Annotated in this window: 37 protein-coding genes, 5 pseudogenes and 1 riboswitch (1 of these 43 running past the window's edge); of the genes and pseudogenes, 8 read left to right on the top strand and 34 right to left on the bottom strand. The window is 47.1% G+C overall.

The annotated features are described in order from the left end of the window. Positions 1–1,131 carry the 5' portion of a sensor histidine kinase gene (locus MBEAL2_RS07680; protein ID WP_047151747.1) on the bottom strand. 276 nt of this gene lie to the left of the window's left edge, so only the first 1,131 of its 1,407 coding nucleotides appear in the window; the start codon lies at positions 1,129–1,131; the stop codon falls past the left edge of the window. Between the two features lie 3 nt (positions 1,132–1,134). Then, positions 1,135–2,331 (bottom strand): tetratricopeptide repeat protein, encoded by a 1,197-nt coding sequence (locus tag MBEAL2_RS07675; RefSeq protein WP_047151746.1) that lies wholly within the window; start codon positions 2,329–2,331, stop codon positions 1,135–1,137. A gap of 189 nt (positions 2,332–2,520) precedes the next feature. On the opposite strand from MBEAL2_RS07675, the gene MBEAL2_RS07670 reads away from it, so the two are divergent. Further along, entirely contained in the window at positions 2,521–3,192 is a 672-nt protein-coding gene (locus MBEAL2_RS07670; RefSeq protein WP_047151745.1) for a hypothetical protein, read from the top strand. A 106-nt stretch (positions 3,193–3,298) separates the two neighbouring features. On the opposite strand, the gene MBEAL2_RS07665 is transcribed toward MBEAL2_RS07670, so the two are convergent. Then, a complete protein-coding gene (locus MBEAL2_RS07665) occupies positions 3,299–3,508 on the bottom strand; it encodes an alpha/beta-type small acid-soluble spore protein (RefSeq protein ID WP_047151744.1) in 210 nt (69 codons plus the stop codon). A 340-nt stretch (positions 3,509–3,848) separates the two neighbouring features. Between MBEAL2_RS07665 and MBEAL2_RS07660 the strand changes: the two genes are divergently transcribed. The 4 genes from MBEAL2_RS07660 (at position 3,849) to MBEAL2_RS07650 (ending at position 5,205) form a co-directional block, all read left to right on the top strand. Beyond that, positions 3,849–4,280 carry an SRPBCC family protein gene (locus MBEAL2_RS07660; RefSeq protein WP_047151743.1) on the top strand — a complete coding sequence of 144 codons (432 nt, stop codon included), beginning with the start codon at positions 3,849–3,851 and terminating at the stop codon, positions 4,278–4,280. Continuing rightward, positions 4,280–4,606: an ArsR/SmtB family transcription factor gene (locus tag MBEAL2_RS07655; RefSeq protein WP_047151742.1), complete on the top strand. Its 327-nt coding sequence runs from the start codon at positions 4,280–4,282 to the stop codon at positions 4,604–4,606. Before MBEAL2_RS07660 ends, MBEAL2_RS07655 begins: the two co-directional genes overlap by 1 nt. Before the next feature lie 80 nt (positions 4,607–4,686). Further along, positions 4,687–4,827: a hypothetical protein gene (locus tag MBEAL2_RS31670; RefSeq protein ID WP_161798185.1), complete on the top strand. Its 141-nt coding sequence runs from the start codon at positions 4,687–4,689 to the stop codon at positions 4,825–4,827. 120 nt (positions 4,828–4,947) lie between these two features. After that, complete coding sequence (locus MBEAL2_RS07650; RefSeq protein WP_047151741.1) at positions 4,948–5,205, top strand: hypothetical protein; 258 nt, start codon at positions 4,948–4,950, stop codon at positions 5,203–5,205. Positions 5,206–5,295: 90 nt separating this feature from the next. Here MBEAL2_RS07650 and MBEAL2_RS32705 read toward each other — a convergent pair whose 3' ends face one another. The 10 genes and pseudogenes from MBEAL2_RS32705 to MBEAL2_RS07605 form a co-directional block, all read right to left on the bottom strand. Next, positions 5,296–5,595 carry a 4'-phosphopantetheinyl transferase superfamily protein gene (locus tag MBEAL2_RS32705; protein ID WP_052947552.1) on the bottom strand — a complete coding sequence of 100 codons (300 nt, stop codon included), beginning with the start codon at positions 5,593–5,595 and terminating at the stop codon, positions 5,296–5,298. Then, positions 5,595–5,966: a 4'-phosphopantetheinyl transferase family protein gene (locus MBEAL2_RS32700; RefSeq protein WP_236692715.1), complete on the bottom strand. Its 372-nt coding sequence runs from the start codon at positions 5,964–5,966 to the stop codon at positions 5,595–5,597. The genes MBEAL2_RS32705 and MBEAL2_RS32700 overlap by 1 nt, the downstream gene beginning before the upstream one ends. 20 nt (positions 5,967–5,986) lie before the next feature. Then, positions 5,987–6,730 (bottom strand): thioesterase II family protein, encoded by a 744-nt coding sequence (locus MBEAL2_RS07640; protein ID WP_047151740.1) that lies wholly within the window; start codon positions 6,728–6,730, stop codon positions 5,987–5,989. Then, the gene (locus tag MBEAL2_RS07635; protein WP_047151739.1) at positions 6,727–10,593 is read right to left on the bottom strand and encodes a non-ribosomal peptide synthetase; all 3,867 of its coding nucleotides are present in this window, start codon (positions 10,591–10,593) and stop codon (positions 6,727–6,729) included. The genes MBEAL2_RS07640 and MBEAL2_RS07635 overlap by 4 nt, the downstream gene beginning before the upstream one ends. Positions 10,594–10,659: 66 nt before the next feature. Next, a pseudogene (locus MBEAL2_RS07630) lies at positions 10,660–21,493 on the bottom strand (non-ribosomal peptide synthetase). A 29-nt stretch (positions 21,494–21,522) separates the two neighbouring features. Further along, positions 21,523–32,324, bottom strand: a pseudogene (locus MBEAL2_RS07625) (non-ribosomal peptide synthetase). A gap of 75 nt (positions 32,325–32,399) precedes the next feature. Next, positions 32,400–32,495, bottom strand: a riboswitch (cyclic di-GMP riboswitch). 723 nt (positions 32,496–33,218) lie between these two features. Further along, a complete protein-coding gene (locus MBEAL2_RS07620; protein ID WP_236692714.1) occupies positions 33,219–34,058 on the bottom strand; it encodes an MFS transporter in 840 nt (279 codons plus the stop codon). After that, positions 34,021–34,392 (bottom strand): FAD-binding protein, encoded by a 372-nt coding sequence (locus MBEAL2_RS07615; protein ID WP_047151738.1) that lies wholly within the window; start codon positions 34,390–34,392, stop codon positions 34,021–34,023. Before MBEAL2_RS07615 ends, MBEAL2_RS07620 begins: the two co-directional genes overlap by 38 nt. Positions 34,393–34,945: 553 nt before the next feature. Continuing rightward, positions 34,946–35,446 (bottom strand): DinB family protein, encoded by a 501-nt coding sequence (locus tag MBEAL2_RS07610; protein ID WP_047151858.1) that lies wholly within the window; start codon positions 35,444–35,446, stop codon positions 34,946–34,948. 77 nt (positions 35,447–35,523) lie between these two features. Then, the gene (locus MBEAL2_RS07605) at positions 35,524–36,129 is read right to left on the bottom strand and encodes a TetR/AcrR family transcriptional regulator (RefSeq protein ID WP_047151737.1); all 606 of its coding nucleotides are present in this window, start codon (positions 36,127–36,129) and stop codon (positions 35,524–35,526) included. 157 nt (positions 36,130–36,286) lie between these two features. On the opposite strand from MBEAL2_RS07605, the gene MBEAL2_RS07600 reads away from it, so the two are divergent. Further along, on the top strand, positions 36,287–36,514 hold the full coding sequence (locus MBEAL2_RS07600; protein WP_047151736.1) for a hypothetical protein: 228 nt from the start codon (positions 36,287–36,289) through the stop codon (positions 36,512–36,514). 101 nt (positions 36,515–36,615) lie between these two features. On the opposite strand, the pseudogene MBEAL2_RS07595 reads toward MBEAL2_RS07600, so the two are convergent. The 15 genes and pseudogenes from MBEAL2_RS07595 to MBEAL2_RS07530 form a co-directional block, all read right to left on the bottom strand. Continuing rightward, positions 36,616–36,996: pseudogene (locus MBEAL2_RS07595) on the bottom strand (class I adenylate-forming enzyme family protein); the annotation flags it as partial. Further along, positions 36,983–37,564, bottom strand: a complete 582-nt coding sequence (locus tag MBEAL2_RS07590; protein WP_047151734.1) for a TetR/AcrR family transcriptional regulator — start codon at positions 37,562–37,564, stop codon at positions 36,983–36,985. The gene MBEAL2_RS07590 and the pseudogene MBEAL2_RS07595, both read right to left, overlap by 14 nt. A gap of 125 nt (positions 37,565–37,689) precedes the next feature. After that, the gene (locus tag MBEAL2_RS07585) at positions 37,690–39,369 is read right to left on the bottom strand and encodes a long-chain fatty acid--CoA ligase (RefSeq protein WP_047151733.1); all 1,680 of its coding nucleotides are present in this window, start codon (positions 39,367–39,369) and stop codon (positions 37,690–37,692) included. A gap of 119 nt (positions 39,370–39,488) precedes the next feature. Further along, positions 39,489–40,268 (bottom strand): enoyl-CoA hydratase/isomerase family protein, encoded by a 780-nt coding sequence (locus MBEAL2_RS07580; RefSeq protein WP_082129837.1) that lies wholly within the window; start codon positions 40,266–40,268, stop codon positions 39,489–39,491. Between the two features lie 33 nt (positions 40,269–40,301). After that, positions 40,302–41,084 (bottom strand): SDR family NAD(P)-dependent oxidoreductase, encoded by a 783-nt coding sequence (locus tag MBEAL2_RS07575; protein WP_047151731.1) that lies wholly within the window; start codon positions 41,082–41,084, stop codon positions 40,302–40,304. 12 nt (positions 41,085–41,096) lie between these two features. After that, a complete protein-coding gene (locus MBEAL2_RS07570) occupies positions 41,097–42,869 on the bottom strand; it encodes an acyl-CoA dehydrogenase FadE (RefSeq protein ID WP_047151730.1) in 1,773 nt (590 codons plus the stop codon). Continuing rightward, complete coding sequence (locus MBEAL2_RS07565; protein ID WP_047151729.1) at positions 42,862–43,608, bottom strand: 2-phosphosulfolactate phosphatase; 747 nt, start codon at positions 43,606–43,608, stop codon at positions 42,862–42,864. Before MBEAL2_RS07565 ends, MBEAL2_RS07570 begins: the two co-directional genes overlap by 8 nt. A 12-nt stretch (positions 43,609–43,620) precedes the next feature. Further along, positions 43,621–44,703, bottom strand: coding sequence for a phosphotransferase family protein (locus tag MBEAL2_RS07560; RefSeq protein ID WP_047151728.1), 1,083 nt, complete (start codon positions 44,701–44,703; stop codon positions 43,621–43,623). Positions 44,704–44,735: 32 nt separating this feature from the next. Beyond that, positions 44,736–45,515 carry an enoyl-CoA hydratase gene (locus MBEAL2_RS07555; protein WP_047151727.1) on the bottom strand — a complete coding sequence of 260 codons (780 nt, stop codon included), beginning with the start codon at positions 45,513–45,515 and terminating at the stop codon, positions 44,736–44,738. Further along, complete coding sequence (locus tag MBEAL2_RS07550; RefSeq protein WP_047151726.1) at positions 45,515–46,402, bottom strand: 3-hydroxyacyl-CoA dehydrogenase family protein; 888 nt, start codon at positions 46,400–46,402, stop codon at positions 45,515–45,517. The genes MBEAL2_RS07555 and MBEAL2_RS07550 overlap by 1 nt, the downstream gene beginning before the upstream one ends. 27 nt (positions 46,403–46,429) lie before the next feature. Further along, positions 46,430–47,878: a long-chain-fatty-acid--CoA ligase gene (locus MBEAL2_RS07545; protein ID WP_082129836.1), complete on the bottom strand. Its 1,449-nt coding sequence runs from the start codon at positions 47,876–47,878 to the stop codon at positions 46,430–46,432. Positions 47,879–47,937: 59 nt separating this feature from the next. After that, positions 47,938–48,054: pseudogene (locus MBEAL2_RS30065) on the bottom strand (SDR family oxidoreductase); the annotation flags it as partial. A 48-nt stretch (positions 48,055–48,102) separates the two neighbouring features. Next, positions 48,103–49,272 carry a thiolase family protein gene (locus MBEAL2_RS07540; RefSeq protein ID WP_047151725.1) on the bottom strand — a complete coding sequence of 390 codons (1,170 nt, stop codon included), beginning with the start codon at positions 49,270–49,272 and terminating at the stop codon, positions 48,103–48,105. Between the two features lie 36 nt (positions 49,273–49,308). Then, positions 49,309–50,085, bottom strand: coding sequence for an SDR family oxidoreductase (locus MBEAL2_RS07535; RefSeq protein ID WP_047151724.1), 777 nt, complete (start codon positions 50,083–50,085; stop codon positions 49,309–49,311). 21 nt (positions 50,086–50,106) lie between these two features. Continuing rightward, entirely contained in the window at positions 50,107–51,333 is a 1,227-nt protein-coding gene (locus MBEAL2_RS07530) for an acyl-CoA dehydrogenase family protein (protein WP_047151723.1), read from the bottom strand. 241 nt (positions 51,334–51,574) lie between these two features. Here MBEAL2_RS07530 and MBEAL2_RS32695 point away from each other — a divergent pair. Then, a pseudogene (locus MBEAL2_RS32695) lies at positions 51,575–52,144 on the top strand (IS110 family transposase); the annotation flags it as partial. 106 nt (positions 52,145–52,250) lie between these two features. On the opposite strand, the gene MBEAL2_RS07520 reads toward MBEAL2_RS32695, so the two are convergent. The 4 genes from MBEAL2_RS07520 to MBEAL2_RS07505 form a co-directional block, all read right to left on the bottom strand. Further along, positions 52,251–52,742, bottom strand: coding sequence for a lysozyme family protein (locus tag MBEAL2_RS07520; protein ID WP_052947548.1), 492 nt, complete (start codon positions 52,740–52,742; stop codon positions 52,251–52,253). Positions 52,743–52,772: 30 nt separating this feature from the next. Then, positions 52,773–53,288 (bottom strand): signal peptidase I, encoded by a 516-nt coding sequence (gene lepB / locus MBEAL2_RS07515; protein WP_047151722.1) that lies wholly within the window; start codon positions 53,286–53,288, stop codon positions 52,773–52,775. Positions 53,289–53,477: 189 nt separating this feature from the next. Then, positions 53,478–54,149, bottom strand: coding sequence for a PspA/IM30 family protein (locus MBEAL2_RS07510; RefSeq protein WP_047151721.1), 672 nt, complete (start codon positions 54,147–54,149; stop codon positions 53,478–53,480). A gap of 1 nt (position 54,150) precedes the next feature. After that, positions 54,151–54,624, bottom strand: a complete 474-nt coding sequence (locus MBEAL2_RS07505) for a hypothetical protein (protein WP_047151720.1) — start codon at positions 54,622–54,624, stop codon at positions 54,151–54,153. Positions 54,625–54,838: 214 nt separating this feature from the next. Between MBEAL2_RS07505 and MBEAL2_RS07500 the strand changes: the two genes are divergently transcribed. Beyond that, complete coding sequence (locus MBEAL2_RS07500; protein WP_052947547.1) at positions 54,839–55,564, top strand: hypothetical protein; 726 nt, start codon at positions 54,839–54,841, stop codon at positions 55,562–55,564. 366 nt (positions 55,565–55,930) lie between these two features. Here MBEAL2_RS07500 and MBEAL2_RS07495 read toward each other — a convergent pair whose 3' ends face one another. Further along, positions 55,931–56,110: an aspartyl-phosphate phosphatase Spo0E family protein gene (locus MBEAL2_RS07495; protein ID WP_047151719.1), complete on the bottom strand. Its 180-nt coding sequence runs from the start codon at positions 56,108–56,110 to the stop codon at positions 55,931–55,933. Between the two features lie 734 nt (positions 56,111–56,844). Continuing rightward, positions 56,845–57,671 (bottom strand): transposase (locus tag MBEAL2_RS28995; RefSeq protein ID WP_052947546.1); only part of this gene is annotated, 827 nt, incomplete at its 5' end.

Here is a 57,671-nt window from a genome sequence, read left to right as displayed (position 1 = left end):
CCGGTCCGTAAACTTCAGCGCGTTATCAAGCAGATTAATCAGAACCTGCCTGAGGCGTCCCTGGTCAGCAACCATCTCAACGTTCCCCGTGTCTTCATCCATTTCCAGTTCCAATAAAATCCCAAGCCGGCCGGCCCTGGGCGCCATGAGCCGGACAACATTCGATAACAGCCTGCCTAATAAAAAGGGGGCCCGTGACAGACTTACACGGTGTGCCGACAGACGGGAAAAGTCAAGCAACTCCTCAACAAGCCCACTCAGCCGGTCTGTTTCTGTTTCGATAATATGCAGCCCCTCATGCGTTTCATTCTCTTCATCAAGCGGATCGGTTTGAAGAGTTATGGCCCAGCCTTTGATTGAGGTAAGCGGTGTGCGGAGCTCGTGTGAAATAGACGAAATAAATTCGTTCTTCAGCCTGTCATGCCGGCTTATCTCTTCAGCCATATGGTTCAGTGTATCGGCCAGCCGCCCCACCTCATCCTCGTACCTTTTTCGCGCGCGCACAGACAACTGTCCGCGCGCCATCGTTTCTGCAGCTGCCGTCACTTCAGCCAGCGGGGCTGTAATCGTTCGGGACAGCAGGATGCTGGCCGCTAACACGGCAGCCAGCAGTGCCGCACCTGTACCGATGAACAGAAGGTAGATACGGAATAACGTTTGTTCAGTAGGGGCAAGGGATGAAATAACCCGAACCGCCCCGCGCACACTTGCACCTGCCAGGATGGGGCGGGATATCGCCATAATCCGATCGTTCGTATATTCCGCAGGACCTGTATACCTTCCCGGCTGGCCAGCAAGGGCTTCTACTGCATCAGGCGATTTCTCATTGCGGCCCAGCGTCAATCCGGCAGAGTCTTCCACAACCTTTCCTTTTTCATCAAGCACCTGAATTTGCGACGAAATAAACGGAATGTTATAAATGAGCTCGGTTGAGCGCTGGCGCAGAGATCCATCGTATAAATAGTTAGCAAAAATACCCGCAGCCACATTCGCCTGCTGTTCCAGCATGGCTTCCAGCTGAGCATAATAGTAATGGCGCACACCCAGACAGAGAAGGATTTCAATGATGAGGACAGTACTGGCGATAAGCAGACCGTAACTCATCAGAATACGCATACGAATCGTTTTCATGTCTCACTTTAAAGCGGGCAGATCGTGTAATGCGCGCTTACTTTTTTCCAACCAGCGCTGCTGCCCCTCCCTTTCATATGGATCAACCGTCTTCGCAGCAAATTGCAGAACCCGATTATAATAAAGCCGGGCCTTTGCATCATCCCCCTGTTTTTGCGCAATCTCCCCCATATAATAGGACGCCATTGTAGCGGGAAGAATAGCCAACTGGCCGCTTCCCGGCACGGGGTGCTTATCTGCGAGAGGCTGTATATTCCTTTCCGCTTCTTTGAACGCTCCTGTTCCTATCAGGGCAATTCCACGAACGAGCGCAAGATTATCCATATAGGACTGCTCACCCGGGCTGATTTCTTTCGGCGGGCATCTGCGCTTCGCCTCATCATATACATCAAGCGCCTTCTGGTATTCCCCGGCTTTTACATAGGCATCGGCGAGATAATAATAACGAATGGGGCTATTGTAAGCTGCATCCTTCGCTCCGTCCATGCTATCCAGTAAGCCTTTGTAGTAGGAAGCGACTTTTTTAAAATAATAAGGATAGACATCTTCTGCCGGCACCAAGCGCCCGTTTTCATAGCGAAGAACGTCAACAATGTACAGGGAGCCTGTATCTTTTAACCAGACCCCCAATTCGCTTTTCCCGTCCTTTTTCCCGATTTTATCAGGCATATCCTCAATCTCCAGACGATTATATACCGCATCGGCAAGCGGGGTGAGTGTTTGATTTTTCCAGGCGTAAGCCACAAGCGATTCACCGGCTGAGGCACCGACAAAATAACTCACCAGGAGTTCTCTCCTCCCGTCGCCTGTCAAATCTGTTTGCGTAAATGAATACACACTGCACGCTTCCCCGGTGTGCTCAAATACTTTTTTCCATTGCGCATCGTGCTTCTTTAATACAAACAAACCGCCATTATAGCCGCTCGTTTTGGCTGCAATTGTACAAAGAAGCTCCTGCACACCATCCCCATCTATATCAAGCCTATTAACAGCCGGCAAGTTCTCCTGATGCTGTCCGGCAATCAGACGGTAGCCCGCCGGAACGAATGATTGGGCGATTTGCTGAATATCTGTGTCACCGGAAGTGTTAACCTTTGCCGGAGGAGCTGCAACTAAAACATTCGGCGATGGAAAGAAGGTACATCCGGACAAGGCCAGGCAAAGGGCAGTCACTGTACTTCGTACTATGGTTCGGCTCATCGTTCTTTCTCCTCTCTACTCTACCTATATCATAACGGAAACGGCATCCTAAACAGTTACAAAAAGATTACAGACGGAAAAATAGGAGTGATGTAACTTTTCCGTAACCACTTTTAACCGAGTGTTAACTTCTTTTCATCCACAGGAGCGTATAGTAAAACTAAATTCTACAGGGAAGAGGAATTCATAATGAAGACGAAATGGAAAATTGCAATGGGTTCTATGATTGGATCTTTTATCATCGCAGGGTCTGCCCTTGCGGCACCCAATATAAACTTATTTATCAACGGAATGCCCTTTATTTCCAGCCAGCTTGAATTAAAAGTTGAGAATGGAAAAGTATGGGCTCCAATCGATCGCATCGCAGAGGAATTTAAAGGGAAGGCAACGTATGATGCAAACAAAAATGAAGTACGCGTAACCCTTCCGGAAGCCGCTAATTTACAGCATCAAGTTTTACGATTTGAAGATGCTCTCCTGGCAGACACGGCAAAAGATGCGTTAAATACATGGGTAAAAGGCGTGCAGACCCGCAACGGTTCTTTACAATATGCCGTATTCTCACCCCAGTTACGGGCTAAGACCCTAAAGGAATTTAATGAAAGCTACTGGGTGACAGGTGGTTCCAGTCCCCATATGGGCACGATAGAAAAATTACATGCTAAAGAAATAAATAAACAAACGATCGAATTTAGCTTTGATTATAACCTGCAGGCCCAGGGGAAAAGCATTGGAAAAGGGAAAGCGGTCATGAGAGTGCAAAAAATTCCCACCGAGCGCGGGGAAGGCTGGTTCATTACAAACATTAAGCTAAAAAATCCGGATGACTTAGGGATAATGATTGGCGTACAAAAACTATAAATGTAAACAAGCAGCCAGTCAAACGAGAATGGCTGCTTTTAATTTATTAGAAAAAGGGTGCGCAATCGCACCCCTTTTTCCATTATATGCGGTTTGAAATGTTTGATTAACGAACTGTTGTTCCGCCGATCTGGGACTCAGCCAATGTAATCATACGCTTTACCATTTCTCCTCCAACGGAACCGTTGAGACGGGAAACCTGGTCAGCGCCGAGCTGGATACCGAACTCTGTCGCGATTTCATACTTGAATTGTTCCAATCCCTGTCTAGCTTGAGGAACAAGAAGCTTGTTACGACCTCCACTACGTCCTGACATTCTTTTGACCTCCTTTTTTGAGGATTAGCTACAAGGTTTTTTGGCCTTGTAATTGTAGTTTTATATAAGGGGCACCATCCTATGCATGGAATTTCAAGGAAAATAGTGGATAAGAAAAAGGATGAGATCCATGGACCTCACCCTTTCCCTTATCTTACGGTTCTGTAGGTGGAGAAATGGTAAAACTGTCACCCCGTTAGCATTTCCAGCATCCCTTCGATTATACAACAAGCACAAAGAGGAGAAGAATAAATAATATTGACATGAAACCAAATGGTTTTATATAATTCAAAATGAAACTAAATGGTTTTATATTCTAACGAAAAAGAGGAGAATGATGATGAAGGAAAATAACCAAACTACACTACAGGATATTAAGCAGACCGTCGTCTATAATGCCCCCATTCAAAAAGTATGGGATGCAGTATCTACTTCAGAAGGTATCGCCTCCTGGTTCATGCCTAATGATTTTCAGCCAAAAATAGGCCATGAGTTCCATTTGCAATCACCATTCGGTGCGTCTCCCTGCAAAGTAACTGAATTGGATCCGCCAAATCGGCTTTCTTTTACCTGGGATGAAGATGGCTGGATTGTTACATTTATCTTAAAAGAATTAGATGATAAGACTGAGTTTACCCTTATTCATGGAGGATGGAAGAATCCTGATGATGTCCTTGCGAAAGCGAACGAGAAAAGCTCAATTATCCGCGACCGAATGGATCATGGCTGGGCAGCGATTAATGAACGCCTGCGAAAGGTTGTTGAGAACTAGTGTCAGCAGCAGCACAAAAGCATGATGTATTTCAAGCTATTGCTGATCCAACCCGCCGGGAGGTACTTAGATTGCTTGCCGAAAAAGAACTGCCTATTTCGGAAATAACCAGCCATTTTCCCATGAGCCGGACAGCCATTGCCAAGCATCTTCATATACTTTCAGAAGCAGAACTAGTGAGCGGACGAAAGGTAGGAAGGGAAAAACGTTACCGGCTGCAGCCTGAACCCTTAACAGAACTAAAACAATGGCTTTCTTATTATGAACAGTTTTGGAATAACAAGTTATCCATACTTAAACATATTGTTGAAAACCAGGAGGAATAATTAGGTACTTGTCCGTTTCACTTTCAGCTTTATTTGCATGAAATATAGTATATTCCATGCAAATAAATGAGGTGAATGGTATGGTTGCCAATCTAATTCAATTTGTTCAAGACATACTGCAAAGTGTGGTTGATTTTGTTAGCTCACTCCTTACAATAACGGGTGATGTCCTGCAAGAAGTCGCTGATGCTTTCATTCATTTCCTGCAAACGCTCATATAAAGCATCTTTTGGGACAAGTAAGGAAGAGACTGGCGTTCTTTTATCAGAGTATATGTGTTATAATTAAAATTCCTGCATAGACAGGAACCATATTGCTACTTGTAAAGGAGCTGGTTTTCCATGGATAACGTTCAAGGTAAATTCGAACTCGTTAACGGTAGTGGGAAAATAGCCGTTAAGAATGGAGAATTTTTGCCGTTGATGACGGGTAAAGCAATTGAGCTATTTCACCCGGAATTTGGATGGATTCAAGCCATTTATGCGGGCAACGGGGAAGCGATTCACTCTCGTGGAACGTACCAGTTGGAACCTGGAGAGACCGTTAAGGTTCATGAGTCTCCCTACGCCTTTGCAAGAGAATATACAGATGATTACTAAAAATGAAAAGCCCTATCCCAGGGCTTTTTCTTTTACATAGATCAACAGTAGAGCACCACTTCCCTCCAGATGTCCCGGAGCCCGGCCTTTTTATTCTTTCGGTGTTGTTATGCTAAAATCATCAATCCTTTTCAAAATCATTTGCTCCGGAAAATCACCTGTTGCCGAACAAATCGCCATTTTATAATTCGGGTCCACATTCAGTTGTTTAACAAAACAAGGGATATCTTTATCCGTCACTTGAACAGGAATGGTAGGATTTGCTTCTACCTTAATCGAAAAGGAATTGAGCGGGAAAGACATTCCTTTCCCGCCTTGTTTAACAAAACTCTCTTTTAATGTCCATAAATCATAGAAGGAAGAAGTGCGTTCTGCCTCTTCTTTGTCCATCAGCCATTGGTATTCTTCTGTTGAAAAAAATACTTTGCGATGTCAAAACTGACCGGCTTGATTTCTTCAATGTCAATACCGACAGGTTCGCAATCTACAGCACATACAATCCAACGTCCCGAGTGGGCAATGTTAAAATGAAACGAGGGAATTCCTACCGCATAAGGCTTACCGTATGGCCCAGTTGTGATAACAATTTGATCATTTGTAATATTAAACTTGTTGCGAATGATAGTTCTAATCAAAATTTCCCCAATTAACCCGCGATTGGCATCCTCCAACTTCCTAAACTTTTTGACTTTTGCCCATTTTTCTTCCGATACGCTGTACAGCATTCGTGCCAATTCATCGATTCGCAGCCAACGCTCCATATATACTCCATAGATTTCCGTCACGCTTTAATCAATTCTTTCTCCGCCGTTTCCATCGTTAAAATCAACTGAATGGTTTCTGCTACTTTTTCAATCTCTGACAGAAGAAACATGTGCCCCCCTTGGAAGGTATGAAACCGGACCTGATTCACCCATTTCTTCCAACCATAAGCCTCTTTCATACATGCCCCATCCTTTTCTCCATTAAAAATATGGACCGGTGACTGAAGCTGGGTGTAATCCGTATGCTCGAATGTTTCCAGGGCCTTAAAATCAGCTTTAAATGCCGGCAGAAAATACTCGAGCACTTCTCTCGCTTTCACAAGTTCGGATGGAACTCCGCCAATACGAATCACATAATCAAGGAAGGCCCCGTCATCCAAATGGGTTACAGCTTTACGCCTTATATCAGGAGGCTGGATCGCAGAGATGATAAGCGCTTCAGGGAAAACCCCTTGTTGTTCGAGCTTTTGGGCCAATCGATAGACTACCAATCCGCCCATACTGTGTCCAAATAAAACAAAGGGCTTGCCCAGTTTTGGAATCAATGCCTGTAAATAGATTTCTACGAGACTCTCTAAGCTTTCCACTAAAGGCATCCGATTGGTTCCATGACCAGGAGGTTCAACAACAAGTAAATCACAGTAATCTTGTAAATAAGAATGCAGCGGACGAAAGGATGCGGAATACCCCCCTGCAAATGGAAAGCAAATCAATTGAATGTCGTTTGACGAAAGTCCTAGTGTTTGAATGAGTTGGCTCATTTTTTTATCAGCCCTCCCTGTAAAATATAGCCGATTAGCTTGGCATTCGAATCGACAAACCGACCCTGCAGCATCTCATCGTGTTTGCCGTATCCTTGATGTTCCTGGTAGGATGCTGTGGTTGCTTCCTGCCACGAAGACATCCACTGCGGCAGTGAGAAATCCGTATCCGAGCGGATAAAATGAATCTGTGCACCAATTTGACCTGTATTGATAAGTTCGACGAAATAAGTGTAGTAAGCGCTCATCTTGCGGACAATGCCCTCGTGGATGGACTCGATTTGAAGATATGGATTGTCTTTATTAACCTCCATGAGCATATCAACGTCATGCTCCACCGAACGTCCCTCCAACTGGCTGACGCCGGTTTTTTTGTACGAATCGACCATGATAACCCTATCCACAGACCGTCCCCATGTTTCCAGCGTTTTGGCAACTTCAAACGCTAGGCCGCATCCCGCAGAATATCCAAGCAAGACAAAAGGGCCTTCCGGCTGGATGTCAAGAATCATCTTCGCGTAGCTCTGTATGCGATCTTCCTCTTCAATAAAATCAAAGGCATATAACGCATATTCCGGCAACTGTTTCGCCAGGTCGCCAAACATGATCCCATATCCTACAACAGGAGGAAAAACAAATACATTTTCACCTGCTTCCGGATTAAAAATCGTTATTTCTCGGTGCATTTGTTGTACTGGTATACCCTCTGTTTGTTCCCCTCCCCTTTGCAAATGAGTGGCAATCCCAGCAATCGTGGGAAATTCGAACAAGAGCCGAACTGGAACATCCGTTTGAAACACTTTAAGTATTTGGGCGCAAAGCGCCATTGCCTTAAGGGAATGTCCGCCCAAGGCAAAGAAATTGTCATGAATACCAACCTGCTGCACCCCAAGCACCTCAGACCACATTTCAACCAGTTTGGATTCAATCTCGTTCCGCGGTGGGATCCGCTCTCCAAATCGATTGCTTTTCCCCTCCACTTTCGGCAAAAGCCGGCGATTGACTTTACCATTGGCGGTCAGCGGCAGTCGGTCAAGCAGGGCGTAGGATGACGGGACCATATAAGCCGGCAACGTTTTCTCTAAATGGATCTGAAGCTCGTCCGGCGATAGGGAACTCCCCGCCTGGCTGACAACGTAAGCGCAAAGCAAATTTTCATCTGAGTCACAGGTGGTTACAAGGACCACCGCTTCCTTTACACCATGATGCTGAAGCAGTTGTTCTTCGATTTCGCCAAGCTCAATCCGGTGACCGCGGATTTTCACCTGATCGTCGATACGTCCGAGAAATTCGATATTGCCATCAGGAAGCCACCTGGCTAAATCACCACTCCGGTATAACCTTTGTTCTGGTATAAACGGATGTGGAATAAACTTCTCTGCAGTTAAATCCGGCTGGTTCAAATAACCGCGGGCTAATCCATCACCGCTTAAACACAATTCTCCAACCGCCTCTATCGGTTGTAGTTGGTTCACCGGACTCAAAATGTAAGCCGCCGTTCGATTTAACGGTTTGCCGATCGGAATGGTTACGGCATCTTCTATAATTTCATCCACCGGATAAAAAGTAGCAAACACGGTTGTCTCCGTCGGGCCGTAGACATGAATAAGTTTGCCTGGGCCCATCCCAAGCAGTGCCTTTCGAACATGGACAACTGATGAGCGTTCTCCACCGAACAACACTTTGCGTATCCTTTTCATCCATTCGGACCCAGCGTCCACAAGCACATTAAAGAGAGCTGTAGTCACGAACATAACGGTAACGTGCTCGTCTTCGATTAACCGTACGAGCCTGGCGATGTTCAAAATGGTTTCATTAGGGGCCATGACAAGTTTGGCTCCATTGAGCAGTGCGCCGAACAAATCAAATGTGAAACCGTCAAACGCGTAGTTCGATAAGGAAAACATTGTATCGTTTTTTGTGATTTCGATATAATTTGTATGTTTGACCACCCTTGAAATAGTAGAGTGGGTGGTTTGATTTCCTTTAGGTTTGCCCGTCGTACCGGATGTGTAAATGATGTAAGCTAAATCGTCCGGTTCTAATACAATCGCAATATTTTCAGCATTACCGTGATAAAGTGCTGGGTCGTCGATAAACAAACGTTCCCGCTGATAAGAAAGGGGATCGGAAAGCGCCGTCAAATGCTGCTGAGTAAGCAAAAACGGTGCACCGCTATCTTCCAGCATATAGCGGATGCGCTGCTCCGGGTAGTTCGGATCAATGGGAAGGTACACACCGCCCGCCTTTAACACCGCCAAAATTCCAAGGATCATTTCTGAAGAACGGTGAACAAGCATGGCAACGATTGTCCCCCGGGTCACCCCTCTTGCGCGAAGCAAATGGGCAAGCCGGTTCGCCTGTGCATTCAGCTCTGCATAGGTCCATGTTTGATTTCCTACTACAAGTGCCGTTTGCTCCGGTGTGATTTCCACCTGCCGCTCAAACCACTGCGGGAGCGTCACGCGTTCGGGTTGTTCTGATATCGGGGGTTGAAATTCCAGAAGAAGCCGGCGTTCTTCCTCCTGTGCTACCACCCGGAGTGTTCCAAGTGGCAGCTGTGGATTTTGTAAGATTTGTCGAATGGTTTCGAGCAACTGTTCCTTCAAGCGCATAATAAAAGAAGGTTCGTATACATTGGCATTGTATGAAATTTTCAGCAGAAGTTCGCTGCCGGGGGAGGCAAGCAGGTTCAAATCATAATTCGATTGTTCAAAAACGCTAGTCTTCCCCATCTCGAACCCCAAGTTCTGTAGTTGTTGCTGTTTGTTTGCTTCTTGCAGCGGATAATTCTCAAATACAATGATGTGATCGATTAATTCCGGTTGGGCCACTTGGCTTTGAATATCGTAAAGAGGTACATATTGATGCGGTTCCGCCTTGAGCGACTGCTCTTGGATCTGCGAAATCAGTTGGATAAAGGAGTGATTTTCAGACATACGCACTCGTTTCGGAACAACGTTGATAAACAAACCAACCATCGTCTCCACGCCATCTATTTCCGCAGGGCGACCCGAAACAACCGTACCAAAAATGATATCGTTTGATCGTTGATATCGACTGAGCAGCACAGCCCACACTGCCTGAAGAGCCGTGCTCAATGTCACATGATACTTTTGTGCCAATTCAGAAAATCCCTGCATCTGCTCCTTTGGCAGGTTACAGAACATTTCTTTAGGTTCATACCCTTCCATACGCTGCTTTTTGCGTTGTTCAGCAAATGTGGTTTGTCCTTCAAATTCAGATAAATATCGGCCCCAATACTGTAGTGACGTTTGTTTATCCTGTTTCTCCAACCATTTTATGTATTCTTTATACGGTTTAGTGGATGGCAGGTTATAAGACACGTTCTGCCGGAGCGCTTTGTACACCTGAAAAACCTCTTGAACTATGATGTCAAAGCACCAACCATCCAGCAAAATATGATGGTAGCTCCAAATCCATTCGAACGCGTCTTCTCCTTTTTTAAACACGGTGATTCGCATGGGTATTTCTTTGGATAAATCGAATCCCCGCTCTTTATCCAGCTGTTTATAGCCATTAATTCTCCGCTCTTGCTCTTCTTTTGTAAAACCCGAAAAATCAATTTCTTCAATTTGAAAATTCCGCCGCTTAAGAACCACCTGTACCGGCCGTTTCATTTTTTCGTGGATGAACACGGTACGAAAAATATCGTACCGGTCCACCATCACGTTCATGCTATGTTCCAACCAATCGGTTCGAAAGGAGCCTTTCACCTGCATTGCAATCTGTTCAATATAGAAGCTTTGTCCCGGGTGCAGCAGCGTATGAAAAAGCATCCCTTCCTGCATGGGCGACAAGTAATAAATGTCCTGCACCTGATCTTTTTGAAATTGACTCATTTCTTCCTCACCTGCCTTATCTAGTTCTGATTCTTCCTTATATTACTGATGGTCCATACCGGATGCTTAGCTCAGTTTATCTGCGAGCACTTCAAAAATATCGCCCACTTCCTCCATCTTCAAATCACTAGCGCTGAAATCACTTGGCGTGAATTCACTGTCTTCCCTGGCAGCACAATGATGAATCACCGTAAGTAAATGATGTTGAAACCGCTCCATTAGCCCATCAATCGTACTTTTCAAATATTCCTGCTTATTGAAGGAGCACGACAAACTCAGCTGGCCGCTGCGGACAATACCACTTACGCTCAACGCATACAACGTTTCAGATTCCTGACTGATCTGAAATCCCATATTATAAGGTGATGGGCCAAAAAATTCCGTGTGCACCTCGCTATCAAACTGGCCTAGGTAGTTAAAGCTGATTTCCGGTTTAACCAAGAACGAAAACTCTGGCTTGTGAGCTTCCGCCATTAAGTAGCGGAATATACCGTAACCGATGCCTTTATCCGGAAGCTGCGCAATTTTTCTTTAACCGTTTTGATGAGGTTAGGTAGAACATCTGCCCAATCGATTTCCAATACAACCGGGTACTGTGTCGTAAACCACCCCATTGTCCGGTTTATATCCATTCCCGAAATGATTTCTTCCCTTCCGTGACCCTCCATGTTAATGCATACCTTGGATTCACCCGTCCATTCTTCAACCGTAAAGGCAAGGGCAGAGACCAAAATATCATTCATCTCCGTACGGTAAGGCTGGTGAACCTTTGTGAGCAGCAAGTTAGTTTCTTCCTCCGTTAATTCGAATGACACGGTGTCAGAATCTTTCATCTTGTTATTGCCGATGAAGTTGTCCTTTGGAAGCGGCGTAATATGTTCAGCTTCGATATGCCGCCAAAATTCCGCTTGCTTTAGAAAGGCTTCCCTATTCGCATAGTCCGCCAATTCCTCCGCCCATTGTTTAAAGGAACTGGTTTTTTCCTGGAAAATAATCGACTGTCCTTTGGCAGCTTGAAGATAGCCTGAAGCAAAGTCCTCGAGCAAAATCCGCCAGGATACCCCATCTACCACCAGATGGTGAATGACAATAAGCAGATGGTCACCTTCATCCGTTTGAAAAATTGCTGTTTTCAGCAACGGTCCCTGCGCTAAATCGATGCTGCCTTGGATGCGGTTTGCCTCGAGTCGAATGGTTTCTTCCCATCCATCTCTCTCTGAATCCAGACGGATAACTTCGATATCGGGTACCGCTTCTGCCGGACCCCGGTTGTACTGCACAATTCTCTCTTCTTCCACTGTGTACATCATACGGAGTACATCATGATGCTCGGTCAACTTGCGCAGAACTTGTTCGACCCATTGCGGGTTAAACCCGGATCGAGCATACAGCATCACGGATTGGTTCCAATGGTGCATATCCGTAAACCGCTGTTCAAAAAACCATTGCTGGATCGGGGTTAGTCTCACTTCGCCCTCCACAGCGGACTGATCTGCGCCTCTCACCTCAGACTGCTGCAAATAAGGGCTGACCTGTTCAATCGTCGGGTGCTGGAACACATCTTTCATCTCCAGCTTCCACCCATGTTTGCGCAGTCGGCTGGCCATTTGAATCGCTTTAATCGAATCGCCTCCAAGGGAGAAGAAGTTATCTCCGATGCCTACCTGCTTCATTCCAAGCACGTCCTGCCAGATGAGGCACAGTAACGCTTCCCTCTCGTTTCTCGGCTTCTTATATGCTGCTGCTCCCGCAGCGGTATCCGGCTGTGGCAGCGCTCTGCGGTCCAATTTACCGTTTGGCGTCAGCGGCAACGCTTCGACCCGCACCCAATATTTCGGCACCATATACTCTGGCAGTGCCCGGGCAAGATCTACTTGCAGTGCTTCGAATCCAACCTCATCCGCCAAAACCACGTAGGCAGACAGCGCCGTATCTCCATGGGCATCTTGGATATCTGTAACTGCCGCCGCTTTAACCAATGGGTGCTGCGCCAAATGAGCTTCGATTTCTGATAATTCGATTCGGAATCCTCGGACTTTGACCTGTTGATCGATCCGGCCTATATATTCAATGCTGCCGTCTTTCTGCCATCGCACCAAATCACCGGTGCGGTACATGCGTTCTCCCGGCGCGAACGGGTCGGCCACAAACTTTTCCGCCGTCTCCTGCGGCCGATTGTTATAGCCGCGGGCCAGTCCCCGGCCGGCAATACATAACTCGCCGGCTATGCCTACGGGCTGCACGTGGTTCCCCGCACCGAGAATATAAAGGCGCGTATTGGCAATGGGCTTACCTATGGACAGCGTGCCTTCATCCGGCTCAATTCGCGTGCTTGTAGCCACCACGGTACTTTCGGTCGGCCCGTAGTTATTCACCAGGGTATACCCTCGCTTCACCACCCGTTTGAGCTTGTCGCCTCCTGTTAACAGAATGCGCAGGGAACGGTTATCCAGTTCCATAAACTGCTCGCAAAGCTGTGTCGGCAGGAAGGTAATGGTAATGCCGTGCTGCTCGAAATATTCGTTTAGCCGCACAATGTCCATTCGGATACTTTCGTCGATGATATGCATCTGTGCACCGGCGATCCAGTACGGAAACATCTCCCACACGGAAGCATCAAATCCAAATCCGGCGTATTTGGCACTGCGGTCCTGTTCACTTACAGCGAACGCTTTATTATGCCAACAGCACAGGTTGATCAGGGAATGGTGCTCGACCATGACGCCTTTCGGCTGTCCGGTTGTTCCCGACGTATAGATGATATAAGCCAGGCTGCGAGGTCCCACCGCCGTCTCCAGATTGATTTCATCGGTCGGACTTAGTCCATCAGCCAAGACGGAATCATTTCCGTCCAGCAGGATGACTTCTCCGTCAAATTGCTTCGTTACGGGCAGGTCGGTTTGTGTCAGCAGCACCCGTGCCTCGCTATCGGTCAATATATAGGCAATCCGCTGATCTGGATAGCTGGGATCGATCGGCACGTAAGCGGCCCCTGCTTTGAGGATCGCCAGTACACCTGCGGCCATCTCTAGTGACGGCTTGACCATAATGCCTACCCGCTGTTCCACCCCGATGCCTTTGTCCCTCAACAAGCGGGCCAGACGATTGGCTCTTGCATTCAGCTCCCGGTATGTCCACGTACATCCATTATGCTTTATCGCAGCCTGATCCGGCGTGCGCATCACCTGTGCTTCAAACAACTGATGAATGGTTGTATCCATTGGAACATCCATTTGCGTCTGGTTCCAGTCAACCAGCACCTGGTGCTTCTCTTCATCGGTCATCATTTCGATTTCAGCTAGATGGATAGCGGGATTTACTGCAACACTCCGCATAATCTTCAGCAAATACCCACTCCACTGTTTTATCGTTTCCTCCTTAAACAAATCGGTCGCATATTCCAGTTGAAGATGGATGGTACCTTCATTTTCGAATGCTCCGAAAGTTAGGTCGAATTTCGATGTGCCGTGCGTTGTTTCATGCGGCATAATGCGAAGGCGATCCAGCTGCAATGTTTGGTTATCCGGATTTTCCACCGTTAGCATCACATTGAACAGCGGATTGCGACTCATATCCTTGGGCAGATCCAGCCTGTTGACTAATTCCTCAAACGGATAATCTTGATGTTCCAAAGCCTGCAGAGAGGTTTCCTTTATTTCCTGCAAAAATTGTTTGAACGTCTTATCACTGCTTGGGGCACTACGCAGAGCCAATGAGTTGACGAACATACCCAGCATATCCTTGACTTGAGCGTTCGTTCTCCCTGCTGCCGCTGATCCGACCACGATTTCTTCCTGACCTGATATTTTGCTCAAGAAGATATTAAATACTGCAAGCAACACCATATGCAACGTCGTTCCTGTTTCCAGCATAAGCCTGCGAATTTGCTGTGCCGTTTCTTTTTCCGCGACGAAGCGAACCTGATCGCCGGCAAAGCTCTGTACCGGCGGTCGCGGAAAGTCCATCGGCAGTTGCAGTTCCGGAATGTTGTCTGTAAATTGCTCCATCCAATACCGCTCTTGCTTGCGGATTTTCTCCTGCTGAACCGATTCGCTTTGCCACACCGCAAAATCTTTGTAGTGCAGATCTGGCTTTGATAAATGTCCCCCTCTATACAATTGAGCCAATTCTTTAACGAAAATGCTTATGGAAACACCATCGGCAACAATATGGTGCATATCAAGCAGGAGCATATGCCGGCCTTCGGCAAGCCAAATCAATCCGGTACGAACAAGCGGCGCCAGGCTTAAATCGAACGGACGGATAAACCGCCGGATTTGCTCTTCGGCTTCTTCCTCATTTCCTTGCATGAAGTCCAAATGAAGCTCTACATCATCGTGCACTCGCTGCATCGGAGTTCCATCGATTTGTGAAAACGAAGTGCGCAGTGATTCGTGCCGTTTCACTAACAATCGAAGCGCCTCTTCCAAACGCGCGATATCGAGTTCGCCTTCCATCAGCAGCACGGACGGCATGTTATAGTTGACGGCCATAGGGTCGAATTGATGCAGGATATACATCCGTTTTTGTGCGGAGGATACCGGATAATATTCCTGCATTTTCACAGGCTTTATCGCTGTGAAAACCGGCAAATCTGCGGCATCTGTTTCCTCCAAATAGGACGCAAGCTGGCGGATTGTCGGCCGCTCAAATAGAGCGTTTAGCGGAATGTCCCGCTTTAGCTTGTTTTGGATGTTACCTATTAGCGTCATTGCTTTCAACGAATGGCCGCCTAAATCGAAAAAATTATCCTCAATGCCGATTTGCTCCATACCAAGCGTTTCCTGCCATAGGCTGCACAGTTGTTTTTGAGTCGTACTTTCTGGCGGAACGTATTCAGTTCCCGCCATCATGGCAAACTTGTTTGCTGCAAGGGCTCGCCGATCGATTTTGCCGTTCGACGTGAGCGGGAAGGACTCAAGTTGAATAAAGGAAGACGGAATCATATACTTTGGCAACTGCCCTGATAACCATGTGCGGAGCTCTGAAACGGAAAGTCCTGTATCCGCCGAAAAATAGGCATATAGTTCCTGTACCGCACCGTTCTCCGAATTCGCAATGACCACTGCTTTCTTAACATGCTGATGTTTCAGCATGGCCGCTTCAATCTCGCCAGGCTCAATCCGGTATCCGCGAATTTTGACCTGATCATCCAGCCGTCCCAAAAATTCGAGGGTCCCATCCGGCTGCCTGCGCACCCAATCGCCTGTTTTGTACATGGTTGCCCCTGGAACGAACGGATCCGCCACGAACTTCTCCGCTGTTACTTCCGGTAAATTCAAATAGCCGCGACCCACCCCATCTCCAGCAATGTGCAGTTCACCCGGTACACCCGGGGGCTGCAGACGGCCGTATGCGTCCAGGATGTACAGGCGGTTGTTGCCCAATGGCTTGCCGATGGGTACATAAGGGCTTGTGTGATGGACAGCGGAGCTCTCCAGTACGACATCGAAGGTGGAGGCATCCACACAGCATTCCGTTGGACCGTACACATTAGTGATAATCGGTGCCCTTCCATGCTCGGCAAATAAGGCAAGTACGTCCCGTACCGTTTCATGCGGCAGCGCCTCTCCACCAATTAGCATCTGTCGCAGACTTACCCCCTGTAGATTTCCTGCAGCCAGCAGCAGCTGCAGATGCGCCGGCGTCCCGTCTGTAATATCGATCTCCTGGGACCGGTAATAGGCAGCAAGGGCTTTCCCGTCTGAAGCGGATGATCGTGGCACGATAAATAGGGTGTGGCCTAACAGCAGCGAAGCGAAAATTTGCTGCACGGACGCATCAAAATGGAAAGGAGCCAGCAGCGCCACATGCAAGGCCGTATCATCGTAATGGGAATACACTTGCCTGCGTAATCCTTCAACTAAATGAAGAACCTGGCGGTGCTCGATCATGACCCCTTTCGGCTTCCCGGTCGTTCCGGACGTATAGATGATGTAGGCTACATCGCCTGCCTGACTGACCGGCTCCACAGGTTCAACGCTGCTCTCTGTGCGCTGAACATCATCGTGAATGTCTATGATCTCTCCCTCGTACGCCCCACAACGGTCCGTACATTCCTGCTGTGTGATAAGACACCGAGCACGGCTATCTTCTAGAATAAATCGAATCCTGTGCTCTGGATTTTCAGGATCAATTGGCAGGTACGTCCCACCTGCCTTCAAGACAGCCAAAATAGCAACAATCATATGGGAAGAACGATTAAGAAGAAGTGCCACCGCGTCTTCACGGCCGATTCCCCGTTCTCTAAGCACCCCCGCCAATCGATTGGCCCTCTCGTCCAGCTCCCGGTAAGTCAGCTTCTCCTCTTCATCCACAACTGCCACACGATTGGGCGCTATCAATGCCTGTTCTTCAAATTGGCTGTGAATCATCTGGTTTGTCGGGTAAAGTACCCCGGTATCACTGCTTTCTTCAAGCAGTTGCCCCCGCTCCGCCAAAGAAAGCATCTCCATCTCAGCTAGGCGGATTTCAGGATTGTCCACAGCCGTTTGCGCGATTTGCAGCAAATGTCTGCTCCAGCGCCGTATCGTCTCCTGTGTATACAGCGCCGTAGCGTAATCAAAGCTTAGACTAATCCCCTCTTCATGTTCGACGGCTTCCAGCGTCAGATCGAATTTGGCCGCAATGGGAGGGATGGAATACGGTAAAATGTTCAGATTACCCAACTGCAGCTGCGGGATGTCCATATTTTGCAAATTGAACATCACGTTAAAAAGTGGACTGCGGCCAGTGTTTCGCTCTAAGGGCAACTTCTCGATAAGTTCTTCGAATGGGTAGTCCTGATGCGCAAATGCCTGCAGGCATGTTTCTTTCACTTCAAGCAAAAACTGTTTGAATGTTTTACCGCCTTCCGGTGTACTGCGCAGAGCAAGCGTATTGACAAACATGCCCGGAATGTCCTTGATTTGGGCATGTGTTCTTCCTGCTACAGGAGAACCAACAATGATTTCTTCCTGTAAGGAGTATTTGGAAAGAAATACATTAAATGTTGCCAGCAAAAACATGTAGATTGTTGTACCCGTCTCTGCCGTGAGCTGGTATATCCGCTTGACAAAGTCTCCGTCCATGCTAAAAGCGAACCGTTCCCCTGCAAAGCTTTGCCTGGATGGACGGGGAAAATCTACGGGCAAATCGAGAACCGGGATGTCCCCGGTGAATGTGTCTAGCCAAAACGTTTCCAGCCGATTCAAGCGCTCCTGCTGCAGCGCAGGATTGTTTTGCCACACCGCAAAGTCCTTATAGTGCAGTTTCGGTTCAGGCAGGCTTTCTCCTCGGTACAGCTGGACCAGTTCACGGATGAAAATTCCCGTGGAAACGCCATCTGATATAATATGATGCATGTCAACAAGAAGAAGGTGACAACGCTCCGAGAATCGTATCAGTCTGCCCGCACCAATGGGGCATGGTGCAAATTGAATGGGCGGACGAAATTGCGGATGAGCGTCCCGGCATCTTTTTCTGGCGCCGACTTGCAATTCATGTGAAACGGAACATGGTTATGTATTTTTTGCACAAGCTCCCCTTCGACCATTTCAAACGATGTCCGCATCGTTTCATGCCTGTCGATTAAAACCTGGAAAGCAGCTTCCAGCCGGGGCTTATCCAGGTCCCCCTCCAGTAAAAGCGAAGCTGGAATATTATAGGATACACCAACCCCTTCGAGTTGGCTTAAAATGTACATTCGCCTTTGTGCGGAGGATACGGGATAATGCGGTTGAAACGGAGCCGGTTCTATAGCTGCTACGGTGTCCTCCTCCGCTTCCTGTAAATACTCAGCAAGCTTGCGGATCGTTGGCCGCTCAAACAATACTTTTATCGGCAAATCCTTCTCAAATTGCTGGTGAATCTTCGTCGTGAGCAGCATTGCCTTAAGCGAATGCCCGCCAAGCGAAAAAAAGTCGTCATCGATGCCTATCCGATTCACGCCAAGCACATCCTGCCAGATATCAACCAGCCGTTCTTGCAACTCATTGCCCGGCCCCTGGTATATTCCTCTTTCCATCCCGGCTTGTGGCTCTGGCAATGCCTTGCGGTCCAATTTGCCGTTGGAAGTCATCGGCATCTTCAGTAGTTGAATACAGTGGGTAGGCACCATGTAATCCGGCAGGTCGATAAGGAGCGTTTGGCGCAATTCGTGGATCGGCAGTTCTTTCTTTGCAACAAAGTATGCGCACAACACCTGGTTTCCCTGCTGATCGGTACGAGCCAGCACCGCCGCTTCGGTGATTGGTTTTATTTTCAACAACTGATATTCTATCTCGCCGAGTTCGATGCGGAACCCTCGGATTTTCACCTGGTGGTCCATTCTTCCGAAATACTCCATTTCCCCATTAGGCAGGAAACGAGCCAAATCTCCTGAACGATAAAGGCGCTCTCCCGGTTTGTGTGGATTGTCAAGAAACCGCTCTGCCGTCAGCTCAGGACGATGCAAGTATCCACGCGCCAGGCCAAGGCCGGTTACATACAGTTCGCCTATGACGCCAACGGGTACGGGGTTCAAATCCTTGTCCATAATATAGCAACCTAAAGTTGGGATCGGAACACCGATGTTCGAGGTGTTCTGGTGAATTTCTTCCTCACCGATTTCTTTAAACGTCACATGAACGGTCGTTTCTGTAATACCGTACATGTTGATTAATTTGGTGTCGGGATATTTCTCATACCACTCCTTAAGCATCAGCGGTTTTAATGCTTCACCGCCAAACACGACATAACGGATGTCTAGCTCTAGCTCCTTGTTTGATTCCATTAGCTCTCGCTGGATGAGCGATAAAAATGCGGTAGGCGTTTGGTTTAATACTGTCACCTTCTCCCTAATTAAAAGCTCACGGAACTCGCCTGGTGACTGCGCAATATGTTTCGGCACTACAACCAGCTTGCCTCCGTATAGCAGTGCACCATACATCTCCCACACGGAGAAGTCGAAGCAGAAGGAGTGAAACATTGTCCACGCGTCCTTTTCGCTAAACATAAATTGGAGCTTGTCGTTAATCAATAGACGGACTACGTTCTTGTGGGAAATCATCACACCTTTGGGCTTGCCTGTAGTGCCGGAGGTATAAATGATGTAACATAAATCGTCTGGCGAGTTCACCGGATCTAAATTCGCGGCATCTCCCGGGCCGGATGCAATGGCAGCCAAATCCAGCGTTTCCCCTATGAAATCAACGTGCTCTATCAAATGTTTCTGCGTCAGCAAAATCTGGGTTCCGCTGTCTTCCAGCATAAACATGATGCGATCAGGCGGGTAGTCAGGATCAATCGGCAGGTACGCTCCGCCAGCCTTAAGAATCGCTAGCATGCCTACAATCATTTCGACAGAACGTTCCGTCATGATGCCCACAATATCATCGGGTCCAATGCCTTTTCCGCGCAGCACTTTGGCCAGCCGGTTTGCCTTCTCATTTAATTCGCGGTACGTCGTTTGCTGATGGTCAAACACCACCGCCAGATTGTCCGGCACACGTTTCACTTGTTCCTCGAACATTTCATGGAGGGTCTTTTCCCGTGGGTACTCCGCCTTCATATGGATAGGTGTTTCAAGTACTTCCTCTCTTTCTTCTTTTGATAAAAAGCATACCCGGCTTATCTGTGTCTCGGGTTCGCGAACCATCGCTCGGGCCATACGGGTCAAATGTCCGGCAACTTTCTCAATCCATTGCCTATCATATACAGAAGCGTTATACATCATTTTGATTGTCCACTCATCCCCAGGAAAGGCGATGAGGTTGAAATCATAATTCGTCTGCTCAAATCCCCCTGCAACCTGTACAGAAAAGCCCAATCGCTCCTCGAAATTTCCATCCTCAAGTTCTCGGTCCAATGGATAATTTTCAAAAGCAAGCAGATGGTTGACCAGATGATGATGTAAAGCTGAACGATTTTGGATTTCATACAGCGGAACGTAATCGTACCGTTCCGCCTCCAAGGCGTTCTGCTGCACAGCAAGAAAAAGATCGGCGAAAGTGGCATCTTTCTCCATCTGCAGACGAACCGGGATGGTATTAATGAACAACCCCACCATGTTTTCAATTCCATTAATGGCCGAGGGGCGCCCGGACACCACCGTGCCGAACACCACGTCGTCTGTATTGTTGTACCGACTGAGCAGGGCGCCCCACAGGGCTTGGAACAAGTTGGGAGCCGTCACCTGGTAGCGGCTGGCCACCTGCTTAATGGACGAGATCAACTCTTCATTCCAAACCAGGGAAAATTCCTCGTTCTGGTACGATTCATTTTCTGATGCTCGTTTCCATCGAGGCAGCGATGCAGACTCTTCGAATCCCGCTAAACGTTTTTCCCAATAACGAAGTGCTTCGTCTTTATCCTGTTTTCCCAGCCATTTAATATAGTCGACGTACGGCCTTTCTGGTTCAACAGGCACCGTCAGGCCGGTGCGGAATGCCTCATAGTATTGAAACAGCTTTTTCATCAGGACCCCTAAACTCCAACCATCGATTAAAATATGGTGATTGCTCCAAATGAAGTGATATGTTTCATCCGTAAGCTGAAACACAGCAACCCGGAACAACGTATCTTTTGCCAAATTAAATCCCTTGGCCTGGTTTTTCCCTTTATACTCTTCCAAGTACTCCTTTTGATATGCTGGTTCCATATCCATGATCTTCTCAAAATGCACCTTCGCCTGGCGTTCAGCGAGTACAATTTGACGGGGACGCTGAACCTGCTGATGCACAAATACCGTGCGGAGAATATCATAAGAACGGAGTAGATATTCTATGCTTTTCTCCAAAACAGCCAAATCCAAATCCCCAGTAATGCACAGTTCCAATTGCGTAAAGTAAAAGGATGAATCCGGCTCAAGTATGGAATGGTACATCATTCCTTCCTGCATGGGCGTCAATGGGTACACCCTTTGAATCGCTTGTTGGCTCATAAGTCACCTCATTCAAAGTTATAATGCATTTAAAAAATCTCCAGCAATTTATCAAGTTCTTCTAATGTAAGTTCATCGTCTCCTAAATCGCTCGGTGTCAGCACACTTTGGTTCTGATGTAGACAGTGTTCAATTAGGAAAAGCAGTTGTTTTTTGAAACTTTCGCTCAAGCGAATCATCGTTTGGTCTTCATATTCCAGCGAATTGTAGGCAAACGTCATGGATAAGACGCCCCCTTCAATAAACCCGACAATGTCAATCGGATTCACTTTCTCCGATTCAAGGCTGATAGGGTTCCCCGCCGACAAAGAGGAACGTGTGAACAACCCCGGTTCGTCCGTTTCGGTAAACTGCCCCAAGTAGTTGAAGCTAATTTCCGGTTTGCTTGGGAAGGTAAGACTAGATTTATACTCATTCGCCGTCAAATAGTGAAGAACACCATAGCCGATTCCTTTGTTCGGAATATGGCGCAAATCCTCTTTTGTCTGTTTAATCTGGTAGGCGATATCCCCAGAATTCTTCATATCCAGCAGGACCGGGTATTGACTCGTAAACCAACCAATCGTGCGTGATACATTCATATCCTCCATGATTTCTTCCCGTCCGTGCCCTTCAAGGTTAACCAGCATCTGATTGTGTCCGGTCCACTCCTGAACGGCAAGTCCCAATGCGGTCAGCAAAATATCATTCATCTCGGTACGATATGCCAGGTGAACACGGGTGGTCAATTGTTCCGTCTCGCTTGCGGTGAGTGAAAATTCGACTGTCTTCGCATCCCGCATCCGCCCGTCGCTCGTTTCATAATCTTTTGGCAGGGGAAGGGCTCCTACCTTCTCCAACCTGCTCCAATAATCGATTTCTTTTAGGAATGGTTTGGAATTAGCATATTCTTGAAGCCGGGCTGCCCACTCCTGATAAGAATGGGATTTGTCAGGCAATACGATCGTTTCGCCCTTTTCAGCTTGAAAATACCCAGTCGTGAAGTCTTCCAGCAAAATGCGCCACGACACTCCGTCAATCACTAGATGATGAATGACAATCAACAGATAATCTGCTTGTTTTGTTTGAAATAGCGCTGCTTTTAGCAAAGGTCCCTGGGATAAGTCCATGCAGCCCTGGATCCGTTCACTTTCAAGCAGAATGGCTTGTTCTGCTTGATCTGAAGGCATATTCAGCGGAATGACTTCTAGCCCAGGTACCACATCCGCCAACCCACGATTGTACTGAATAACTCCATTTCCTTCCTTCGTATACACGATTCGTAGTGCATCATGGTGCTCCATTAATGCATCCAATGTTTGCTGGACAAGTTGAGGTTCAAAACGAGAAGTTGCACGCAGCATAACGGACTGATTCCAATGGTGCATATCGGTAAAGTCCCGCCCAAAAAACCAATGCTGAATTGGGGTTAGTAGGACTTCCCCTTCGACAGGTGCCTGTTCCGCCAGTTCTCCCTTCATCCATTGCAAATAAATGCTGACCTGTTCGATTGTCGGATTCTGGAACAAATCTCTCATCTCCAGCTTCCACCCATGTTTGTGCAGGCGAGCTGCCATTTGAATCGCTTTAATCGAATCGCCGCCAAGGGAGAAGAAATTGTCACCAATGCCTACCTGCTTCGTTCCAAGCACATCCTGCCAGATGCGGCACAGTAATGCTTCCGCCTCGTTTCTTGGTCCCCTATACTCCTCTTTTCCTGCCTCGGCATCTGGTTCCGGCAGCGCTCTGCGGTCCACTTTGCCATTCGGCGTCAGCGGCATCTTCTCCATCTGCACGAAATAGGAAGGCATCATATAACCTGGCAGGGAGTGGGACAATTTCGTGCGTAAAAACTCTGTCGATAATTCCCGCTCGCCGACAAGATAAGCGCACAAATAATTTTGCAGGGATTCATCCTGCCGAGTGATCACCACCGCTTCATCGATGCCATCCACCTGCATCAATCGAGACTCGATTTCCCCTGGTTCAATTCGGAATCCGCGAACTTTCACTTGATGGTCGATCCGTCCTAGGAATTCGATACTGCCGTCCGGCAGCCATCGCGCCAAATCTCCCGTCCGGTACATCCGCTCCCCGGGCGAAAATGGATTGTCCACAAATTTTTCTTGCGTCAAGTCCAGACGATTCAAGTAACCACGTGCTACACCATCACCGCCTACGCACAATTCTCCCGGCACACCAATGGGCTGTGGGTTGTTTGTGGCATTCACGATATACGCCGTGGAATTGCCGATTGGTTTACCGATTGGAATCGGTTCTTTGTACTCTTTATCGATTAAAAAACAGGTGGAGAAGGTTGTATTTTCCGTTGGACCGTATCCATTCCAAAGAGAAAGTCCAGGACAAACACGCCTAACCTGATTGACATGATAAGGCACCAAAGCATCTCCGCCGATGATTAAATGCCGTACGGTTTTGAACATTTCCGCATTTTCTTGAGCAAGCTGATTGAACAGTGGAGAAGTAAGCCACATGGTCGTAATTCGATGCTGCTGCAAAAATTGCGTGAAATCTGCGACATCCAGTAAAACCGGCTTGGGAACCGGGTATAAGGTTCCCCCATGCAACAGGGCTCCAAATAACTCGAATGTGCTTGCGTCGAAACTAATGGCTCCTGTTTGAACCATTCTGCATGTTTCGTCCAATGGAATGTACCCGGCATTTTTCACCAGGCGCACCACATTGCGATGTTCAACCATCACTCCTTTGGGCTGACCTGTGGAACCAGACGTGTAAATGATGTAAGCCATATCTTTCGGTTGATTTACCTGCGTAAGATTAGTCGAATCGGCCATTTCTTGTGCAGGATCATCAATGTAAAGCAAATCCACCCGTTGTAAATGGTCGGTAAACGGTCGCTGGGTCAGTACAAGAGCTGCACCGCTGTCTGCGATTAAATAGTTCACACGCTCTTTCGGATAATCCGGATCAATCGGCAAGTACGCGCCGCCTGCTTTAAGAATCGCAAGGATACCTACCACCATATCTATGGATTGCTCTACCATAATGCCCACAATACTTTCTGCTTGCAGCCCCTTGGCTCTTAATGTTCTTGCCAATCGGTTCGCCTTTGCGTTCAACTCATGGTACGTAACTTCCTGATTATTGAAAACAATGGCCACGTTGCCCGGTACGCGTTCCACCTGCTCCTCGAACAACTCTTGGATCGTCTTCTCCTGGGGATACTCCCTATTTGTATCGTTAAACTCGATTAAGATTCGGTGCTTCTCCGCTTCTGTCAGCATTTTGGCTTTCTCCAGCTTGACATCCGGTTCTGCTGTAATATGGCGCAGTAGTTCGGTAAAATGCCCGATCCATCGTTCAATTGTTTCCCGCTTAAACAGCGCCGTATTATATTCCATGCTGCATGCTATCGCGTCATTTTGCTCCGTCATGAAAAGTGACATGTCAAATTTTGCGATTTTGTACTCAAATGCATAGGGCTCCAAATGTGCGCCCTCCATCTTTAGCTCCTGCATGTCCATGTTTTGCAGCACGAACATCGTGTCAAAGAGCGGATTGCGGCTCATATCCCGCTGTACCTGAACTTTTCCAACCAACTCCTCAAACGGGTAATCCTGGGATTCATATGCTCCTAGCGCCGTTTGCTTCACTTCCTGCAAGTAGGCTGCAAATGTTTTCTTTTCGTGCGGATAGGTTCGCATGGCCAGCGTGTTGACAAACATCCCAACGGTATTTGCTACTTCCGCATGGGGTCTGCCAGCAATCGGAGATCCTACAATTACATCATCTTGTCCGGTCAGCTTGGCCAACAATATGCCGTATGAGGCTAGCAGCACCATGTACAGCGTGGTTCCTGTTTCGTTGGCCAGTTTATTCAGTGCCCGCGACAACGCGGAGTCCAAAACAAAGGCTACCCGATCCCCCGCAAAGGTTTGTACTGCCGGACGTGTAAAATCCGTCGGCAGGTTAAGCACCGGGAGCTCTCCAGCGAATTGTTCCAGCCAGTAAGCTTCCTGCTTTTGGTACACTTCCGTTTGCAGGAATGAGCGCTGCCATACGGCATAGTCTTTGTATTGGATATGTGGGGGTTCCAGCGTTTCACCTGCATACAATTTTGTGATTTCCTCGATTAGCACACTTACAGAGATCCCATCGGAAATAATATGATGCATATCGAACAAGAGAAGGTGGTGCTCTTCAGTGAGCCGTACAAGTTCTACGCGCATGAGCGGTGCTTCATGTAACGCGAACGGGCGGATAAATTCACTGATAATCCCGTCGTCGTCCTCCCCCGCTTCCCGGTACGAAACGTCAAACTCCACCTCCTTATGAATCCGCTGCACCGGTTCGCCTTCGATCATCTCAAACGACGTGCGCAGCGCTTCATGCCGCCGAACAAGTTCCCTTATCGCTGATTCAAACTGTTCCCGCTTTAGTGGGCCTTTGATACGCAGTACCGACGGCATGTTGTAGCTCTGCTCGGCACCTTCTAACTGCTGCAGCACATAGAGCCGTTTCTGCGCTGACGACACAGGGTATACTTCCTGCACTTGCGCCGGTGTAATGGCATCATATGAATTCTCTTCTGTAGCGAAAACCATTTGGGCCAGTGCTGCTACTGTTGGGGATTGGAACAGCCCCTTAAGCGGTACCTCCACATGCATCGTCTGCTGAATGTATGCCAGCATCATCATGGCCTTTAACGAGTGTCCGCCAAGCTCGAAGAAGTTATCATTCACACCCACCTGCTCCATACCGAGCACTTCCTCCCAAATCTTCGCAAGCCGGGCTTCGGTTTCAGTGCGAGGCGCCACATACTCTGTCCCCCGAGCCGCACTCAAGTCTGGTTTCGGCAGGGCTCTAAGGTCTACTTTCCCATTGCCGGTAAGCGGAAGTTCCTCTATCTGTATAAATTCGGAAGGAATCATATAAGCAGGCAATTCTTTCGCTGCATACTCACGCAACTCACTGTTGGAAATTGAAGAATCCGTCACAATATACGCGCAAAGCCTTTTTTCTCCTGATGCTGTGTCTACGGCAAGGACAACGGCTTCGCGAATCGATTCGTGCCTTCGTAAGTGATGTTGAATTTCCCCTAGTTCAATCCGTTGACCACGAATTTTCACCTGGTGGTCAATCCGTCCAATAAATTCAATGTTGCCGTCTGGCAACCACCTTGCCAAATCACCCGTCCGATAGATTTTTTCGTTTACCGCAAAGGAATGAACGGAAAACTTCTCGGCAGTAAGTTCGGGACGATTTAAATAGCCGAGTACAAGCCCATCTCCCCCTACGCACAGCTCCCCTGCCACACCCACCGGCTGGGGCTGATGATTTGAATCCACAATATAAACCGTCGTATTGCTTACAGGCTTCCCGATCGGGATGGCCACAGCATCATCCACCACTTCATCTACGGGATAATACGTGGCAAACACTGTGCTCTCTGACGGACCATACATATGTAACAGTTTCCCTTTGCCTGCCGCCATAAGTGCCCGGCGAACATGATCAACCGATGCCCGCTCCCCTCCAAACAGCACCTTGCGAATACCGCCAATGCAATCAGGGTACGTATCGACAAGCAGATTAAACAAAGCCGTTGTAATCATCAAAACCGTAATCTGTTCGTGTTTAATAACCTGCGGTAACCGTGAGATATCCAATACCATTTCCTTGGGTATAATCACAAGCTTCGCCCCGTTTAACAACGTTCCGAACATATCAAACATAAATGCATCAAAAACATAATTGGAGAGGCCTAGCAATGTGTCTTCCTGGGTAATTTGTAAATAATTTGTGCATTTTACCGTCCGCAGGATATTGGCGTGTGTCACCATGTTTCCTTTTGGCGTTCCCGTCGTACCCGACGTATAGGTAAGATTGGCTAAATCATGGGAATTTATCGGGATGTTTAAATTGGAAGCATCTCCATGGTAGGAATTCTCATCATCCGTCAGCACATAGGAACCGGCAAAGTCGCCTTCTTTCGCGAGATCCAGCAACGCATGTTGGGTCAGCAGTACCGAAGCACCGCTGTCGGTAAGAAAATGTTTAATCCGCTGTTTCGGATGCTCAGGATCAATAGGAACATAAGCCCCCCCGGCCTTCAAAATCGCCAGGATCCCCATAATCATCTCGATCGAGCGGTCAAGAAGCACAGCCACAACCGCTCCATTGTGAATGCCCTTCGAATAAAGTGTTCTAGCCAGTCGATTCGCTCTTTCATTCAAATCTTCATACGTTAACGATGTTCCTTCGTAGACAAGTGCTGTTTGACCTTGGGACAGATTAACTTGTTCCTCGAAAACCTCTACGATAGTTTTCTTCTTCGGATACTCCGTTGCCATTGGATTAAAGTCAATCAGCAGTTGATGTTTTTCCTTCTCTGCCAATAAACGAATATCCCCACCCGTGTCGTCGAATCGATGGCAATCGATTGCAGGAGGTTCAAGTAATGTCCCAGCATCCGTTCCACCGTATCTTTTCGAAACAGCCTGGTGTTATAATCCATATCGATTTTGATGCCATCCATCTCTTCCTTTGCCTGCAGCGTCAAATCAAATTTCGTAATGTGAAAATTCGTTTCGTGGATAGACAGCCTCATCCCGCCAATTTCCGGAATATCTTCAAACGCATTCTGCAAACTGAACATCGTGTCGAATACGGGATTCCTGCTTAAATCCCTGGACAGGTTTAATTTCTCCACCAGCCGCTCAAATGGATAGTTTTGATGTTCAAAAGCATTCAGTACATTATGGCGCACGTTTTGGAGCAATTCGGTAAAAGTGCTTTGCCGATCAACCCTTGACCGGATAGCCAGTGTATTAACAAACATGCCGACAATGCCATTCAAATCGGCATGATTTCTTCCTGCCGTAGGTGTCCCGATTACAAAATCCTCTTGCTCCGTATATTTTGCAAGCAGCATGTAGTAAGCGGACAATAACACCATGTACAATGTAGCCCCATTTTGTTCCGCTAGCCGGTTGAGCTTCTGTCGCAGTGCGTTATCCAAAACGATGGACACTCTGTCGCCTTCAAAGCTTTGGACGAGCGGTCTGGGATGGTCCGTCAAAAGCTGCAGAACGGGAAGTTCCCCGCTGAGCGACCTTACCCAATAGTCCTCTTCTGCTTGGTAGGCATCCTCGGCGTCTCCTCTTTGCCATACGGCGTAATCTTTATATTGCAGTCGCAGCTTTGGAAGCTCTTCCCCTCCATATAATTGAGCCAGTTCGCTTAATATAATTCCGATGCTAACTCCATCGGAGATTAAATGGTGCATATCGAACAGCAGCATATGTCTGTTCTCTGCCAGCTGAACCAATCCTATTTTCATCAGGGGCGCCTGGCTGATGTCAAACGGCTGGACAAAAGACGCAAGTACGGATTCTACCGAACCATCGCTGGATGACAGCACTGCGATTTCAAACGGCACATCATCGTGAACTTTTTGCCTGGACACACCGCGGATGGACACAAAGGACGTCCGCAGTGCCTCGTGTCGGTGAATCAGTTCGCGAAATGCCCATTCCAAACGCTGAATGTCAACCTTGCCCTCCAGTGTGACGGCTGCTGGCATGTTATAACCCGTCCCGGTAGCTTCCACCTGGCTGACAATGTAGATGCGTTGCTGAGCAAAGGATAGAGGATACGTCTCACTCGTCTCCGCAGGTTCAATAGATACGAAGGCTTTGTGTTCTGCCCCCGCAATATATTGGGCGATAGCATGAACGGTAGGCGTCTCAAATAAGACCTGCAATGGAACTTCCACACCGCATTCTTTATGCACGCGGGAAAGCAGCGCCATTGCCTTAAGCGAATGTCCTCCCAGTTCGAAAAAATGGTCATATACTCCGACTTGTTCTACCCCAAGCACATCCTGCCAGATTACCGCAAGTTTTTCTTCCCATTCATTGGCGGGAGACACATAATCTTTAGCGCTCGCGGCAGTAACCTCGTGGTGGAGCAGCACTTTGCGGTCTACTTTTCCGCTTGAGGTCAGCGGGATTTGCTCTAGTAGAACAAAATAAGACGGCAGCATATAATTCGGAAGTTCTTTGGACAGGTGATTTCTTATCTCTGCAATGGAGAACGGATTGCCCGCAGTTTTTAATACGACATAAGCACAAAGTTCCGCTCCCATCCGCTCATTTGGACGAGCCAATACTACCGCTTTCTGGATGTGGACATGCTTGCGCAGAACCGCTTCAATCTCGCCAGGCTCAATCCGGTATCCGCGAATTTTGACCTGATCATCCAGCCGTCCCAAAAATTCGAGGGTCCCATCCGGCTGCCTGCGCACCCAATCGCCTGTTTTGTACATGGTTGCCCCTGGAACGAACGGATCCGCCACGAACTTCTCCGCTGTTACTTCCGGTAAATTCAAATAGCCGCGACCCACCCCATCTCCAGCAATGTGCAGTTCACCCGGTACACCCGGGGGCTGCAGACGGCCGTATGCGTCCAAGATGTACAGGCGGTTGTTGCCCAATGGCTTGCCGATGGGTACATAAGGGCTTGTGTGATGGACAGCGGAGCTCTCCAGTACGACATCGAAGGTGGAGGCATCCACACAGCATTCCGTTGGACCGTACATATTGGTCATGACCGGTGCCGTTCCATGCTCGGCAAATAAGGTAAGTACGTCCCGCACTGTTTCATGCGGCAGCGCCTCTCCACCGATCAGCATCTGTCGCAGATTTACCCCCTGTAGATTTCCTGCAGCCAGCAACAGCTGCAGATGGGCCGGCGTCCCGTCTGTAATATCGATTTCCTGGGACCGGTAATAGGCAGCAAGGGCTTTTCCGTCCGAAGCGGATGATCGCGGCACAATAAACAGGGTGTGGCCTAACAGCAGCGAAGCGAAAATTTGCTGTACGGACGCATCAAAATGGAAAGGAGCCAGCAACGCCACATGCAAGGCCGTATCATCGTAATGGGAATACACTTGCCTGCGTAATCCTTCAATTAAATGAAGAACCTGGCGGTGCTCGATCATGACCCCTTTCGGCTTCCCGGTCGTTCCAGATGTATAAATGATGTAGGCTAAATTGCAGGAACCTGCGCTCTCAGGTAAATTCCCGTTTTCCCCTTCGTTCAACAACGCTTCGTCAAGCACCAATATTTCCGTGTTCACCGCTTGCAAATCATAACGTTGCAGCAAATGTGATTCGATAATGAGCAGTTTCGCTCCCGCATCATGCAGCATAAAATGAATTCTTTCCTCAGGACTACTAGGGTCAATTGGAACGTACACCCCGCCAGCTTTCAAAATTCCAAGAATAACTGTTGGCATCCATCCTGAACGCTCCATCAATATGGCTACCGGGGTATCCGGACCAATTCCTTTTGCCCGTAAAACTCGCCCCAAACGATTGGATTGCTCATTCAATTCTTTGTAAGTAAAGCGTTGTTCCTCGTTATGTACTACGGCTGTCTGTTCCGGAATTGTTGCCGCCTGTTCTTCAAATAACCCATGAAGCGTGGTATCTCTAGGATAAGAAACCCCAGGACCGCTGCATTGTTTGAGAAGCTGTTGTTTTTCCTCTTCTGCGTACAGTTGCAGCTCACAGAGCTTTTTAGCCGGATGAGCCAGCGCGTCTTTAAGCAGCGTCATCATGCAGCAAAACAAATTTTCGATTTCATCTTCGTTGAATATTTCGGTGCGGTAATCGATATCCATAGCCAAAGTCCCGGTATCCCATCGTTCTTTTACATGGATAGAAATATCATTGATTTCATTCCTGCTAAATAGAGGTTCGCTAAGGTACGAAATATTTTCTTTTTGATGCCACTGCATCACCTGAAATTCTAAAGAAACTCCAAACAGCTTGCTTACATTCCCGTGTTTCTCCCGCAAATCATTGACAAGCACATCATAGGGGTATTTTTGGTGTCGGATAACAGTGACGAGAGCTTTCATCCTTTGGCGAACAAAGGAAAGAAAATCCATATTTTCGTCGACATTCGTTCGGATAGGAATAGTGGAAACAAACATGCCCAGCATGCGTTTTTCCTTCGCATTCGTTCGGTTGGCCATGAATGTTCCTGCTGCTACATCGTTTTGTCCGGTTGCCCGATACATATAAATGTGCAAGAGCGAAAGAAATAAAGAGAGTTCACTGATGTTATATTCTTTACAAAACAGCTGAAGGTCTCTATATAGCGATTCGGGAACGATTTTGGAAAAACGAACCGCTTCGGTGCTTATCCGATAGGATTCACTTCGCTTTAGCGATGTAAATTCTGGAATGGATGAAAATTGAGCATTCCAGTATTCCTTATCTTTCCGGAAACGTTCCGAACGCTCATAAGCCAATTCGCTTTGTATATGCTCCAAATAGGAAGGATGCTCAACTCGAGGTTCTTGGACCCCTTTCACCAGCTCCAAATACAAATCAATAATTTGATTCGCCACTAGCACCATGGAAATTCCGTCGGAGATGACATGATGAACTTTTGCAAAAAACCAGCTTTCTCGATTGCTGATTTTAAATACAGCACAATCAAACAAATCCGTGTCATAAAGCGCCATGGGTTTGTCCGCTTCCGCCTGTCCCCACTCCATAGCCGCATGAAAATCCCCACTTGCACTATAGTCAAAGCATTTGATGTCAAATTCCTGATATTCTGATAGATATTGTCTCGGTTCGCCCCCGTCATTTAGTGCCAATCTTAACCGCATCGAGTCATTTAATCGTATGAAATGCCGGATTGCATCCACCAATAAATGGGGGTCAATTTCCGTCTCTGATTTTAGTTTGATAAAACCACCTAAATTCGAAATGCTTGTCCCAGGATAAAATTGTTCGGTATACCAAATTCGTTTTTGCGCATGAGTTAGCGGGTAATACACTTTTTGCATCATGATTCCTCCTTCATTCCTGGTCTATATAAATAAAAGAATCCACCCGAATAAAGAGATGGATTCCCCTATTTACTCGGTAACCTGTCAACCATAACATCATGTGGTAACCTGATGTCTTAGGCCATGGCTTTGCGTCCCTATGTTTCCATAGGTTTGCCTTTAACAAGTTTTCAATTTTCTACAGGCTGCGTTGTTTTTATGATCCCATTATGACACTCTTAGAGAAGAATTTTGTATTCTTATTGTGTGATTAATGTAAAATTGTGAATAAAAAGTATATAATCCCATTTTATCCCACACACTTACTGCATAATGTCTGTAGAATTGAGCCTCAGACAACGGGATAACTTTTTTTGAAATAACCGTTACATTTACAGGTAAACGTTCAGAAACAACTTGTACAAAAGATTGTGACTCGTTCGCTTTTCCTGCAAATATCGATGGGAAAAGAACAGCAAGAATTAAAAAGGCTGCTACACCGAGTCCTAAAGTTTTTCTGCTTAGTTTAAATTAAATACTCCCTTTCCAACATTGGCTATTATGTAATCTGATGAAATTATTCCATTTTTCTTACTCACTGAATATGGTAAATTGGTGTTAGCCCTTAAATATTGTAAATTTTTTGTAAATGTTTATAAATTTGGATTTATAAAATCTAGGTATTAAGGTGGCCGAACCAGAAACTAGAAGAAAAAGGTTTGTAAAGTTGGTTATTTAAACATTTAAAAAGACCGAACAAAACAAGAAAAATATCAAACAAGCAGGCGTAAAGGACGAGGATGGATTATGATAGAAAAGAAACAAAAAATAGGGAAAACAACAGAATTTTGTAATAAATAGGCTTAAGGGGCCGCAGAATAAATAGTTAAATAAACCCGGACATTTTTTTATTCAAATATCAACATTGCGCTTTAACAGAGCCAAAACAAAAAAGCCGCTGCAAAAAAGGAAAAAGGAGCCAACATAAAAAATCCATGAGATCGATATAAAATCTGATAGATATCCACTTCCGATGATTGCAATACCTGAAAAAATAGACGTCCAAAAATGGTACGATCCAATTTTACTTCCCCGGTTTTTTTCTGTTGTAAAGTCGGCAAGAATAATTTTTTCCATCGTTTTCTGGATTGCCCCGCATGCACCGAGGAAAACTTGAAGAACATAAATTTGCTGAATCGTCGTAACGATAGGGAATAGCAAATAAATAAATGCCATTATCCAAGAACTAAAAGAAAGATAGAGAAGATTTCCGTTTTTCTCAAAATGTCTTCCGATCCAAAGATGAACAAATGCAGAGCTAAGTGTAAACAAACCATAGGATAGCCCAAACTGCAAAAAACCCAGTCCTGCTTCCTTAATGAATATAAGGTAAAAAGGAATGAAATATTCTTGCAAAAGATCTGTATTGTTTTCCTCATCATTTAGGAGAAATAAGACGTCAGGACGCATCGCTTGATTTCTTGTAAGAATCTCCTGTTTATCTGAAGCGTACATATTTTTTTGTATACGCCAAACTAAATTTTTTCCCGTATCAGAATAGCGAGACAAACCGAAAAGAAATTTATTCAATGCTACATTTTTTTCTTCTTGAAGTGCAGTTGTCGCTGGTTTTTTCCTGGTTTTTATATAGTTTGTTGCATACAAATCTGTTAGAAATGCTTCTGGAGCACTTGAAAGACGAGCGATATGCAGATCAATGTTTGGATTTCTTAATACCGCCGCTTTGCACACGAATAATCTTCTTTTCTTTATCCAACGAAAGAATTTTACTGTACGATTTCATGTCCAAAAGAAGCGCATTTGGATAGAAAATATGCCCACCCTGACTATGCCTCGAACCTGCGATAGAAACAGGAAGGTTTTTTTTATTAGCTTCTTGGAGTGCTTTTTTAATCCCATCTTCTCCTTGGGTTTTTACAATTTTATTTACATGCACCGGAACTAAACGGCTTACATCATGAATTAATAGTGGGTCATTGCTTTTTTGTTTTCCTAATGAATACAAAAAAACAGCCCCGTATGCCATGAATAAAACGGAACATAAAATGAGTACTTTTCTTTTCAAAAAAACACCTCTTTTCGCTTCTTCTTTTTAGCTAAAAATAATAGATTGGTAACCATTAACAAATAATGTAGTAGTAGTATATGATATTATACACGACACCACGGAGCACCATCGCTTTAATATCTGGTTTATTACCATTAATTTTTACAAGAGCCTTCCCCAAGCAATTGAAGAATAACAAGAGAAAGGAACGCCCAAATAATCGCGATTATACAGTTGTCTCCAAAATTTGCCCCCGGGCGCATCCAAAATCCTGCAGGCTTAATTACCTTTGTAGTCATCTTTCCCATCTACTTTCTTCAGTTTCGTGTTTATTGAACTATCAATTCCTGTTAGTTCAGTAAGACAATAAAGAGGCTATCTCAAAAGTCATGAGACAGCCTCAACAATGAACTTCCGTTAGTCATTTGATGGGTTCGACTCGCTAGCTGCATAAACCATCCATGCCGCTCCGAGGCACCACAAATGATGGAAGAGTTATCGTTCTTCCATGGGAGAACGTTGAGGAAGCATTAAGCTGCAGGCGAGCATAGCCTCCTCTTGTTGCTCTACTTCAATCCAGTTTATTATCATGGAAATGATGAATCTGCTCTATTTTTTGTCCAAATATCTGAGGTGGAGTGATGTCATTCATTTGCAGATAGCTTGAAATTTGACCACGATGATGAATTTCATGCTCTGCCATTGCCATAAACATTCGCCAGGCGCTAACTTCATAACCAGAAAAAGTTTTTATCTTCTTCCTTAAATCACTTTCAGTCAAATCCTGCAATCCGGTCATGACAATCGTATGACATTCGTTCAAATAGTTCATTGTCCCTTCTAGCGTTCTCCCCTTCTCCTCACCGTGGCCAACATAATACCATTCATTTTTTTTAACTGCTTGGAAAAACATTAACTCAGTAGCACCCAGATGGCGAATAATATCACCGAACGAGAATTTATCTTCTTTAATCCGCCAGTCAATAAGAGAGTTGGGGATAGTTTTAGCATAGTTTAAGGTCCTCTTTCTTATCCCTTCAAAATAAGATATAAATTCATTAATATTTAGCATCGCCTTCTCCTCATCTTTTGATTTGAACGTTCGCATCTAGAAACCGTTTGGTCTCCTTTTATTCGAAAAAAATGGCTTTATTTAGCCGGTGAGAATTTGAGATAGGTAGCAATATATGCAGAAAGATGATTGATCATTTGATCTAGATAACTTGCATCTTGATATAAACGGCTGAGCATGAGTGCTCCTTCAAGAGAGGATACAAACAATGAGGAAACATATTGAGGATCAACGGAAGGATTAATCTCCTTCTTTTGTATCCCCTTCATGATAATTTTTTGTATGGTGAGCAGCAATCCATCCATTGCCATTCGAACGTGATGACGAAATCCAGGGTTTTTATCATCCGATTCAATAGCAGCGTTCATAATGGGGCACCCACCTGGGATTGGCGTATCTTCAAATAGCGTTCTAAAGGCATCAATAAAAGCAGTTAACTTTTCGAGGCTGTTTCCTTCACTTTCTAAAGCTTGACTATAGTGCTCGCCCATAAGGTGAATCGCATAATGAAAGGCGTTAACTTCCAGTTCCTCTTTACTGTCAAAGTGACGATAAATCCCCCCCTTCTCCAACCCTGTAACTTTCATCACATCGGAAATTGAAGAATCTGCATATCCGTATTGATTAAAAAGAATAGAGGACTTTTCAATAATCCTCTGCCTGGTACGTTCACCTTTTCGCATGCTTACCCTCTTATTTGAGACTTATCGGTTCCTTTTTATTTTATATTTAAGTATAAAAGAAGTCAATGAATAGTTAAAATATTGCGACATCAGGAAAACAGCTTATCCTTTTCCTTATGAATTTCTTCGCAGTTTTCTCTGTGGATTTTCCTGTATAATGGGTACATACCAGGCAGTTGAGAAGAAAGGGATAACCATGCTAACGAATCAAGAAAAAGATGACGTAATCTATCTGGCTCGACAGGTCATGCTCACGCACCGTGACGTGGAATGGGAAGGATGGAAGCAGCTTGTTGAAGATGAACTGCTACAGCAAGACTGGCCAATAGAAAAACGGCAGGAAGCGTTGAAGCTCGTAGGGCTTTTTAAGAAAAAGGAACTTTAATGTTAGAGGGACTTACAATAAGAATTGACACGTCCGAGCAACAAAAAACGAGAAGCAGCCACTACAGCCGTTTCTCGTTTTTTTGACTCCTCTACCAAATGCTACTGAGACTCTTTTAACAGGCGGCGCAGCACTTTACCCGAACTCGTCGCAGGCAGCTGGTCCCGGAACTCCACCACACGCGGACACTTATATACCGCCATATTCTCCTTCGACCATGCCGTAATCTCCTCAAGCACAACGACCGCTTTTACGCTTTCTCCCCGTACTTCATCAGGAATCCCAATGACCGCAGCCTGCCTGATAGCCGGATGGTGCAGCAAAAGCGCCTCCACATCTTCCGGAAAAACGCTATAACCGGAGCACTTCATCATTTCCTTTGCCCGCCCGATGAAATACAAATACCCGTCCTCATCCAGATACCCGATGTCGCCCGTACAAACGTACCCGTCTTGCAGCGCTTTCCCCCTACGTCTCGACCGCTATATTGCTTGCCATTCCGTTTAAAAAGATTTCAATGAAGGTTTTGGCGACATCAATGTCGGGCACAGGCCCCGCTGGATTAAACCACATATAACTCCAGTTACAGGCGCCCAGCACAGCGAAGGTCATCATATCTGCTCGCAAATCGCTGCGGAATTCTCCGCTTTCAATGCCCTGCTCTATCATATATTGAAAGTTCAGACGAAAACGGTCGCGTTTTTCCAAAATTTCATCAAGGTAGGAGTCTTTCAAATTGACCAATTCACGGAAAAAGATGCGCGCACTTCCCCCATGGCTTTCAATCCGGTGGATGAGCATGTAGACGACATCAAAAAGCTTCTCTCTCCATGTCTTATCCTGCCGGTCGATAATCAGCTGCTCAAGGTTTAGAATCTCATCAATGTATCGTAAGTGAATCTGCATAAGCAGTTGTTCTTTGCTTTTGAAATAATAGTAGAATGTCCCTTTGGTTACACCCAGGGCGTCCACAATATCCTGAATCGATGTTTCGCTGAATCCCCTTTTTTCAAACAGTTCTATACTTTGTTGTAACAGTTTTTCTTTCATTCTGTCTGACCCCTCCCTGTCGTTCTCTCTATTCTAATAGAGACACACCGGTTCGTACATCATTTTGCTAGTGCTAAAGCTAGAAATAGAGGAGTGATGCAGGAAGGCTGCTTATCAGCCGCGTATCAGCTTCCTGTATTGGAGTTTGCAGCTTTCTTCCATTCCGTTTCCTGCAGTTCGCGCCAGAGAATCTTACCGCTCCCGGATACAGGCAGCGCTTCGACAAATTGTACAATACGCGGGTATTTATAGGCAGCCATCTGATCCTTGGACCAGTCAATGATTTCTTGCTCACTAATAAGTCCACGCTCGTTTTCCCGCAGGACAACAAACGCTTTCACTTCTTCTCCTTTGCGTTCGTCCGGCACCCCAATCACGCACGCCTGCAGAATCGCAGGGTGTTTATAGAGGGCTGACTCCACTTCGGATGGCCAAACTTTGAAGCCGGACGCATTAATCATCCGTTTGACCCGGTCTACCATAAAGAAATAGCCTTCTTCGTCATAACGGGCGATGTCTCCCGTACGGAAGAAGCGTTTGCCGTCCAGTTGGATAAAGGAATTCTGGTCTTCATCCGGACGCTTCCAGTATCCCTTAAATACTTGAGGGCCGTTCACAATGACTTCACCTTCTTCACCTGCTCCTTTTTCCTCAAACGTGTTCGGATCGATAATGCGGGCATCTACGCCGAAGGACGGAACACCAAGGCACTGCATTTTCGGACGATCCATTGGGTTAAAGTGCGTCTGCGCCATTGTTTCGGACAGGCCATAGCCTTCGACAAACCGAAGCCCTGTCACCTGAAACAGTTTTTCACCTACCGCTTCCGGCAGTGCGGCACCACCGCCATTTATCACTTCCAGCGAACTGATATCATAACGAGCAAGGTTAGGATTAGCAAGGAAGTCGACTACCATCGTGGCAATCGCCGTCCAGTGTGTGCAGCGGTAGCGCTCGATCATCTTTGCGGCTACGTCGCGGTCCCAGCGGGTAAGAACGACCATCGCCGCCCCCGAATAAATCGGCGCATGCATGCCGTGTACCATTCCTGTCACATGAAATAACGGCAATACGGTGAGTGAAATCGCCTCCGATGTAACCGGGCCCCATACGGCTGCCCCCAACATGTTCGCCTGCACGCTGGAATGGGTATGCATGCAGCCTTTTGGTTTCCCGGTCGTACCCGATGTATAAGGGAGTACAGCCAGGTCGTCCACGCTCGTTTCAGGAAAAATGGCGGTTTGGTTATACTGTTTCGCCTCCGCCCAATACGTCACCGAGGAGGATTGAACGTCCAGACGCGGAGCCCGGACGAGATCCGGCGCATCCACGCCTTCACCCTGGCAATAATCAGAATACGCGGCCAAAATCACACGATTCAGGGAGGTAGTCGAGAGCAGGGGCTCAAGACGCGGATACAGTTCCTGTGAAACGAACCCGAATTGAATCTCCCCATCCTGAATATAATGGACCAGTTCCTCCATCACGTTCATTGGATTTACCGGTACGACAACGGCGCCTGCCCGCAGGATCGCATAGTAGGCAATGATGAATTGCGGACTGTTTTGCATGTATAACAGCACGCGGTCTCCTTTTTGTATGCCCTGGCTAATCAGGTAGGCCGCTATACTGTTCACTTCCTGAAGCAATGCTTCGTAGGTAATCTCGGTGCCATAGTAAATGATAGCTGTTTTCTGCGGATATCTGCGGGCGGTAACTTCCAGGTTGTCATATAAGGTTGTTTGTGGAACCGTAAGTGTTCTCGGCATACGTACCGGCCAATGTGCAAAGTGAGCCTGTGTCATTTTTCAATCCCTCCCATGTTTGTAAACGCTTCCAATTTTAATTCCGTTTAATCTGGAAAAGAAAGCCTGCCGCCCGAGATGGGCGACAGCTAATCAAGTGCCCAGTGTCATACCTTCTCTTACTTTCCTTTAAATACAGGCTTCCGCTTCTCTTTAAATGCCTGGACTCCCTCCTGATGATCCTCTGTCGTCACAACCATCGCCTGCGTAATCCGCTCCTGCTCAAGAATCTCATCCAGGCTGGACACAAGTGATTGATCGGCGATTTTTTTAATCATGCCGTATGCCTTGATCGGACCGTTTGCCAGGCGCTGCGCATACTGCATGGCACCCGCCTCCAGTTCTTCCAGCGGATAGATCCGGTTCACAATACCGAGGCTGTGCGCATAGGCAGCGTCGATGGGCTCTGCATTGAACAGCAGTTCTTTCGCCCGGTGCGTACCGATAAGGCGCGGCAGAAAGAACAGGCCGCCGCCGTCAGAAATAAGTCCCACCTGGGAGAAGCTCAATACGAATTTACTGTCATTAGCCGCCAGAATTAAATCGCATGCGAGCGCAAGGTTGAAACCCGCGCCTGCCGCAAAGCCGTGGACAACGGCGATAATCGGCTTCTCGACTTCTTTCATCAGCTTAATCAACTGGTTGAGCTTTCCGATATGGTCGTAGATAACTCCCGGCGTTGTTTCGCCCATCGTCTTTACGTCCCCGCCCGCGCTGAAAGAGCGGCCCGCGCCGGAAATCGTAATGACCCGGACATCTTCGCTGCTTCTCGCTTCCTCCAGTGCATTGATAAGCCCCTGAATCATTTGCGGGCTGAAGGAATTTAACGATTCGGGACGGTTTAACTTCAGCGATAATACATGGCCTTCCAGGCTGGCAAGCAAATGCTCGTTTCCTATGTTCTCCATCGTTCTTCCTCCTCGAATGTATTATTATACGATAAGCCAGCCGCCATCGACCAGTACGTCGGATCCGGTCATGTACGAGGCTTCTGGTGAAGCAATAAACGTAATCACATTCGCGATTTCCTCCGGTTTGCCAATGCGGCGAAGCGCTGTCTTGCGCTGAATCGCTTCTTCAAACCGGGCATTCTGCAAGCCTTCCGCCGTTAACGGCGTCTCTACGAAGCCAGGGGATACGGAATTCACACGAATGCCGTAGGGGGCAAGCTCGAACGCAAGGGCGCGGGAAAAATTAATCACACCCGCTTTTGCGGCGCTATAGTGTGGAATCTGAGCCCCTGCTTTATAGCCGGAAAGAGAAGCTACATTGACGATGGACCGGTTGAGCTGCGCCTCTGGCTCCGCTTTCGCCGCTTCCGTCATGAGCTTTCCGATATGTTTTGAAACAAGGAAAACGCTGCCGAGGTTTGCAGACTGGACGAGGTCCCAATCCTCGGTTTTTGTTTTTAATATAGGGGAGGACTGGCCTGAACCGCCCGCATTATTGATGAGAATATGGACATTACCAAATTCACTTTGTACAAAGGCTGCTAAACCTTCTATCTCGTCCTCCTGGGTAACATCCGCCGCAAAAACAGAAGCGGCAGCACGCCCGCATTCTTCCTCAATCGCCCCCGCGACATGCTCAAGCTTAGCTAGTGTGCGCCCAACCAGCACAACCCGCGCGCCTTCCTTTGCCATCCGCATGGCGACGCTCGCCCCGATTCCGCTGCCTGCTCCAGTGACGACCGCAATTGCATCTAAAAATCGCATACGACTCCTCCTCTAGCAAATGTACTGCTGCGCCTGATTGATTCGATCAGCGATACTGCGGTTACGCCGGATCGCTCCTTCTGCGGTATAGGGCTGCAGCTCCTTACAAACCAGCGCGGTATATTCATTCCGCAAGGAACCTTCAGCAACGCCGGCGATAAGTTTGCGGGCAAGCATTTCCACCTCCAATATAACGTCATCGATGCAGGATGCCGTTAACATGGTTTTCATCGTCTCCTGTTCAGCACCGTTCTGTGCGACGGCTTTGTCCGTGCGCAATACAGCGGACTCAGCGGCGTACAGGTGGATGGCAATTTCGGCGAATTTCATGGCCGTTTCCTGCTCTGTTTCCAGGCGCTGGCCAACCGTTTGCTGCACAAGCCCCGCCAATGCCAGCAGCACGCGCCGGATCGAAGCAACAGCCTCCTTCTCCCTTGCAAGCGGCCCTTCCGCCATGGCGCGGGCGGTCTGAAGTTCGGTTAGCGCCTTTTCAACCGCTTCTTTTAGCGGAAGCTGGCCTGTCATTCCTTTTTTGAAAAACTGTCCGCTAATAAGGAGGCGGTTGATTTCATTCGTTCCTTCAAAAATGCGGTTAATGCGGGAATCCCTGTATATCTGCTCTACTTTGTATTCTTTAATAAATCCGTATCCGCCGTGCAGCTGCAGGGCCTCATCAGCAACCTGGTCCAGCGTCTCTGAGCCGTACACTTTGCAGACAGCGCATTCAAGCGCGTACTCTGCCATCCGTTTGGCGACAAGGGCATAATCCGTGGAATCATATAAATCCCCTAGAGCATCTTCCAGCAGGCCTGCCGTGCGGTACTGCAGCGATTCCGCAGCATAAATCCGGGCCGCCATTTTGGCTATCTTCTCTTTGCTGGCCGCAAATTCGGCAATCAGCGTCCCAAACTGCCGGCGTTCGTTCGTATAGGCAACAGCTAACTGCAGGGCGTATTTTGCGGCACCCATGCACGCCGAGCCAAGGTTAAACCGGCCAAGATTTAGTACGTTTAACGCGATAAGATGGCCGCGGCCGACTTCACCCAGCAAATTCTCCACCGGTACCAGGCATTCTTCGAGAATAACAGGGCGTGTCGATGAGCCTTTAATGCCCATCTTGTTTTCCTCGGGTCCAAGAGACAGGCCGGGAAAGTCCTTTTCCACGATAAAAGCGCTGAATTTATCTCCGTCTACCTTCGCATACACAATAAACGTATCCGAGAACACGGCGTTCGTAATATAAAGCTTCGTCCCATTTAGTATATAATGCGTTCCCTCAGCGTTGAGGCGGGCCGTTGTTCTGGCGCTCAACGCGTCGGAACCGGATGAAGGTTCGGTCAGGCAGTACGCGCCCAAATATTCACCGCTCGCCAGTTTCGGTAAATATTTTTCTTTCTGCGCCTTTGTGCCGAAGTACGTAATCGGCAGGGTCGCAATGCACGTGTGGTTGGAATGGGCCACGCCGTATCCGCTCGTGCGCCCGATGGTTTCGCCTACGAGCCCCTTGCTTGCTTTATCCAGCCCGAGGCCGCCGTACGCTTCAGGAATGCTGTGGGCAAGCAGACCAAGCTCACCGGCCTGGCGCAATAACGCCACAACCCGGTCGAAATCCTGTTTTTCGATTTCTTCGTGGTACGGGTCGACTTCACGCTCGATGAACTGTTTGGCGGTCGCCGCAATCATCCGGTGCTCTTCCGTGAAATCCTCCGGTGTGTATACCGCACCGGTCTCCGGTGTGTCTATCAAAAAAGAGCCGCCAGGATTGTGAATTCGCGTGTCAGACATGGTGTTTGTCTCCTTCCTTCATCCTCATCTTGATCCCGTCAAGAACGGGTATCGTTTCAAGAAATCCTCGGCTTGCTACAAAATACACGTCCTCTTCCAGCTGGTATTGCTGCATCATCCGGCCTACCCGTGAGGAAAGCAAAATCTGTTCCGCCTGATCCTGCGCTCCACAGTAGAACTGCCGTGCGGCCTGTGCGGCATCGGTCATTTCCCATTCAGCCCTTCCGCCGGAAAACAGGCAGTCGAGGACGTAGCCGGCTCCATAGAAGTCTTCGATACAAAACTCACCGCCGGAGCCCGCGCAGATGAGAACGATCGTATCCGCTGCGTGATTCTCGCGCAGCATTTCGGCGATGGCATTCCCATTCAATAAGGAAGCAGCATACACTCGCCTGGCCGGTGAGGCTTTGCGGATCGCCACCGTTCCATTCGTCGTAGAAAGAATGACGGTTTTTTCCTTCACCCGTTCTTTAAGGGCAAGCGGATTCGGATCAAGGAACCCTTCCAGTGTGATGCCCTGGTACTCGCCAACAAGCACATAACTGTCCGGCTCCCGGTTCTTCGCTTCCTCATGCGCCGCTGCTCTGTCCAGCACCGGGATGACTTCTTTTGCACCATGGTGCAGCCCTGCTGTAATGGTAGATGTCGCCAGAAGGACGTCGAATACGACAGCGACTTTGCCTTGAATCTTCTCCGTATCAATATCCTCTTTCCGCATCAAGACGTGAATTTTCCCCATGGCCGTCCTCCATTATGCTTTACGTTCCATGCATTGCTGTGCGTGGAGAATGAGCGCGCGCACAAAGCCGCCGAGACCGGCAAAACGCTCGTCGGTTGTCTGCCCCATTTTCCAGCGGTAATAGATTTGCTGGCAGATAACAGCCAGCTTAAAATAAGCAAACGTCAGGTAATACTGAATGTCCAAGACATCACGGCCGCTTTGGTTCGCATACGCGTTCAGGAATTGGTTACGGGACATAAATCCCGGCATCACCGTCAGAGGCGGATGGCCCAGTCCGTGCTGCAGTTCAGGCGGGTCTTCCTTTTCAATCCAGTAGCTGAGTGCCGCGCCCAGATCGGCCAGCGGATCGCCTATCGTTGTCATTTCCCAATCGAACACCCCGGTCATCTGTGTTACGTCTTCCCGGGAAAACATCACATTGTTTAGCTTGTAATCATAATGAATGACCGTTGGTTTCTGGGATACAGGCAAGGAGTTGGCCAGCCATTGTTTAAGCTTATCGGCCCCGGGAATCTCATCTGTTTTCGCACGTTCATAACGTCCAATCCAGCCATGAACCTGCCGCTCCATGAATCCCTCGGGGCGGCTCAAGTGGATAAGCCCTGTTTCCTGATACGGTACATCGTGCAGTTGAACGAGCGTGTCTACCATCGTTTCTGAGATTTGTCTTCCCAGCCCGGGAGTATACTCTATATAAGAAGGAAATTTCTTATCGAGCACAACGCCGTGCCGGCGCTCCATCACAAAGAACGGACTGCCAATGACGGAGGGATCATCACAATACAGGTATGGCTTCGGTGCCAGCGGGAAAAACGGGTGCAGCTCCTGTAATATTTCACATTCACGCTTCATATCATGAGCCTTTGGTGCGACAGGGCCAAAAGGAGGACGGCGTACAACCGCCTCCCACTCGCCGATCTGTATCTGGTACGTTAAGTTCGAATGCCCCGCCCCAAACTGCTCCACTTGCAGTTGTTCACTGCCCAGTGTTTCTATATGCTGGCGCAGATAATTCTCCAGCGCCTGAAAATCAAGTTCTTCCCCCTTGCGGACGGGAATCGTATCTTTTATGGTAGCGTCCTGCCTGGACATCGTACGCACCTTCCTTTGTTCCGGTTTCTCCTCTAACGATGGGAAAAAACCGGCTTTCGTTTTTCAATAAACGCCTGAACGCCTTCGCGCACGTCCTCGGTCTGGAAAACTTCTTCAAAAAGCTCCGCTTCAAGTTCAATCGCGGCTGGAAAAGGTGCTTCCACCCCTAGATCTACTGCCCGTTTAATGCGGGAGAGCGCTTCCAGGGAATAGCCGCTGATACGTTTGGCGAGCTGGAATGCGGCTTCCATGCCTTCTCCGCTCGGCACCGTTTTGTTCACTAAGCCGATGCGCTCCGCTTCCTGGGCGGATATCGGGTCACCTGTAAACATTAATTCCTTCGCCTTCGCTTCTCCGATGAGGCGAGGCAGGCGCTGTGTACCGCCGCCGCCCGGGAACAGCCCGAGCTTGATTTCCGGCAATCCGATTTGCGCGTGCTCCTCGGCAATGCGCAGGTCACACGTTAAGGCCAGTTCACAGCCACCGCCAAATGCGATACCGTTCAGTACAGCGATCGTCGGTTTCAGAAGAAAATCTATCTGATTGAGCACATCATGGGTTTCCATTACGGAAGCTTTCATGCCGCGCTGTCCGATTAATTGCGGGAATTCTTTAATATCCGCTCCGGCCATAAACGCCTTTTGCCCGGCCCCTGTAAGGATGACAACAATGGTTTCCGGGTCGTCTGCAAGGGAGGAGAAGGTTTCACCCAGCTCCATTACGACTTGCTTACACATAACGTTAAGCGGCGGATTGTCGATCGTAACGATCGCAATGCCTTCCCGTTTTTCAAGAGTTACCAGATTGCCCATTATGCTTTCGCTCCTTCCGGCTGCTTGTATTCATACCAGCCTTTTCCTGTCTTTCTTCCCAGCGTGCCTGCATTTACTTTTTCTTCTACACAGGCTGCCGGTTTATCTGCCGGGTCTCCTGTTTCTGCAAAGCGCTGGGCGGAAACATAGTAGGCAACGTCAATGCCGGATAAATCCATGAGCTCAAACGGTCCCATCGGGTGGTTGAGCGCTTTTTTACAAATCGTATCGATGTCCTCAAAGTCAGCAATGCCTTCTTCATACAAGGCAACCGCTTCCCGGCTTAAAGCACCCAAAATCCGGTTGGCGACGAAGCCGGAAATTTCTTTGCGCAGCAGCACGCCGGTCCGGCCGATTTTCTTGCACACGTCCATGGCCAGCTGCGCTGTTTCTTCTGACGTTTGCTCGCTCATCACGACTTCCACACAATCCATCACAAGCGGCGGAAAGAAAAAGTGCATGTTGCATACTTGATCCGGGCGGTTCGTCACTTCGGCGATGAGAGAATTGACGATCGTCGAGCTGTTGGAAGCAAGGACCGCGTGGGGCGGAGCGATGCCATCCAATTTCGCGAAAACGTCCCGCTTTGCGTCCAGCTTTTCAACGATCGCTTCGATAATGAAATCCGCTCCTGAAGCCGCCTCTTCTAAGCTTGTCGTGAACGTAAGGCGCCCAAATGCTTCTGCCTTTTTTTCCTCGGAAATTTTTCCTTTTTGCACCCATTTATCCATAATCCCGTGCAGTTTGGCTTCCGCATTCTGCAGAGCACGTTCCTCGAGATCCTGAATGGTTGTCTCAAATCCGCCTAACGCACAGAGCATGGCAATTTGGTGTCCCATTGAACCGGAACCGACGACGCAAATGTTGCGAATATCTTCGATTTGCATGTTATCATCCTTCCTTCTAGTAAACTCTTATTTTGCTTCGCTGCGGTGCTCCTCTTTAATCGCCCGCCGCAATATCTTTCCTACGCTCGTTTTCGGTAAAGCTTCTCTAAATTCGATAACAGTGGGCACCTTGTAAGCGGCCAGGCGTTCACGGCAATAAGAGGTAACTTCGTCCGTCGTTAGCTGAGCCCCTTCTTTTGGGACAAGCACCGCCTTGACGGTTTCCCCGCGATAAGGATCCGGCACACCAACGACAACCGCTTCCTGTACACCGGGATGTTCATACAGCATCTCTTCTACGTCGCGCGGGTAAATATTGTATCCACTGGCGATAATCATGTCCTTTTTCCGGTCCACGATGTATACGTAGCCCTCTTCATCCATGTGGGCAATATCCCCGGTATAAAGCCAGCCGTCGCGCAGGGCGATGTTTGTCTCCTCCGGTAAATTCCAGTACCCCTTCATTACCTGGGGGCCTTTAATAATGAGTTCCCCCATTTCACCGACAGGCACTTCGGCCGTTCCCGTTGCAACGTCTACTATTTTATAGTCAGTGGATGGGAGTCCAATGCCGACGCTGCCCGGCTTGTTAGCCGCAAAGGGCGGATTGCAGTGGGTCGTCGGTGACGCTTCACTTAATCCGTAGCCTTCCATAATGGATGCTCCTGTCTTCCGTTCAAAATCTTTCATTACCTCGACCGGCATCGGGGCGCTTCCGCTGTTGCAAATGCGGATACTGCCAATGTCGTACGCCTCTGCTTTCGGGTGGTTCGTAAGGGCAATGTACATGGTAGGAACGCCGGGAAATACCGTGGGCTGCTCCCTCTTAATCGTCTCCAGCACTTCTTCTACCTGAAAGCGTGGGAGAAGCACGTTCATCGAGCCATTAAGAATGGACAGATTCATGCCGGATGTCATGCCGAACACGTGAAATAAAGGAATGATCGTTAAGTACTTTTCCTGACCGGGACGGATTTCGTTTTTAAAAAATTCGTGTGTCTGCATAAGGTTGGCTACCAGATTCCGGTGGGTGAGCATCGCGCCTTTAGATCGCCCGGTTGTGCCGCCCGTATACTGAAGGACTGCGATATCTTCAGCCGGATGAATCTGAACAGGTTGATACGTTTCGCTGCCTGTCTGCATAAACGATGTAAAGGAGTACGTAGCAGGGAAATCCGGTTCTGTTTCTGACAGGCTAACCGTTATCACGTTCTTTAGCGCTGTACGCTCGCGGACCGCGGCGACTCTTTCATACAACGCGTCATATACAACGATCGTTTCCGCTCCCGAATCGTTTAGGATATACTCGATTTCCCGTTCTACGAGCATCGGGTTAACCTGGGTTACGATCGCGCCCGCACGAAGGGTTCCATAATACGATATAACGTACTGTGGACAATTAGGGAGCATGATCGCCACACGGTCTCCTTTTTGCACACCGCTATTTTGCAGCGCGGCGGCGAACCGGCGGCTCATGCCATCTAGATACAGCGAAGCCCAGCACTTATTTTCAACCACAGCTATACCTCCGTATGCTAGAGTGTCAATGCCCCTCCATCAATTAACAATGTGGTGCCGGTAATATAAGAAGCTTCGTCGGATGCCAGGAATAAAACTGCATTGGCGATTTCTTCCGGCCGGCCGATTCCGCCTCCGCCCCCTGTAATAATCGCAATCTTGTCTGGTACCCCATTACGCTCTTATTCGCGCTCAATAAGCACAGCGATGCCCTGGCCGCCTCCAATGCAGGCAGTAATGAGCGCATGCCTTCCCTGTCTGCGTTGCAGCTCATACAACGCTTTGGTCACAAGGATCGCCCCGGTAGCTCCCAGCGGGTGGCCGTGGGCAATCGCTCCGCCATTGACGTTCAGCTTCTCCGAGTCCATGTTCAGTTCCCGGTCGCAAGCGATGACCTGCGCGGCAAACGCCTCATTGAGCTCAATCAAATCAATCTCGTCGAGTGCCATTCCTGTTTTCTCCAGAAGCTTGCGTGTAGCTGGCACTGGGCCAATTCCCATAATGTTCGGATCTACACCGGCGACTGCGTGCTGGCGCACAACAGCGAGTGGTTTTAATCCGAGTGAATCCGCCTTCTCGCGTGACATAATAACGAGCGCTGAAGCGGCATCGTTCAGCCCCGAGCTGCTTCCTGCCGTTACTGTACCGCCTTCAAGAAAGGCGGGCGGCAGGGATGTAAGCCCTTCCAGGGTTGTCTGCGGGCGCGGATGTTCGTCTATCGCAAAGGTTTGATACTCCCCTTTACGCGCCGGAACGTTCACCGGCACGATTTGTTCTGCAAACAAACCTTCTTGCATAGCACGGGCCATACGCTGCTGGCTGCGAAGAGCGAACTGGTCCTGCTCTTCGCGTGTAATGCCGTATTTTTTCACGAGGTTTTCCGCGGTAATGCCCATTGGCGGGTTCCCGATTTCTTTTGTAGACAGCATGGAGGAGCGGAATCTCGGCGGAGCAGCGCTATACGCTTTCGTAGGACGGTCCATTAAATAAGGGGCCCTGCTCATGCTTTCAATTCCTCCCGCCACGTACACGTCTCCATCGCCTGCGCGAATGGCCTGTGCTGCTAAGGCGACCGCGTTCATTCCTGAGCCGCACTGCCTATCAATCGTAAGCCCCGGGATCTCCATCGATAGACCGGTCGCCAGGGCGGTTAGCCGTGCAATATTCCCCCCGCCGCTCAGGACATTCCCCATAATAACATCATCAATTTCTTCCGGTGTGATGTGCGCGCGCTCGATCGCTTTGCGGATAGCAACCGCTCCGAATTCATGCGCCTGCAGGGGAGCAAGCGCTCCTCCCTGCCTGCCAATCGCTGTTCGTACTGCCGAAACTATGACTGGATCTCGTTCCATTTGTTCTCCTCCATTTATGTTTGATAGATTTTAAGATTACATGGCGGACATGCCGCCATCGACGACAAGGACAGTGCCGGTGACATAATTGGCAGCATCTGACGCCAGGAACACGGCGCTGCCTTTCAAATCCTGATCCGAGCCATACCGGCGAAGCGGGGTCGCATTAAGAATGTGTTCGCCGCCCCGGTTGAGCAGTTCCTTCGACATTTTGGTCGGGAAAAACCCGGGCGCAATCGCATTCACCGTAATGTTATGCCCTCCCCATTTCACAGCAAGATCCTTCGTGAAGGAGATAACCGCTCCTTTGCTAGCGCTGTAGCCAATGGCATCCATATATCTCGGATCCGAACCGGCCAGCCCGGCAACTGAGGCGATATTAATGATTTTTCCTGCCCTTTGCCCGATCATGACCCGTCCAACAGCCTGGGCCATTAGGAATGTACCGGTTACATTAATATCCATTACTTTATTCCAGGCCTCAAGCGGCATTTCTTCTGCCGGTGCACCCCAGGAGGCACCGCTGTTGTTGACAAGAATATCAATGCGCCCAAAGCGGGCTGCCGCCTCGTTTACCACTCGCTGCACATCTTCTGGATTTCGCACGTCGCATGCCAGGGCAAGACACTGGGCACCTGTTTCCCTCTGCAGGCGCTCCGCCGTTTCTTCACAAGCTTCAACCCGCCGTGAACAGAGGACAACGTTCGCGCCCGCCTCGGCAAACCCTTCGGCGATTTGCGCACCGAGTCCGCGGCCCCCTCCGGTTACGATGGCCGTTTTTCCCGTTAAATCAAATAACTGTTTTATGTTCATCCCACATCTTCCTTTCTCTGCTTATACTGTAAGTGCGCTTATATCCTTGTATTTTTTTAGCTCCATCTTAGCAATGGCGGCTTTATGCACTTCGTCCGGTCCGTCTGCCAGGCGGAGTGTACGTGCGTTTGCCCAGTGTGCAGCCAGTGGGAAATCATCGCTTACGCCGGCGGCGCCAAGCGCTTGAATGGCTCTGTCAAGCACCTGTAAGGCTATGTTTGGAGCCACGACTTTAATCATGGCAATTTCCTTTTTGGCCACTTTGTTGCCAACCGTATCCATCATATATGCTGCTTTTAGCGTGAGCAGGCGTGCTTGTTCGATTTCAATGCGGGAGGTGGCAATCCAATCCTGAATGACACCTTGCTGTGCCAGTGCTTTGCCAAAAGCAACGCGTTGCTGAACGCGCTTACACAACTCCTCAAGTGCGCGCTCCGCTGCTCCAATCAGACGCATACAGTGATGAATACGCCCCGGCCCTAACCGGCCCTGTGCGATGGCAAATCCTTTTCCCTCTTCCCAAAGCATGGAGTCTGCCGGCACGCGCACGTGCTCGTAATTGATTTCCGCATGGCCGTGCGGTGCATGGTCATAGCCAAAAACAGGAAGCATGCGTTTGATATTAACTCCGGCTGTATCCAATGGAACAAGAATCATTGATTGCTGTTCGTGCCTCGCTGCATCAGGGTCTGATTTCCCCATTACGATGGCAATCTTGCAGCGCGGATCGCCGGCACCAGATGACCACCACTTACGGCCATTTACTATGTATTCGTTTCCATCCCGTTCAATCGTGGCTCCAATGTTCGTTGCATCCGATGAAGCAACATCCGGCTCGGTCATGGAGAAACAGGAGCGAATTTCTCCTTCTAACAGCGGTACAAGCCATTTGTCCTTCTGTTTCTGGGTTCCATAGCGCACCAGCACTTCCATGTTTCCTGTATCAGGTGCGGCGCAGTTGAATACTTCCGGAGCAATGAAGGAACGGCCCATAATCTCGCACAGCGGCGCATATTCCAGATTCGTCAGCCCTGCACCGTATTCGCTGTCCGGCAAAAATAAATTCCATAGGCCGACTTCTTTGGCTTGCTGCTTCATTTCTTCCATGACAGGCGGAATGGCCCAACGGCTGCTGCCTTCATTGAGCTGGGCTTCGTATGTTTTTTCGTTGGGGTAGACGATTTGTTCCATAAAATCCGTAAGCGTGCGTTGAAGCTTTTGTACTTTTCCCGAATGATCAAAATTCATAATAAGCCTCCTTTTTTACATACTGACCGGCTGGTATGTTAAGTGGAAATTATATCTTTATTATAATTTATATTTTCAAAATATTCAAGCCATAACTGTTTTTTATCATTTAGGCGAAGCGTATGTCAAACAAAAAGGATACATATTTGCCGTTTAATGTTCATATTTATTTAGTTTTATTCAATTATCGATGCAGATTATTTATGAACGTTGTTGTGGATTAGATGTTCATTAAAGAAGTATTGTTGCTTGTTTACTCACTCCTAAAGGCAAAGAGATTTGTACCTTCAGTACAATGACAGAAGACATTTTGGCGCTGTCCGGTTGGCTTAAACAGAAAGGGGGCACCCACACTGCAATGGAATCTACGGGTTCTTTTTGGAAACCCATCTATAATGTGTTGGAATTAACGAACAGTGAAACCCTTGTGGTGAATGCCACACACATTAAAGCGGTTCCTCGATGTCAAAGATGCTGAATGCAAAAAGTATTGGAAGGTGCCAATATCAAGCTTTCTTCCATGGCAACAGATATTACAGGCGTTTCAGGGCGAGCGATGATTACAGCTTTAATCAATGGTGTGGATGATCCTCAGCTTATTGCTCAATTCGCTAAACGAAGCATGAAGAAAAAAGTACATGAGCTCGAGCAAGCTCTAAAAGGATTAACGGGAACGCATCAACGCATGATGCTACCTACGCAACTTCGCCATATTGAGTTTCTTGAAGCAGAAATCGAAAGACTAGACCAGGAAATTAAGGAACGAATGCGTCCCTTTCAGGAAGATCTGGAACTATTAGACACAATGCCTGTAAACTACATATTTGCAGCTGTATTTGTCCTGTCTTCATAATAGCGGAATACATGGTCAACATAATCTACATCCCCATACCTCTTCCAGTTATACTTTTTGGCCATCATTTGTGAAAAGGCAACGCGTTTTCCTTTGAGTATCCTCCACGAGCCCTTGCATATTTGATAAATCCGGTGCCAAAATTGTACGACTGAGTCGCGAGTTTTAAATCACCGTTTGAAAGCTTCAAAACGTAAGCAAAGTATCTGACTCCTGCGTCGATGCTTTGTTCAGGATTTGTAATTGTATTGGGTGGAAGTCCTAAACTTTCACTGCCTTGCATTGGATCACCGCCTTGACCTCCTGATTCTTGCATCATTTGAGCCATTAAAAATGATCCATACTTGCTGACCCCATATTTTGCAGCATATTTTTGAAGTAAAGGTTGATAACCGAGAACGGCATCGTTAATCGTTGCTTTTCCTTCTCCGCTGTCCATAGTCTCTAGTTTTTGTAGTTGCAGACAAAATATAAAGATGCAGATAATCAAAGAAAAGAAGAGAAACATTACTTCTTTTCGATGCTTACTTACGAATAGTTCTAGTTGAAATTGCACAAAAAATACACCTTTCATAATCAGTTGTTTTTAAAACTTCTTAAAATCAGACAAGGGGAAAAAAGTAACGACAGCTTTCCCTACAATTTTGCTTTGATCAACAAAAGGTATGGGCCATAAATGAGAATCATAGCTATCATTCCGATTATCTCCTAAGAAGAAAAATTTCCCTTGTGGAATTTTAACTGGGCCATAATCGTAATTCATACTTTGTTTGATATGGGGTTCATCTACTTTTACTCCATTACGGTAAAGAACATGGTCCTTGATTTGAATTGCATCTCCTCCTATGCCTATTAACCGTTTAATAAAACGCTGATTTTCTTGCCCTGGAATCGGGGGGTAAAAAACCACAACATCTCCGTATTTTAAAGAAGCAGGTCCTGTGAATTTTTCTATCAGCAAACGGTCTTGTAGTTGAATCGTTGGCAGCATGGATCCAGAAGGAACCACAACGGCTTCCGCTACATACGTTCTACATACAAAGCTTATGACAAGGGCAAGAACAACCGATGGGCCCCATTCTTTAAATAGATTCTTTTTCATAAAATATCCTCCAAACGCTCTCTTACGGATTTTAGGGTTCCTTTGTTACTTTGTTTGCTGATAGCAACGATAAGAAAGGAATCATTCTCCTGCCAAATGTTAATAGAAAACCTCATGTGGTCATTCACATGAGGTTTTCCTTTGTTTCTGATAGTCAATCGATATATCTTACTCCAACAAGCAGGGCCATTAAACGGTTTCCTTTTGGGTCGCCTTTAATTTCTCTAACTCCTTTTCTACTTCTTCTTGCAGGACGGGGTCCATCGTATAAGACTGAATCTCCTGCGGAGGAAGGGTGAGTCGGTTAATTGCCTCTACTTCTGCTTCCAATAATAAAACGCGTTCTTCTGCACGAGCAAACCCTTTGGCGATGTTATCTGTATTAAATGAGACAACCATATTATTTATCTGCTTTATTGATTGGGCTACATTGGCTCTTGAAAGTAAAAGGAGTCTTCTGTTTTGCAGTTGGCTATACTTCTCCTTGAGTTGATATAGCTTTTCAACCAGGCTCTTTGTCTGATTGATAATCGTTTCATACTGCCCTTTATATAGGTTTAAGTTTTTCTCCTGATTTAACTTTTCTTGCAACGCCATTTTGGCAATGGATTCTTCTTCTTTATCGACAGCTAATTTCGCCTGGCGCTCCCTTTTAGCTATCCGTGTTTCTGTATCCGCGATTAACGCCATGTGTTTCTTCTCTAGAAAGAGTTGATGCGCATAGGCTTGCTGCCCTTTCTTGATTTCTTCCTCCATTTCCCGTATGTGATGGTTCAGCATGCTAATTGGGTCTTCTACTTTATCAAGCAGTGTATGAACCTCATTCATTGTCATATCCTTAATTCGTTTAAAAATTCCCATGTTATTTTTCCTCCCTATGTGTTGTTTGTCTTTTTTCCCATTCATCTAAGAAATCTACTTCGGTTTGATTTGCATTATAAGTTGAATAAGAAATCGGTGTCTCGATGATGGAACGGGTAAACGAACGAGCATTTTTTCTTCTACGCAGCCATCTGATTAAAATCACAAGGGCTGCTCCCCCTAAAACAAGGGACACGGCAGAACCGATGAAGTGGAACCCTCCTTCGTGATGCTCACGCATAGTGTGATGTTCTTGTATAGAATCCTCCCTATGCATCGAATAATCCCCGCCCATCAGATTATCTCTTTGTACAAACTGGATTTGGTTATCACCGTAACTCGAGTTTATTGCAACTTGGTCATGACCTCTATCATGAAAACCATCTCCCAATGTATTTATGGCAAAGGTGATGCCAACCAATAGTAAGAGTGTAGTTAAAATCCAGGGTAAGCCTTTCCTTAATTTTGCTTTCATCTTTTTCCTCCTCTTGCTTGTCCTTCTGACAGATTTGAGTATAGAAGAGAAAAGTGAAAAAACAGTGAAAATCAAGTTAGGCACAAAAAAAGAAAACGAAATAGAACATGCCAAAATTACCCTTCAAAATTTCACCGTTTTTTCACTTTTCCCGGTTAAAGTAGGAACTGTCCAAAACGAAACATAATAAAACAAAAATGAAGGAGTGTTATCAATGAAAAAATTACTTACTGTCGCTACAACGGGATTAGCTGTCCTGGCCATCGCAGGATCGGCTTTTGCTGCTTCAACAACTACATCCTCTTCAACCACGTCTACAACACAACAAAAAGTTTCTATGCATAAACATGAGAAACAATTTAATAACCAAGAACTTCTTTCTTTGCTGAAAGTAGATGCCGCTACGTTACAGCAAAATTTGAAAAACGGTAAATCGTTAGCAGATGTGGCTGCTGCACAAGGGGTAGACGAACAAAAAGTGATTGATTTACTGGTAAATCAACACGCTCAACGATTGGCCCAGGCTATACAAGACGGGAAGTTAACACAGGAGCAAGCGAATCAAAAGAAAGCGGATGAGCAGACTGAAATCAAGAACAGAGTCGAACAAAAAGGTGGGTTTGGCTTTGGAGGAGAACACGGTAAACATGGTGGTGAGCGAGGAGGATTCAAAGATGCCGCATCTGTGTTAGGAATCACTGAACAAGAACTCCAAACCCAATTGCAAGCTGGAAAAACACTAGCTCAAATCGCTCAAGATAAAGGAATCGCGAAAGATGACTTGATTAATAAACTGCTTCAAAATGAAAAAGACCGTCTAACGAAGATGGTGGATCAAACATGGCAGCAGCATGATGATGCCAAAACTGATGGTGAAACGAATGATGATGCTTCAACGTCTGATAGTAATACAACCTCTACCATAAATTCTCAAAAATAACATTGAATCGCTAAGGCACACTTTTTCCATAAATTACCCCTACTTTTAAAATATATTGAACGAGGCTGTCTCAAAAGGTCGTGGAAAAGCGACTTTTTGGGACCAGCCTCTTTTTTTATCCTAATATCTGGGTATTTATGGATATCACTGACTCCTTAAGGGCAGATTTCTTACCTTTTCGGCTTGTTTTTTTCGTTCCTTTCCGGGTGTTTTGTTTGTTGTGGTGACTTCATTATACCAAAAACAAAAAAGGGCGATTTTCTTCTTTTTTTTGCAAAAAAAGGCGTCCCAGGTTACTTTTGGGACGCCCTCTTCATTTTCTTTTCTATAGCAAAGAAAAGTTTGTTTTACTGTACATCACACAAATTAGGAATAGATTAATCCCGATTTTCTATACTTCATTTCCTCTACAATTAAAGAATCGAGCTCCTGACTAATGTGCAGTACATCTGGATGTCGGAAGTTGAAATCATGCTGTGCTACTCTATTCGCTAATTTTTTCTTTAATTTGTCAATTACTAAATCTAACTCCACTCTCTGATTCAACCTTATCTCTCCTTAGCAAGTAAAAAATTCAGCTTGCACATTCTCCATTATCTACTGGTAACCAATTCTATACCACAAAATTATCTCGACAAATCGTGACACTCATTCATTTCGTATTGTAAACGCTTAGACGTGTGACTGACATGCTTTTTTATCTAATTTTGTTGCCCTAATCTTATGAGATGATCTGACGAATTATAGTTTTTTTTGTCTAATATTATCATACAACTACATTCAGCGGTCGTTATATCTCCCCTTTTCTTCATAAATTTATCACATGTAACCCCCCCTAAATTATAGAAGTTTTCCCTTCTTTCTTCCTATACAAAAAACAGCATTCATTATCAAATAAGTAAGGTTAAATGGCCAAGTTAGTAATTACAGACCAATTTAACAGCGTCTTAGTAGTTTGAAAATAGACAATTAATGATATTCATTTATTATAAGACTTGTCTTAAGCAATACTACTGATGACCCTTATGCAGAAATTCATTTTCTGCTCCTTAAAACTAGCCCTCGTTATCAGGGCTGTTTTTTTTGAATAAGCACATTTGAATAAAAAATCAATTACTATAAGGGATATCGATTGAGGAAGTCCCCTCTGAATATTTTTGGGATTGCGTTTCTCTATTTCGCGTCAAATTCCATTCCTAAATATAAAATTTGACTCTTGCAGATTTTCATTAAAACCCTAAAAAAGGGTATACGGGTAGTGATTCAGAAAAACCACTTTTTTAAGCGATTAGTTTTAGGGTTTTCAGCACTTCTTTCAAAGACGTTTTTGCTAGTCCTTCTTGATAAACATAAACGACCAGCTGCCCCAAAAATTCGGTTCGGATCCGCCTAACGGTATCTCCAAGTGTAAGTGGCGAGTTCTTAGACCACTCCTGTCTCTGCTGCTCAAGAAAATTCTGTGTCAGGTACTGGATCACCCCGTATCGCTCGATGGCTTTGAAAGAAAGTAGTTGATACTGATCAAACCCTAGTAGTTCCTTGAAATAACGGTAGCCCGTTTCTATCTCCCATCGGATATGATAATACTCCAGGATGGTCACGACATCCAGAGTCAGATCGGTACACAGGAGGCAAAACGGAGTTTTACCCTGAACGAATTTCTTCTCCCAGGATAGAAGAATTTTGACATTTTCCATCTCTGCCAGTGGACTTTCACACAAGTAGACCCGAAATCTTCCTTTATCCTTCACGGTCACGGAATGAAGGTCGGAATTTTCAATATAACAGTTCACAAATTCAGCCATGGACACCCGGATGCCCTGCGGGCAAATCTTGCGATTTGATTTTACAGCCGCGATGACATGAAACCCTTTTGATAGGCAGGTGTCCATCATCTTTTTACTTGAGTACCAGCTATCCATTAACACATACACTTGTTCATCTTCATGGGCAGGAAAGTTTCTGATCATTTCCATAGCCAGCTCGTTTTTACTTTTAAAGGGTAAATGGTGTTCCTGACAGTAGGCCTCACGAAAATAAGGACGAAAATCCCAGGAGAAGGAGAACCCTCCTGCGACCACATGGGAGGTCACGAGGCAATGGGACT

Origin of the sequence: Aneurinibacillus tyrosinisolvens (assembly GCF_001015055.1) — a bacterium.
In the GTDB taxonomy this organism is placed as follows: Bacteria; Bacillota; Bacilli; order Aneurinibacillales; family Aneurinibacillaceae; genus Aneurinibacillus_A; species Aneurinibacillus_A tyrosinisolvens.
Note: the sequence above shows the minus strand (reverse complement) of the source record. Positions and strands in the feature narration are given on the sequence as shown.

Excerpts from the sequence above, each read along its gene's own strand:
- MBEAL2_RS07675 (WP_047151746.1), bottom strand. The coding sequence starts at position 2,331 with ATGAGCCGAACCATAGTACGAAGTACAGTGACTGCCCTTTGCCTGGCC.
- MBEAL2_RS07670 (WP_047151745.1), top strand. The coding sequence starts at position 2,521 with ATGAAGACGAAATGGAAAATTGCAATGGGTTCTATGATTGGATCTTTT.
- MBEAL2_RS07665 (WP_047151744.1), bottom strand. The coding sequence starts at position 3,508 with ATGTCAGGACGTAGTGGAGGTCGTAACAAGCTTCTTGTTCCTCAAGCT.
- MBEAL2_RS07660 (WP_047151743.1), top strand. The coding sequence starts at position 3,849 with ATGAAGGAAAATAACCAAACTACACTACAGGATATTAAGCAGACCGTC.
- MBEAL2_RS31670 (WP_161798185.1), top strand. The coding sequence starts at position 4,687 with ATGGTTGCCAATCTAATTCAATTTGTTCAAGACATACTGCAAAGTGTG.
- MBEAL2_RS07650 (WP_047151741.1), top strand. The coding sequence starts at position 4,948 with ATGGATAACGTTCAAGGTAAATTCGAACTCGTTAACGGTAGTGGGAAA.
- MBEAL2_RS32705 (WP_052947552.1), bottom strand. The coding sequence starts at position 5,595 with ATGGACAAAGAAGAGGCAGAACGCACTTCTTCCTTCTATGATTTATGG.
- MBEAL2_RS32700 (WP_236692715.1), bottom strand. The coding sequence starts at position 5,966 with ATGGAGCGTTGGCTGCGAATCGATGAATTGGCACGAATGCTGTACAGC.
- MBEAL2_RS07640 (WP_047151740.1), bottom strand. The coding sequence starts at position 6,730 with ATGAGCCAACTCATTCAAACACTAGGACTTTCGTCAAACGACATTCAA.
- MBEAL2_RS07635 (WP_047151739.1), bottom strand. The coding sequence starts at position 10,593 with ATGAGTCAATTTCAAAAAGATCAGGTGCAGGACATTTATTACTTGTCG.
- MBEAL2_RS07610 (WP_047151858.1), bottom strand. The coding sequence starts at position 35,446 with ATGCTAAATATTAATGAATTTATATCTTATTTTGAAGGGATAAGAAAG.
- MBEAL2_RS07605 (WP_047151737.1), bottom strand. The coding sequence starts at position 36,129 with ATGCGAAAAGGTGAACGTACCAGGCAGAGGATTATTGAAAAGTCCTCT.
- MBEAL2_RS07600 (WP_047151736.1), top strand. The coding sequence starts at position 36,287 with ATGGGTACATACCAGGCAGTTGAGAAGAAAGGGATAACCATGCTAACG.
- MBEAL2_RS07590 (WP_047151734.1), bottom strand. The coding sequence starts at position 37,564 with ATGAAAGAAAAACTGTTACAACAAAGTATAGAACTGTTTGAAAAAAGG.
- MBEAL2_RS07585 (WP_047151733.1), bottom strand. The coding sequence starts at position 39,369 with ATGACACAGGCTCACTTTGCACATTGGCCGGTACGTATGCCGAGAACA.
- MBEAL2_RS07575 (WP_047151731.1), bottom strand. The coding sequence starts at position 41,084 with ATGCGATTTTTAGATGCAATTGCGGTCGTCACTGGAGCAGGCAGCGGA.
- MBEAL2_RS07570 (WP_047151730.1), bottom strand. The coding sequence starts at position 42,869 with ATGTCTGACACGCGAATTCACAATCCTGGCGGCTCTTTTTTGATAGAC.
- MBEAL2_RS07565 (WP_047151729.1), bottom strand. The coding sequence starts at position 43,608 with ATGGGGAAAATTCACGTCTTGATGCGGAAAGAGGATATTGATACGGAG.
- MBEAL2_RS07560 (WP_047151728.1), bottom strand. The coding sequence starts at position 44,703 with ATGTCCAGGCAGGACGCTACCATAAAAGATACGATTCCCGTCCGCAAG.
- MBEAL2_RS07555 (WP_047151727.1), bottom strand. The coding sequence starts at position 45,515 with ATGGGCAATCTGGTAACTCTTGAAAAACGGGAAGGCATTGCGATCGTT.
- MBEAL2_RS07550 (WP_047151726.1), bottom strand. The coding sequence starts at position 46,402 with ATGCAAATCGAAGATATTCGCAACATTTGCGTCGTCGGTTCCGGTTCA.
- MBEAL2_RS07545 (WP_082129836.1), bottom strand. The coding sequence starts at position 47,878 with ATGAGCCGCCGGTTCGCCGCCGCGCTGCAAAATAGCGGTGTGCAAAAA.
- MBEAL2_RS07540 (WP_047151725.1), bottom strand. The coding sequence starts at position 49,272 with ATGGAACGAGATCCAGTCATAGTTTCGGCAGTACGAACAGCGATTGGC.
- MBEAL2_RS07535 (WP_047151724.1), bottom strand. The coding sequence starts at position 50,085 with ATGAACATAAAACAGTTATTTGATTTAACGGGAAAAACGGCCATCGTA.
- MBEAL2_RS07530 (WP_047151723.1), bottom strand. The coding sequence starts at position 51,333 with ATGAATTTTGATCATTCGGGAAAAGTACAAAAGCTTCAACGCACGCTT.
- lepB (WP_047151722.1), bottom strand. The coding sequence starts at position 53,288 with ATGAAAAAGAATCTATTTAAAGAATGGGGCCCATCGGTTGTTCTTGCC.
- MBEAL2_RS07510 (WP_047151721.1), bottom strand. The coding sequence starts at position 54,149 with ATGGGAATTTTTAAACGAATTAAGGATATGACAATGAATGAGGTTCAT.
- MBEAL2_RS07505 (WP_047151720.1), bottom strand. The coding sequence starts at position 54,624 with ATGAAAGCAAAATTAAGGAAAGGCTTACCCTGGATTTTAACTACACTC.
- MBEAL2_RS07500 (WP_052947547.1), top strand. The coding sequence starts at position 54,839 with ATGAAAAAATTACTTACTGTCGCTACAACGGGATTAGCTGTCCTGGCC.